The following is a 57,671-nucleotide window of genomic DNA, read 5'->3' on the forward strand; positions in this document are numbered from 1 at the left end:
CAGGCTGCGCGCGACATAGGAGGCCATGAGCCCGATGAAGGCCACGGGGCCGCAGGTTGCGACGACGGGCGCGGCGAAGGCCGCGGCGAGGATGATATATGCGGCGACGGAGGCGCGGGTCGGCACGCCGAGGGCCCGGGCCTCGGCATCGCCCAGCAGCAGCGGCGACATGCTCCGGCCGAGGCCGAGCGCCAGCGGCACCAAGAGGAGCCACCACAGCCCCAGCAGGCGCGCATCCGCCGCGTCGACCGCCGCGAGCGTCCCGCGCGACCATTGCATGAGCGCCGAGAAGTTCATGGCGCTTCCGGTCACGAGGATGATCTCGACGATGGAGCCGAGGAAGATGCTGGTCGCCAGGCCGACCAGGATGATCCCGCCGCCGGTCAGCATCCTGCGCCCGAGCCCGACGACCAGCAGCGCGGCGCCCAGCGAACCCGCCAGGGCGAGGGCGGCGAGGACCGGCGGGGCGATCACCGCGGAACCGGCCAGCGCGCCGCCCAGCAGGACTGCCACCGAGGCGCCGTCCGAGAGCCCGAGCAGGCCGGGATCGGCCAGGCCGTTGCGGGAGACGACCTGCAGCAGGTAGCCCGAGGCCGCCATCATAGACCCCGCCAGCACCGCCGCGACGATCCGCGGCATCCGGAAACCGGCGATCATCCGCGCGGGGTCCTCCATCGCCTCCCGCGGCAGGGTGACGGCCTGCCAGATATCCGCGGCCCGCGTTCCGGAATATCCCGCCGCCAGGGCCAGCCAGCAGCTTGCCAGGAGCGCCAGCAGGAGCAGCGGCGCGACGATCAGGAACCGCCGTCCGACCGGCAGCGAGAGGACCCGGCCGAGCCGGAGGACGGTCGTGCCCGGGGTCATCGCGCCACCCTCCGGGCCGTGGCGAGGACGAGGACCAGGAACGCGGCCCCGCCGGCCAGCCCCATGACGCTGCCCACGTTCAGCACTTTCGGCGCTGCCATGGTGCGCGCGGCCAGATCTGCCGCGGTCACCGCCAGCGCTCCGCCCCCCGCGCAGAAGAGGAGCGGCCCGCGGCCGAACTCGCCGGCGATCAGCCGGGTCGCATGGGGCAGGATCAGGCCGACGAAGCCGATCGGCCCGACCACCACGACGGCGCTGACCGAGAGGATCAGCGCCACCCCCAGCGCGCTCCCGGCGATCAGCCGGACATGGCCGCCCATCACGGCCGCCTGCTCGTCGCCGAGCGCCAGCAGGTCGATCGCCCGGCAGACCGCCAGGGCCGCCGCCATCGCCACCGCGCCGAGGGGCGCCATCAGCCGCAGCTCGCGGTAGTCGAAATTGCCGATATCGCCGATCAGCCAGCTGATGACGTTCTCGAACCGGTCGGGGTCGAAGGACAGGACCAGCGTCGTCGCCGAGGAGAAGAGCACCCCGACCATGGATCCCGCCAGCACCAGGTTCAGCCGCGGGTCGCCCTGGCCGCGCAGCAGCCCCGCGGTCGCGAAGGTCAGGGCCAGCGCCAGGAGCGCGCCGGCAAGCGCCGGCAGGAACAGCGCCCCGCCCGAGGCGCCGAGGAAGAAGACCGACAGCACCACGAAGGCGGTCGCGCCGGAATTGACGCCGAGCGTGGAGGGCGAGACCAGCCCGTTGCGGAAGACGCGCTGCATCAGCAGCCCCGACACCGCCAGCGCCCCGCCGCAATAGAGCGCCACGGCAAGGCGGGTCAGCCGCTGCTTGACGACGATGACATGGCTGAAATTGCCGCTGTCATAGGAGAAGAGCGCGGCGATCACCTCGCCCGGCGGCACCGGCATCGCGCCGGAGGCGAGATGCAGCACCGAGACCGCCAGCAGGGCGGCGATGAGCAGCGGACCGGCAATCGTCACGGCGCGGCCGCTCCGAGCGGGACGTGGAAGACGGCGCCATGGGCCCGCGCGGCGCGGGTGCGGACGCCGAAGACCGCGGCGATCATCTCCTCGGTCAGGACCTCCTCCGGCGTGCCGAGCCCGGCCAGCCGGCCGCGCGACAGCATCGCCACCCGGTCGGCATAGAGCGAGGCCTGGGTGAAGTCGTGCAGCACCGCGATCACGGTCCTGCCGGCCCGCGCCTGCCGCCGGGCGCAGTCGAGGATGCCGAACTGGTGCTTGAGGTCGAGATAGGTGGTCGGCTCGTCGAGCAGCAGCGTCTCGCTGCCCTGCGCCAGCACCATCGCCATCCGGCAGCGCTGAAGCTGGCCGCCGGAGAGGGCGCCGACCCGCTTCCCCAGGAGCTCCTCCACCTGCATGTCGCGCACCGCCCGGGCCACCGCCGCCTCGTCCTCGCGCGACCGGCGCGACAGCAGGGACTGGTGGGAATAGCGGCCCATGGCGATCATCTCGTGCACGCTCATGTTCGGCGGCGGCGATCCCGCCTGGGTCAGGACGGCGATGCGCCGCGCCAGCATCCGGCGCGACAGGGCCGAGACGTCCTCGCCCCCGGCCAGCACGCGGCCCGCCGAGGGACGGTTCAGCCCGGCGATGACCTTCAGCAGGGTGGATTTCCCGCAGCCGTTCGGACCGAGGACCGCAAGGAACTCCCCGCGCCGCGCCTCGAGCGAGAGGGCCTCGATGACCGGCGGCCCGCCATAGCCGAAGCTGACGCCATCGACGGTGATCCGTGGCTGTTCCACAGCGACATCCTCGCCCTGTGCCGGGCTGGTTGAGATGTCCTCCCCGGGGACGAGTCTTACGGTGCGAAGTACCCGATAACAATAGTAAGGTATACCATGTGCCGCAGAAACCGCCGCCGCGGGCGTCATCGCGGGCCGGAGCTCTCTCGAGACTGGCAAACCGGGGGGGGGCCGTCCCGCGCCAGGTGCCATTCCCGGCGCGGGACGGCATTCTCCACGCAAGAACAGCGCCTAGCAGTGTGCTCAAATAGTCTGTTCGGCCGTGGAGCGTGGAACGAAACTGAGAAAATGGCCCTGAGATCTGCCAAACCTGCGCGATTCAGGGAGTATTCTTGGCAGAATCCAGAAGAATTTCCTCCGCGACGCTCACCTATAATCCTTTTGCAGCACCCTGCTAGGCGCGGTCCGCGCCATGGATTTCCGCGGCCGGACAGGGCAGGGCGGAGAGGGTCGGCTTGTCCTGTGCCTCGCCACGCGCGGGCCTCTCCGGCAGGCCCGTCGGCGCATGGAACGCCCGATCGGGTTCGCCGCGCGAATGGCCGGAAAAGTCGCGGGACCGGCTCTCGAGGGCATCTGCGGGACGGGGCGGCGAGGTCCGCCAGCATTGCGCGACTGCGACTTCTTCCGGGGCTCCCCAGCGCCCCGGCACCCGTGGCAGGCCAGCCCCGAATGTCGCCGTCCGCGGGACAGAGGTCCCGGAGCCTCGGCCGCAGTCGTCCGCCTCCGCCCTCCGAAAGCCGCCCGGCGTCGCCCCTGCTTCGACGGCCTCTGCCGGGAGGCGGCTAGCGGCCGACGAAGCGGCCGGGGCTCTCTCCGGTGAGGCCGCGGAACATGGCGATGAAGGCCGAGGCGGTGGAATAGCCCAGATCCAGCGCGACCGCCTCGACGCTGGCCCCGGCCTGCAGCCGCGAGATCGCCGCGACGACCCGCAGGCGCTGGCGCCATTCCGTCAGCGACATGCCGAGATCGCGGCGGCAGCGGCGGATCAGGCTGCGCTCGCTCATGCCATGGGCGCGCGCCAGCTCGGCCAGCGGGCGCCCGTCCGAGGGATCGGCGCGCAGCACCGCCAGCAGCGCCCCGAGCTGCGGATCGGCCGAATCCGGCACGAAGCTGTCCGCCACCCGGCAGGCCGAGAGCTGGTCCGCCAGCACCCGGAGCAGCCGCCCCTGCGCCGCGCTGCCGTCCCAGGGCACGGCGCGCAGCTCCTCGAGGATCGCGCGCAGGAGCGGGGTGACCACCAGCGCGCAGAGCCGCCCGGGCATGGCGGCGCAGAGATCGCGGGCGACATAGACCGAACAATGCTCGGTCGCCTCGCGGTTGGAGCCGGTATGCGCCAGTCCCGGCGGGATCCAGATGCCCATATGCGGGGGTGCCAGCAGACGCGCGCCGGCCGCCGTCACCTCGGTTACCCCGGCATGGCAGTAGACGAACTCGCCCCAGTCATGCGCCGCCTCGGGATAGAGCCCGTTGGCCGGTACCGCCTCGACCCGGTGGAAGACCGGCCCCGGCAGCCGGTCGGTGAAGGGCGAGGCGCGCAGATGCGGCGCCGCAGGTTTCGGCATGGCTGGCCCGTCCTCGCTAGCGACTGGCAGTTCTGCGCTATATGCCGCAGATGCGACGGGATAGACAGCGCGGAGTTCTCCGTCCGTCAGGTGCGCCATGAAGAAACCCGTCGATGCCGCGGCCCTCTCCGCGATGCTGGTCCTCTGCCTCGTCTGGGGCATGCAGCAGGTCTCCATGAAGGCGGTGGCCGGGGCGATGGAGCCGGTGCTGCAGATCGGCCTGCGCTCGGCCGTGGCGGCGCTGCTGGTCTGGGGGTGGAGCCGCTGGCGGGGCCGGGACCGCTGGGTTCCGGGGGTGCTGGCCGGACCGGGGCTTGCGGCGGGCGGGCTCTTTGCGCTGGAATTCCTGCTCGTGGCCGCCGCGCTGGAGCGGACAAGCGCCGCGCATGTCTCGGTCTTCCTCTATACCGCGCCGGTCTTCGCGGCGATCGGGCTGCATCTGGCCCAGCCCGAGGAGCGGCTGCGGCCGGTGCAATGGACGGGGGTGGCCGTGGCTTTCGCCGGGGTGGCGGCGGTCTTCCTGCTGCCCGGAGAGGGCGGCGCTCCGGGGCTGACGGCGCAGATGCTGGCGGGCGACCTGCTGGCGCTCGGCGCGGGGCTGGCCTGGGGGATGACCACGGTGGTGATCCGCACGACGCGGCTGGCGGAGGCGCCGCCGGCGCAGACGCTCTCCTGCCAGCTCGGCATCGCCGGGGCAGCGGCGCTGGCCTTCGCCTGGGCGACCGGGCGGACCGGGGTGGCGCCGGGCGGGCTTCTCTGGGCGAGCCTCTCCTTCCAGACGCTGGTGGTCTGCGCGCTGAGCTTCCTCGCCTGGTTCCGCCTGCTGCAGATCTACCCCTCTTCGCGCCTCGGCATCCTCAGCCTGATGACGCCGCTCTTCGGCGTGGCGCTCGGCGCGCTGCTGCTGGGCGAGCCGCTTTCCCCGGGCTTTCTCGCGGGCGGCACGCTGGTGCTGGCGGGGATGGGCATCGTGCAGGGCCACGAGATGCTGCTGCAGAGGCGCCGCCGGGCAGAGGCCTGCCGCGCGGCGCAGGCCTGACCAGACGGGCCTGACCAGACGGGCCGGGCGGGGCGGGATCGTGCGCTTCCCGCGGCTCCGACGCCTAACCGGCGGCCCTTGGCGGCGCAGGTTCCGCAATGGCCAGACCGCCTGCACAGCTACGGTCGTCGCAACGTTCTGCCGCGTCATGGCTTGTCTGAGTGCCCGCACCGGCCCTGCGGGACCGCAGGGCCGGCGGCCATCAGCGTCCGGCGGCATGTCCGAGCGGGACGGCCCGGCCCGGTCCCGGTGCGCCGCAGGATGTTCCCGGTTGTCCGCCCGACCGCGAGGGCCTTGCTGCTCCGGCCGGCGGGGGGTCTGCGGCTTGCCGACAGCAGGCGGACGGGGGAGCGTTTGGCAGGCGCCGTGAGCTTCGCTGCCGCCGGGGACGGGCGGAAGCCTGCCGTCTGCCTGGCGCCCGCAGGCAAGCCACCGGGTGCCGGGACCTGCGGGAAGATCTGCCTCCGGGACCCATGCGCGGTACGGGCCAAGCTCCGCCATGGCCGCACCGATCCCGGCGCCGCCATGACGCGCGCACGGACTTGGATACCCGTGTGCGCCGGGGACGGCGCGGATGCCTGCCGCAGGGCGTCTGGGGGGCGCTCCGCCGCGCGGTGGCTCCGCGCCGGATGCCCCTGTCGCGATGTCCCTGTCCCGATGCGGCCGGACGGGCGCTCGGCCGGCTCCCGAGGCTGGCGGATCTCTGCGGCATTTGAGGTATTTCGATAGGCCATTAGCGGAACATTATCGGTGCGGAGCCTAGCGTGCGACGGACGTCAACTGCCGCAGGGGCCCCGCATGCCACCGAATTCCGAAGTCATTGCAATGGCGCGGCAGGTCTGTCCCGCCTGGGCCGCTGCCGGCGGCCGGGCCGCGCTTTCCGCACCCGGCGCCGGCTTCGCGGCGGCCGCGGCAGCGATCGCCGCGGGCAATCTCGTCCTGGGCTGGGGGCTTGGATGGACCGCCGCCATCCGGGTTTTCGAGGGCTTCCCGGCCATGGTGCCCGAGACGGCGGCCAGCCTGCTCTTCTCCGCGGCCGGGATCCTGCTTGCCGGGCAGCGGAAGACCGCGCCGCTCCTGATGGCCTGCATCTTCGCGATCCTCGTGATCGTCGCCAATGCCTTCGTCCGGCCGCTGATGGCCCGGGGGATGATCGCGGGCGACGCCATGTCGGTCGTCACCGCGCTGTCGCTGATCCTGATCGCCGCGGGGCTCGGCTGCCGCCTTGCCGCGGCCCGGCGGCGCGCGATGGCGACCCAGTGCTGCGCGACGGCCGGGTTCTGCCTGACGCTGGTCACGCTGACCGGCTACACCTTCGGGGCGGAGGCGCTGACCGGGGTGCCGGGCTTCACCGAAATCGCGCTGCACACCGCCGGCGCGCTCGCCCTGGTCTTCGCCGCGCTCCTGGCGCTCGACCGGGATGCGGGCTGGGTCGGCATCCTGACCGGACAGGGGAAGGGCAGCCAGGTGGTGCGCCGCATCTTCCCGCTGCTCCTGGTGCTGCAGTGGATCTCGGTTCTGGTCGCCTATCTGCTCGCCACCGGCGGCACGGTCACGGTCAATTTCGCCGTCGCCGCCTTCGCCTCGGCGATGGTCGTGACCATCGGCGCCGCCGGGCTGGTCCTGGCGCAGGTGGTCAACCGCTACGAGGAGCGCGCCCGCCGCTTCGAGGCCGAATTGCGGCGCAAGGTGCAGGCGGAGCACGAGCGCGAGCTGGCGCTCGGCAAGATCAAGGGGATGGAGGCGCTCGCCGCGCTGGTCGGCGGCGTCGCGCATGACTTCAACAACACGCTGGCCGTGATCCGCGGCAGCCTCGACCTGCTGGCGCTCGAAGAGGGCAGCGAGGCCGCGCGCGGCTATGTCGGCATGGCCCTGGCGGCGACCGAGCAGGGCGCCGGGCTGACCGGCCAGCTCCTGGCCTACGGGCGGCGATCCGTCCTGAACCCCAGGGCCTCGCAGCTGCGGCCGCTGGTCGAGGAGACGGTCGAGATGTTCGCGCGGGTGGCGCCTGCCGGGCTGGCGGTCGCCTCCCGTTCCGGCAAGTGCGACGCGGCGGTGGAGATCGACGGCGGCGCCTTCTGCCAGGCGCTCCTGAACCTGCTGGTGAATGCGCGCGACGCGACGGAGGGCAGCGGGCACGTCCTGCTGTGCTGCGCGCAGCGCCAGGTCGGTCCCGGCCTGGCCCGGCGCTTCAATGGCGGCGCGGGGATGGCGCCCGGGCGCTACCTTCTGGTGCGGGTCGCCGATGACGGCGCCGGGATGGATGCCGCGACGCTGGCGCGGGCGACCGAGCCGTTCTTCTCCACGAAGGAGCCGGGCAAGGGGACGGGGCTCGGGCTGGCCTCGGTCATCGGCTTCTGCAGCCAGTCGCGGGGCGGGCTCTGCATCACCTCGCGCCCCGGGCGCGGCACCGTGATGACCATGGCCTTTCCGGTGGCGGGCCGGTCCGCGGCCGCGCGGACCGTGCCCGGCGCGGAGGCGCGGGCAGCCACGGCGGAGGCGCTGCAGATCCTGCTGGTCGAGGACAATGCCGCGGTCGCCCGGCTGATGGCCGACGGGCTGTCCCGGGCGGGCCACCGGATCCGCAGGGTCGCCGATGCCGAAGCCGCGCTCGACGCGCTCGCGGAGGGCGACCTGCCGGACGTGCTGGTCACCGATGTCGGGCTGCCGGGTCCGCTGCAGGGCAGCGCGCTGGCCGCGCTGGTGGCGGAGCGCCATGCCTCGGTCGCGGTCGTCATCGCCTCGGGCATCCCGGATGACGCGGCGCGCAGCCTCGCCAGTTCCAGCGCGCCGGTCCTGCTGCAGAAGCCCGTCAGCCTCGACCGCCTCCATGCCGCCATCGCCGAGGCCCTGTCGCGCCGGGCGGCGCGGTCCGCTCTCCGGAGCCCGGCCCGGGGCGGGACGGCCCCCGCACCGCGCTAGCAGGGGTCCGCCGGCGGCCCGGCACTGTCCGGACCAACCGGGTGCTGCGGAGGTCGCGGGACTGCAGGGGCCGAGGACACGGGCGGGCGGCGTGTCGTGCCTGGCGGCCACATGGGGGCAAGAGGCGCGCAGCCAATGCCCGGGCGGCCCGGAGCACCGGAGCAATGCACATGACGTCCATGGCGATCCGGGAACAGCCGACGCCGGCGAAGCCGGTGCCGTACCGGTCCGGAGCTGTCCCGTGACCGGGTTGCCTGCGGGACCTGTGCCGGCAGCTGCCATATGGACGGGACCGGCGCCGCACTGCGCGAGGGGCGCCAGTCCCGGGAACTGCGACCGTCGCGCCCGGGGAACTCCCGGAGCCCCCTTGGGAAGAGGCTCTCCGTCCTGCGGCGTCGAAGACGCGGGCCCGGCAGGCGGGAGCGAAACATCCCTGGCGCCAGAGCAGGCGTCCGGAGTTTCCGGGCTGGCCGGGTCCCGTCCGCCAGACAGGCCGCGGGCAGCACGCGGGACGGTCTGCGAAGGATCGGGCCGGGCACGAGCATCCCCGCCTCAGCTCATATGCATGCCTCGACGTCCTGCGCGGCAGGCTGACCTGCGGAAGCTCGGTGACGGGCAGGACGGCCGGTTTGAGCGCTTTGGCCGCGCGGAACTCGCCGCGCATGACCGGACAGCTTGATGACGGCGCGTGCGCAAGGACAGGCATCAGCGCCGTGCCGGGACGGGCCATCTCCTCGAAGCTCGCTGCAATGTCGCGGGCGGTGGACAATCCCCGCGACGGCGGGCTGCAGACCATGGCCTGTGGCCAGTCAGGTGAACTGCGTGAACCGAGACGCTTGCCACGGATCGCCGGGCTCATCATTTCCTGCCGTGATACGCCGCCAGTCCCCGTTCCAGCGTCCTTCCTCACGCGCAATCCGGCCAGGGATCGCAGACGGGAGCAGAGGCAGTGGCCACGGGTGCCGGGGCTCTGCAGGCGGCTCTGCCGCCGACGGCAGCCATACGGGCTCCCGGAAAGATCGAGACAGGGTGCTGCAAAAGCCCGTGCGCCTTCAGAGACCGGGGCAGAAGTCGGAAAATCTGTCCCGGAGGCGGCTGGACTTGCCCTTCTCTGGGAACGGCTCTGGCGAGCAATGGAACATTGCCCTCCCTGGCGATGCCTCCGACCCTGTCCCGGCACCTTGCCAATATCCGGTCTTCTTGCGGCCTGCGCCGGAGACGCGCAGCAGCCGCATCCGCAAGCTGGGGGAGCTTGACTGAAGAGGCAGGGGAATACCGGCTATTGGCGGAGGACAGCCCTCGGCCAGTCTGGCCGCGAAGCGCATCTTGCGGTCCGGCCCCGGAGGCCCAGGAGGGGAGCGCGTGGCACCGGGCCGGGCGGCCCGCCTTCCGGCGGTGCCTTGATTTCCAGGGGGCCGGCTGTCCTGGCGGGCTGGGCAGGCGCCGCTAAGTGTCCGCGCGGACCGCGCGTGGCGGTCCGGACGACCGGTGCCCGCCGCGGCAGGCACCGGCCGCCGCGGGCTATTGCGCGGCCGGGTCCAGCGGCGGGGCAGCCTCGACGACGAGCGCGGCATCGGCGGCAAGCAGCAGCCGCTGCCCGACCAGCGCTTCGGCGGCCTCTGCGAGACGGGCCCGGTAGGCGCCGTCATCCGCGTAGCGGGCCGAGAGCGGCGCGCGGCTGTCCCGGGCGTCCTCCTGCACGGGAAACGGCACGAAGCTGCCCGTCAGGCTGCACAGGTCGCCTTCGGCGAAGCCCTCGCTGCGGAGGTTCCAGCCCATGTAGCTGCCGGTCGGCACGGCAACCCTCGGCAGCTTGACGCCCACCAGCGCGATGCCGTCGGAATCGAGCTCCGGCACCATCAGGTCATAGGCCGCGCCGGGCACCGGCGGGGTCGAGCCGTGATCCATGACGTTCAGCGGGTTCGGCTGCGGCGCCGGCCGGGTGCCGTCGATCTGCGGCATCTGCTGGCCGGCCGGCGAGACCAGCCCCGTGCCGCCGAGACCCGGGAAGACGCTGTCGGGCGGCGCGGTCCCCTCGGCCACCCAGTCCTCCAGCGCGACTTCCAGCGCGCGCAGGACCGGGGCCGCGCTGAGCGGGTTCTTCATGTAGTCGCAGGTCGCCACCTCGGCGGGGGACCCGCCCCAGCTGTTGAAATGCGGCGCGCCCGCCAGGTAGTAGAGCCGCACCGTGTCCGGCATGTCCAGCGGCGTCCCGTCCGGCGCGGTCGAGACCAGCGAGGAGCGGCCCTGCCAGAACTCGGTATCGGTGTCGGTATGCATCAGCTTCGGGCAGGTCTCCGTGGCCTGGCACTTGTCGAGGATGCTGCCGGTCCGGCCGGTCAGCGGATCGGTCGTTTCGGCATAGGTGAAGGGGAACTGGTCGCCCGGATAGTCGTGGTCCTCGTGCTGGCGCGAATAGCGCCCGGCCAGCGCGAAGGGATAGTTGGTGTAGGTCTTGCGCGACCCGGCGATATGCGCGATCGCGCCGTCGAAGACCCGCGCGCCGGTCCCGTCCGCGTTGAACCCCTGGTAGATCAGGTCGCGCATGAACCGTCCGGACTGCGAGATGCCGATGCCCAGCGTGTGCTCGACCGGCCCGAGCGGCGATGCCGCGTCATGGCCGCCGGAGCCGCGCAGGAAGGAGACGATATCGGCCGTCGCGACAAAGCCGAGCCCGGCCGGAACGGCGCCCGTTGCCGGATAGACGAAGTCGTAGATCGCGCCGCCGTCATAGCCCGCGGGGCGGCTGATCTCGATCGCCGTCCCGTCGACATAGCGGAAGCTCAGCCCCTCGGGCGTCTCCCTGGGCGCATCCGGCGTGGCGCGCACCGTCAGGACGGCCTTCGCGGGGTCCATGTCCGCGGGCGGATAGGTCAGCGTCATGGTGCCTGACGGCTCGGCATCGTCGAACACCGCCTGCTCGCGCGAGAGGCCGGTGACGCCCTCCGCCACGGGCAGGTCGAGATTGAGGAGCTCCTCGCCCAGATGCGTCTGCCAGCCGCTCCAGACCAGGACATGCCCGCGGTTCATCAGGAATCCGTCGCCCGGCTTGCCGATGTCGAACCCGGATCCGGCCGGGGACAGGTTCAGCCCCTGGAAGGACAGGTTCCGGCCGCGGTTCACCACTTCGTAGAAGAGCATGCCCGACCCGGTTCCGGTGGGCCGCAGGATCGCGACCTCGGACCGGAATTCGACCAGCCCGTCGTCATTCACCGGCACCTTGCCGATATCGGCGATCCCGGCGGCCCGGTCCGAGCCGGGGTCGATCGCGATGGTCGCTATGGCGTCGATCCGCTCGTAGCTGCCGGCCGTCCCGAAGACCTGGCCATCGAAGGCCGGTCCGGCGGCCAGGATCTCGAACTCCGTGACCTTCGCAGAGGCGAGGCCCGGCGCGAGCGCAAGCAGGGCGGTTCCCGCGAGCAGTGCAGGTCGTATCATGATGTCTCCTCCTTCGTGATGGCCGGCGGGCCTGAGCCCGGGCCAAGGACTGGCCGTGCCTTGACTTGGACACCGGGGATCTGGGGGCGCGCCTTGTCTCCTGCCGCTCCGGGATGGCGCGGTCCGTCCTCCGCGTCTTTCCCTGTCCTTGATCCGCGGATCTGCATCCGGCCGCCCTCACGCTAGCGTGACCATGTTTTCTGCGTCAACCTTTTTGTATACAGAAGACAGAAGATTGCATTTCCAGCGGCCGGCACCCTTGGTCAGGCGGCCGAGGCGCTCCGGGGCAGTCCAGGCGCCGGGTTGCGGCGGTCCCCCCGGCCGGTCACGCGCTTCCGAAGACGCTGCCCCCCGGAGATGACCGGATGTGCCAGGCGCCCGGCAAGACGGCTCCCCCTAGGGGCGGACGCCCGCCGGACCGGAGCCGCGGTCACGGTTTCGGCAGCACATGACGGGCCGGGAGGTGCCCGGACGGGCAGGGCTCCGGATGCGGGGACCGCCGCGGCCGGGCGAGGCGGGCGCCACCCGGCGACGGGTCCGGCGCCCGCCGCCGGATGCGGGACAGCCCATGACGCGCGTGCCGGGGGACCGTCCGCCTGCGGCGATGCCCGCGGCAGGCACGAAGGCCCTCCATCAGTGGCAGCGAGCCGGCGTCCGCGGGACAGGCCGGTGGCGGCAGCCCCGCCTGCGGCCGCTTTCGGCCCGAGCGCAACCGCCCCGCCAGCCCCTGCAGGCAGGGCCCGTCCGCGGCCCGAGCCTCCGTGCGGCGGCCGGTCCGCAGCTTATTTTCGGGAATCCATGATCGGACGTTGCGGCAGGGGGAGGCCGTGTCTACTAATTTACCACATTACACCGCCACACCCATGGTCCCGGCCCGGCTGCGCCCCGGTCCTTTCTGCCCGGCGGCCATGAAGGACAATTCCGTCAGGGGGGACGATGACTGCCATGGAACGGACGTCCGGAGCCCTGCGCGGTCTCCGGACATGGTCTCTCGCATTCGCGGCAGCCTGCGCTGCGGTGGCGCTGCTCGACCTGGCAGCCGGCTGGGGGTTGGGCGTCGATTTCTTCGTGCGGCTGCGGCCGGGCTATCCGGCGATGGTGCCCGGCACGGCGTTCTGCCTGCTCATGGGAAGTGCCGGAACCGCGGCCACGGCGCTCGGGCGGCCGGGCTGGCTGCGGACTGCCTGCGGGGCGGCGATCCCCGCCGTGGTGCTCGCGACCTATGTGGTGCCGGCCTTCGATCTCGGCCCGGACGCGATGTCGATCGGCACGGCGATCGCCTGCCTGTCGGTGGCGGCCTGCCTGCTCTCGGGGCTGCTGCCGCGCCGGGGCGACCGGGTGCTGCTCGCGGCCGGAACCTTCGGGCTGAGCATCGCCGCGATCCCGCTGCTGGGCTACGTCTTCAATGCCGAGGCGCTGTTCTCGAACCCGGTCTATACCGAGATGGCGCTGCATACGGCGGCCGGTTTCACGTTGCTCCTGCTGGCGCTGCTGCTCTTGGTGCCGGAGACCGGCTGGATGCGCGTCGCCACCGCGCCGGAGCGGGGCAGCCAGATGTTCCGCCGCCTGCTGCCCGTGGTGATCTTCGGCCCGGTCGTGCTCACCGCGCTGACCCTGGCGGCCTCGCGGCGGGATCTGCTGTCGCCCGATCTGCGGGCCGCGGTGCTGACCTATGCGATGATCGCGGTCACCGGCAGCGCGGCGATGTACTTCGCCCATCTGGCAAATCTTTCCGAGCGGCGGGCGGCGGAGGCCGAGCGCCAGCGGCTGGAGAGCGAGCGGACCCGGCAGGCGGTGGAGCTGGCGATGGAGCGCGGCCAGCGGGTGGAATCGCTGGGCCGCCTGGTCGGCGGGGTCGCGCATGACTTCAACAACACGCTGGCGGTCATCGTCGGCAATCTCGAGCTGCTGCAGAACGACCGGACCGCCGGCGCCCGCGACGGCTATGTCCGCGAGGCGCTCGGCGCCGCCGACCAGGCGGCGACGCTCACCGGGCAGCTCTTGTCCTATGGCCGCAAGTCGCGGCTCGAGCCGGCGCCGGCGCAGATCGACGGGCTCGTCCATGAGGCGCTTGAGATGTTCCGGCGGCTCTGTCCGGCCGGCATCTCGGTCACCGTCCGGCTGGCCGCGCCGCAGGCGGTGGCCGAGCTCGACGCCACCGGGTTCCGCCAGGCGCTGCTGAACCTGCTGATCAACGCCCGCGACGCCCAGCCCGAGGGCGGCCACATCGAGATCGCCACCTCGATCGAGCAGCGCGGACAGGACACGGTGGCGGGCTTCTCCTCGCCCGAGGCGCTCTGGCCGGGCCGGTTCGCGCTGGTGACGGTGACCGATGCCGGGCCGGGGATGGACCCGCGGGTGCTGGCCATGGCGACCGATCCGTTCTTCACCACCAAGCCGGTGGGCGAGGGCACCGGGCTGGGGCTGTCGGTGGCCTCGGGCTTCTGCCGGCAGTCCGGCGGCGGGCTGACGCTGGAGAATTCCGCGGGTGGCGGCCTGTCGGCGCGGATGGCGGTTCCGCTGGTCCGGGCGGCGGCGGAGGCCGGGCCTGCGGTTCCCGGCGCGGCGCGGGTCCTGCATGCGCCGGGGCGGCGGATCCTGATCGTGGAGGACGACCCGAAGGTGCGCCAGGTCATGGCGCGGCGGCTGGAGCTCGACGGGCATGCGGTGGAGACCTGCGCCACGGCGGCAGAGGCGCTGGCGCTTTTCGCCACGGGCTACCGGCCGGATCTGGCGATCACCGACCTGGCCATGCCGGGCGCGATGCAGGGGGGCGCGCTGTCGCGCTGGATCCGCACGGAGCATCCGGAGGTGCCGGTGGTGCTGATGTCGGGCTACGAGTCCCCGCGCGAGGCGAGCGACCGGCAGGGCAGCGGCGAGCGCTTCCTGCAGAAGCCGGTCAACTGGCAGGTGCTGCGCGAGGTCGTGGCCTCGATCCCGCCCCCCGACCGCGGTCCCAGCTGAGCCGGGCCGGGCGCGTTTCCGGGGAGGCCCTTGCCGTCGGCGACCGGCTTGCCCGGGACCCCGGCGCGGCTGCCTGCCCGTCCCGCGCAGTGCATCTCGGCAGCGGGCGCGAAGCGGCGCAGGGATGGAAGGCTCCGGCCGCTCCCGCTTCACCCTCGCGGGCAGGATCCCGGGGCGGGATGCGGCCTGCCACGATCAGGTGGTCCGGCTTCAATCTCGGTGCATGACGGGCTCTTGCGCTACGGTCCGGATGGCGGGCGGTGCTGAGCGGGAGGGCGGAGCCGGCCATTGCCTGACCTCCGGTGCCGGTGGCCGGCTGGGGCCCTGTCGTGCGGATGGATCAGGGGTTCGCGTCGTGAAGCCATGTAGTCGGCAGATGGCATGAGCAGGCCCCCGAAGGCGGTGTGCAAGACCGCAACGGGCCCTCGCATGATCAGGCGCCGCGGCAGCGAGGGGCTCTGCCGGTCTGGTTCGGTCCGCCGGAGCAGCGGGCCGCGGTGCTGCCCGCGTGGCATGGCCGCCAGCAAGACGCTGCAATCCGGCCCCGCCACACCCTCGAGGTCCTCCTTGGCCTGCCGTTCCGCCAGGGGGAGCCAGTGAGGCGTCATTGCTGCGCGCCCGCTGGCGAACGGGTTCATGGGGGTCTGGCTTTTCCGAAGCGTCGCGCCGCCAGAGTGGGCCGGGACCCTGTCGCCGGTGGCGCCGCGAAAGCCGGACGGACATCGGGCGTCGCCATCCCGGATCGCGGCACTGCGCATCGACAGCACCGGCATCAAGGGCGAAGGCGCGTAGCACAGTCGCCAGCATGCGGTCTCGAACTGCCGCGTTCGCGGATCCGCCCAGAGCGGTGGCGCGGCTTGCTCATTGTGCTGGTTCCGCCTCGGAATTGACGAGGCGCGAGGTGGATCAGGAAACCGTCCGGGGGACGCTTTCCCCGGCGGACATGGACATCCGCGCGGCCGAAGGCACCTAGGGCAATGCCGGTGACGCGCCGATGATGCCCGGGCTGCGCGCCAAGATCCCGGCGGACGAGGAGCGCGCGACCGTCAGTGCCGACAGTGCCCGTGACCGGCGTGCCCGCGACGCAGCCGCGGCTCCTCGGGCGAAAGGCACCCCGGATCTGTCGCTGGGCTTCCTCGCTTCCGGCCCGCCGGAACGCGAGGCCATCGAAGCCGGACACGGCCGGGGCGCGGGCGCGCAACGGCATCTCGCGGGCACCGTGGCGAAACCGGAGCGGCAGCCACCGCCGGAGCAGGGTCGAAACGAAGATGAACGGCATGAAGCCGCGCCCAGCGGCTGATGCCACGCGACGCCGACGGCCGGGTTGCCGAGCTCCGGATCCAGGTGGCGATCCTGCCCCGCTTCGCGGCCCTCGGCCTCCGGGGACAGGGGGCCGGCAGCCCTCGGCTGATTTGCGCAGCAGGGCGCAGAGACGGGCAAGCTTGGTCACATGCGGTGCTGTGCAGCACAGGCCGTCAGAGGCGCAATCCAGTCGAGAGCGCAGCGGCGCTCCGGCAGATGACGGGACGTTTTCACAGGGGCGGCCGATGGCCCAGGCGGCGCCTTCGATCGGGGTGGCGCAGTCGTGGTGCCATCCGTGGCGCGCGGTGTCGGTTGGCGGAAGGTCTTGCAGGCGACCGTCGATTTCGGCGCCGCTCCGCGGATCCCGATCTGCGGGCCGCGCATCCGGACCGGCGCCGGACGGGGCGGCTGCCCGGAGGGGCCGCCGCCCGGATTTTCAGGGTCAAGAGGCGCCATCCTGCAGTCGCCTCCCTCGGGACCCTAGACCGCGGCGGACCGGCCGGCCCGCCGCGGTCAGGGTGGCTAGGGAAGGGCGTAGGCAAGGATGTAGTCGCCGGGCTTGGTGCCGATGGACCCGTGCCCCCCGGCGACGATCACGACATACTGCTTGCCGCCAACCTCGTAGGTCATTGGCGTCGACTGGCCGCCCGCCGGCAGCCTCGCCTCCCAGAGCTGGGTGCCGTCGGTGAGGTTGTAGGCCCGCAGGTAGTCGTCGACAGACGCTGCCAGGAAGGCGACGCCGCCGCGCGTGATGATCGGTCCCCCGATGCCCGGCACGCCGAGGCGCACCTTCAGCGGCAGGGGCGTCATGTCGCGCACGGTTCCGTTCCTGTGCTTCCAGGCCACCTGCTCGGTCGTCAGGTCCGCGCCCGCCACAAAGCCCCAGGGCGGCGCGAGGCAGGGCACGCCGATCGGGCTCAGGAACGGTCCCATCACCACGCCGTAGGGGGCGCCGTCATTGCGGTTCAGCCCCTGCTCGCTCGCGGTGGTCGCGGCATCCTTGGGCGGGATCTCGGATGCGGGCACCAGGCGCGAGGTGAAGGGCAGGTAGGTCGGCATGCCGAACAGGACCTGGCGTTCGGGGTCGACGGCGACCGAGCCCCAGTTGAACACGCCGAAATTGCCCGGATAGACGATGGTCCCCTCGAGCGACGGCGGCGTGTACTGCCCCTCGTAATTCAGCTTGTGCAGCTGGATCCGGCACCACATCTGGTCGAACATGGTAACCCCCCACATGTCCCGTCCGGTCATCGGATCGGGGCGGAAGGTCAGCGCGGAGATCGGCTGCGTCGGCGCGGTGAAGTCCTCGGGAATGGCGCCTCCGGGCGCGGGCAGTTCCTCGCGCGGGGTCAGAGGCTCCCCGGTCCTGCGGTCCAGCACCCAGATATCGCCCTGTTTCGTCGGGCCGACGAGCGCGGGAACGGACTGCCCGTCCCGGGTCAGGTCGATCAGCACCGGCTGCGCGGGGACATCCATGTCCCACAGGTCGTGATGGACGGTCTGCCGCACCCACTGCTTTGCGCCGGTCGCGATGTCGAGCGCGACGATCGACGAGGAGTGCTCTTCCACCGCCGGGCTGCGGCCCATGCCGAGCTGGTCGGGAACCCGGTTGCCCATCGGGATGAAGACGAAGCCGAGCTCCTCGTCGACGGAGAAGACCGACCAGCTGTTCGGAGAATTGGTCGTGTAGGTCTCGCCCCCTGCGATGTCGATCGGCGCGGTGACGTCGGGATTGCCGCTGTCCCAGTTCCACAGCAGCTCGCCGGTATCGATGTCGAAGGCGCGGATGACGCCCGACTGCTCCTGCGTCGAGAAGTTGTCATTGACGGCGCCGCCGATGATCAGGCGGCCGTCGACCGCGACCGGCGGCGAGGTGGAGTAGTAGTAGCCTGCCGGGTTGTACTCCATCCCCTGCTCCAGATGCAGGGTGCCGTTATCCGCGAAGAAGCTGCAGACCTCTCCGGTATCGGCGTTCAGCGCGATCAGCCGCGCGTCGGCGGTCGGCAGGTAGACCCGGCGCGGGCATTCCTCGGCGGCGGCCGCGCGGAACGCGGCCTCGGGGTCCTGCGTGTCCGCGTCCTGCGCCTGCGGGGCCTCCCACCAGGTCACGCCGCGGCAGGTCTGGTGCTGGCGGTCGGGGTTGAGCCCGGAATTCGCGTCGAAGCGCCAGTTCTCCTCGCCGGTCGCGGCATCGAGCGAAATCGCGAGGTTGTGCGGCGTGCAGACATAGAGGCTGTCGCCGATCTTGACCGGCGTGACCTGGTAGGTCGTCTCGCCGACATCATCGGGGCCCTTCACGTCGCCGGTCTGGTAGGTCCAGGCGGTCTCCAGCCCGGTGACATTTTCCGGCGTGATCTGGTCGAGCGGCGACCAGCGCTGGCCGAAATGCGTCCGCCCGTACTGGTGCCATTCGCCGTCCCCGGCCTCGTTCCCGGTATTGGGCGGCACGTTCACGCGGTCCTGCGGAAGCTCGCCCCGGATGGCGCTCGGGTCCTGGAACATCGAGACCACGGCGACGAGGACGGACAGGGCGGCCGCGATCATCAGCGGCAGGCCCGAGGACATCCCGCGGCCCGCGCCGGCAAGCGGGGCCCGCACGGCGGGCAGGCACAGGACCAGCGCGACCAGCACGATGATCCCGCCGCGCGGCGCAAGCTGCCACCAGTCGAGGCCGACCTCCCAGACCGCCCAGCCGAGCGTGATCACGGTCAGCGCCGCATAGAGCGGCAGCGCGAGGGGATTGCGGCGGAACAGCAGCCATGCCGTGGCCAGCATGGCGAGGCCGGCAAACAGGTAGTAGAAGCTTCCTCCCAGCAGCGCGAGCTGCCCGCCGCCGACGGCAAGCACCGCGCCGAGCAGTGCCAGAATGAGCGACAGAATTCGATTCAGCATCAGATCTTCTCCAGACAAGTCGTTGGCGAAGCCATGTCTTGCGCAGGTCCGCATCGGCCTGCTGGCTGGCTCTGGCGGAGAGGGCGCGCGGAAGCGGCGATGTCCCTCGGACCAATTGTGCCTCGCGGGCGTTCAAAATTACAATGATTTTATTCACTATTTTTCTATCCCGCATAGAACATTCCGGATGAAACTTGCATGACACCCGGCCCGACGATGCGGATTGCGCCCATGATCCGCAGGCGTCGCGGCCCCGGGGGACCGGCGCGCGGATCCACTGCATGCCGCCGCCTCTCGCCGATGCGCCGGGCGGGCCGGGGCGTCCCGGGCGGCTAGCGGGCCGGGGCGGTCTTCTCCTGGGGCTCACGCATATCCGCGATCCCGGAACGGCAGGAACTCCACGAGGTCCGCGGGGCCCAGCCGGCGCGCAGCCGCCGGAATGAGCAGCAGGCCGTCCGACTCCGCCAGCGGCCGCACCCGTCCCGGAAAGGTCGCCCGGTCGGTGCTGACCAGCGCCCTGCCGCTCGGGGCGTATCCCACCAGGCGGGCGGGGCGCAGCTCCGCGGGACCGGGCTCGCGCAGGATTTCGCCCACTGGCGAGACCACCATCTTGTGCATCCGCGCCGTCCGGCCCTGCAGCCCCGCGACGATGGCCCGCCCGAACAGGTGCCATCCGGCAAAGGCCGCCAGCGGACTGCCCGGGAGGCCGAGCCAGATCGCGCCCTCGATCATGCCCAGCGAGACCGCTCCGCCCGGAGCCATCGCCACGCCGGCGAAGTGCAGCGTGCCGCCGAGTGCCTCCACGGCGGCGCGCAGCCCGGCGCCCGCGCCGACGGAGAGGCCGCCGGTCGTGACCAGAAGGTCGGCCTGCCCGGCAAGGCGCGCCAGCGCCGTGCGGATGCCGTGCGGGTCGCCTGCGGTCCGTTCGGCCGCCGCGAGCGCGGTGTCGGGGCGGTCCATCAGCGCCCGCAGCATCGGGCCGTTCACGTCTGTGACCCCGGCGGGACCGGGCGGATCGCCGGGATCGAGCAGCCCGTCTCCGGTCACGAGAAGCGCGGCGCGCACCTTGCGGCGCACGGTGACCAGATCCGCCCCGGCCGCCGCCGCAAGCGCCACGTCGCGCCGCCCGAGGCAGCGCCCGGCGCGCAGGACGGGATCCCCGGCGGCCAGGTCCTCCCCCGCCTGCCGGATGTTCTCCGACGGCATCGGGCAGCGCGAGAAATGCGCCAGCGCGTCCAGCCGCGTCACCTCCTCGCCTGCCAGGATCGCGGTCGCGCCTTGCGGCACCGGCGCGCCGGAGGCGATGCCGACGGCATATCCGGGGCGCAGCGGCGGCGGCACCGACCCGGCCGCGACCGATCCCGCCACTGGCAGGCGCCAGGGTCCCGGCCCGGCGAGGTCCCTGAGGCGCAGCGCATAGCCGTCCACGGCAGAACAGGGCAGAAGCGGGACATTCGCGCGCGAGAGAACCGGTGCCGCAAGGTGGCGGCCGACGGCGCTCCCGGCCGCGATCTCCTCGGTGTCCCCGAGCGCCGCGGCAAGGCTTGCACAGGCCGCGAGCGCCTCGTCGAGCGGCAGGGGCGCGTGCCGGGCGCCGTTCAGGGCGCCACCGCCGCGTTCCGGATAGAGGATATGAACGGCCATCGGACCTCCCCATGCCACGGGCCTGCATGCTGCATCCTGCACGTTGCAGCGGGTCCGGGCAATCTTGCATATGCCGCCGGGGGGCGCAGCTTGCCACGCCCGCCTTTCCCCGCGGCGCGCGCGACGGTTCCCCGGGTCCGGCCGACCCGTCCGCCGGTACGGGACGGCGACGCTCTGCGCTCCCGGTGCCAGCGGACCATCGCGATGTCCCGGATCTGTCCCCGAACACGCCTGCCTGATGCAGCGGCGCCCTGGAGGCGAGCAGGACCGTCGCGGTTCACGGGATCCGCGGCCGGTCCCTGCCGGTGAAACCGGCCGAAGGCGGTGCGGCGCCCGCCACGGGGCTGCGTGGTTCGCCGCGCCCGTCCTGTCCCCGCCAGACCCGGTGGAAATTCCGCCGATCCGCCGCAGCGGTGATCCGGGCCCCTCCCGCGGGGCAGGGCTTCCTCCGCGGCCGGTCCCGGGCCGGAGCATTCCGGCAGGGCGCCCCGTCCCGGCCTCCGCACGGCTTGCCGCGGCAGGGTATCCTGAACGTCGGCGGCCATGCGCGGGATCGGGCCCGCAGAGCTTCCATGACCCCCGGGGCGTTTCCCGGACGGGACCATGCGCTCCGGGCCTCCGTCATCGCGAAGGACACGCCGCCGGAACGGAGGGCGGGGCCGGATGTCCCGCCTGGCGGATCTGCCATCCCCGGAGGCCGGGCCCGCGTTGAAGGGGCGGCACTGGCGCGTCTTCCGCGCACCGGTCCCGGGCTAGCCCAGGCTCTGCCGGGCAAGGGCGCCGATGATGTCGCTGCGGGTGACGATGCCGGCGATCCGGCCGCGGTCCAGCACCGGCACCGCATCCACCGCGCCATCGGCCATCATCGGCAGCAGGGCCGCGACCGGTGTCGATGCGACCGCGCGCGGGCCGGCCACGCTCATCACGTCCGCCGCGCGGAGCGGCTGGCCCCGGCCGGTCAGCCGGCGCATCCCGGCGGCGAAGTCGCGGCCCAGGCGGAACGCGTCCTCGCTCGCGCGCTCGATCAGGTGGTACTGGAAGATCACCCCGAAATAGCGCCCCCCTTCGCCGGTCACCGGCAGCGAGGCGAAGCGGTGGCGGCGGAAGAGCGCCGCAACCTCGGCCAGGGGCGTCTCCGCCGCGACGGTGACGAGGTCGCGGGACATGATGTCGGCCGCGGTTGCCGCCCCCTGGCGATGCGCGGCCGCCTGCAGCTCTGCCGCGCCGATCAGCCGTGCCAGATCCGCGGTGCCGAGATTGAACGACTGCCGGTAGCGGTCGAGGATCCCGGCCAGCTCCGCTTCGGACAGGCCGGGCCGGGGGTCTCTGGCGGAGCCCGCGTCCGGCGGCCGGGGCGGGGCATCGAACTGCCGGAACGGATAGTGCCGTCCGGTCGCCCGGGCGTAGAGAACGGCGATGCAGACCAGCAGGACCGTGCCGAGGGTGACGGGTGCGAGGACGAAGCGGAAGCCGAGATCGGCGATGGCGTCGGGGCTCATCGCGGCGGTCATGGCGACGGCGCCTGCGGGCGGATGGACGGCGCGGCAGAGCATCATCGCGGCAATGGCGAGACCGACCGCAAGGGCGATCCGCAGGACGGGATCGTCGACGGCCAGGCAGACCGCGACACCGGCCGTGGCGGCGACGGCATTGCCGACGATGGCGGACCATGGCTGCGCCAGCGGGCTGTTCGGCACGGCGAAAAGCAGGACCGAGGTCGCGCCGAAAGGCGCGATCAGATACAGCCCCAGGCGGCTGTCCACAGCGGGGCCGAGCACGAAGAGCCCGGCGATCCCCAGCCCGGCCAGGGCTCCGGCGCCGGCGCGCAGCGCCTCGGCCGGAGAACTGCGGGTGACGGCCGGGCCGAGGGATCTGAGGAAGGGAGGCATGGCGGGACCCCTGTTTGCACAGCGCCCAAAGTTTCACCACATGGCGCCGGGGACAACCCCGATCCGCAGCCCGTTCAGGCCGCCGGAAGCACGCGCCGCCGCCCCGCCGCCATCCGGGGCCCGCATCCCGGGCGCCGCCGCCATCCGCGGGACCAGCTCTGCGCAGCCCGGGCGGAGCTTCCGTCCCGTCTCTTCCGCAGGCTGCCCGCAGGCAGGGGGGCACAGGGCATCGCGTTCCGCCCGATCGCGCCTGTCCCGGCCGATGCCGAGCGCCCGTTCCTGACCGCGCGGGTCCGGGCCGTCGTCCGTCATCTCCGATATCGCGGCAAATGCCCGGGCGGTGCGCGGACCGCAGAACGCCTCCGCGTCTGCGGCCGTGCCGGCCGGCCCCTTTCGCAGGCTGCCAGCCACGACGTGCCGGGTCCCGGAGCGCCGCACCCCCGCATGCGGCTGCCTGGGGTATCCGGCGAGACGCGACCCGCCGTCCCAGTGGGGCGGTACGGTTCCGCGCAGCTCGCCGAGGAGCATCGGATCGCAGCCGTGACGCCCCGCCTCGGCATAGTCGGCCAGCCATGACCTTGCCACCGGATCCCGGACTGGACGTTGCCGGTCTCTCGGGACCAAGGGATCGCATATGAGCCAGTTGCCCCGCCGCCACTTCGCCACCGGTTCCGGGAGCAGGCCGCCGCCCGGCTTACCGAGCCGGGTGCCGCGCGAGCCAGCGTCGCCCGGGAGCTTGGCGTAGCGCCGTCGCAGCTGAGTGGCTGGCAGATGGAGCGTGCTGCCGAAGGCTCTGCCGGGAGCGATCCATCGCCAGCAGGCCGCGGAATCGGCGCCTGTGGGCCGCGGTGGAGCTGATGCGCTGCGCATCGGCTTTCCTCGCGCAATAAGCGACGAAAGGTTGAACGCGAAGCCGGAATTCGCCGCCGCCGCGCCGTCACGCACACTATCCGCCTCATCTGCCGGTTGCTTGCGGCCAGCCCTGGCAGGCTGCTTAAAATGGAATCCATGGCCTCGTCGTGGAGGAATTCGTTCCTGATCCGGTCAGATGATTTCTTCAGGGATGGGCAAGTCCAGCCGTTTTCGGGACGATTGCTCCCGTCTTGCCCCAGCTCCTCGGCCAAACGGACTTTTTCAGCATCCTGCGAGCTGGGTCCATTCGTGGCACACCGGACGGCCATCGACAGCCTCCTGCCCGGGATGCCTGCGGCCCGCGAGAGCCGCCACCGGCGCTGCGGGGCGCCACGCAGCCACGCCGAGCTTCGCGATCAGGGCATCCGGGGTGCAGAGCGGACGGTGGCCAAGCTGGGAAAGGGGCCGATATCCGCCCGCCACAGCGCGGGCGGCGCGTCCCGCGGACAACCGATTGCCGGCACAGTCCGGGAAAGGGGCGGGCAGGGAGGCGGGCGAATGGCGGGGTCCGGCCCGCAGACGAAAGCGATGGCAGCGGATGGCCGGTCTCTTCCGGCGGCCTGGCCCTCGCGCTTCGGCCCGGCCGTCCAAAAGGCATTCCAGGCCGGGGGCGATTGCGACGCGCGGCGCCTGGCCATTTCCGGCCGTCTGTCGCGGCCGTGTCCTTCGGCTGCAAGGCCCACGCCGCGGCCTCGCCGGGGCGATCGGTGCAGCGCGGCCGATGACGCGGAGCGGAGCCGGGACGGGCCCTGGCCGTACCAGCGCGAACAGGCGCGGGAGAACGCGGTCTGGTCGGAATAGCCCAGCTCCTCGGCGATTTCGGCGAGGCTGTGCGCGCTGCGGGTCAGCAGCGACAGGCCGTGGGAGCGGCGGCATTCCTCCAGGAGCCCGTGGAAGGAGCTGCCCTCGAGCGCCAGCTTGCGGCGCAGGCTGCGCTCGGAAAAGCCGAGCTCGGCGGCAATCGAGGCCTGGCCGAGCGCGCCGCGTCCCATCTGGCGGAACAGGCATTCCCGCACCAGGTCTCCGACCGGCTGGCCCTTGCGATGCGCCAGGAGCTGGCCCCTGAGCGCGCGGCAGCGCTCGGGATAGGCCGCGCCGGAGGCTGCTGCAGGGGAGGCCACCGGCGTCGCCGAGAGAAAGCGCGCCGGAAAGGCGAGGAAGTTTTCCTTCTGGTCGAAGAGCGGCATGTTCGACAGATGCCCGGCCGCGGCCGTGGCGGCGCGGTCGGCCGCGCCCTCGAACCCGGCCCGGCGGAGCGCGCCGCGCGGCATGCCGTAGCGCTGGCAGATGGCCTGGAACAGCGACAGCGTCAGCTCGGCATCGGCCCGCCGCGGCCAGATGTCCGGATCGAGGATGCGGTAGCCCAGATAGGCCTCGTCCTCGTCCGCCCGCAGCGTCACCGCGGTATCGCTCTGGAGCAGCGGGAATCCCTGTTCGAGCTGGCGGAGCGCCTGGCCCAGCGTCGGCGCGCGGCAGCTCCATCCGGCCGGTCAGCCGGGGGCGGCGCTGTGCCTGTGCTGCATGCCGCAACTTTGCGGTCCCCGCGCGGCGGTGGCGGATCGCGGCCCCGGCTGTGGGGAGCAGCCCGCATCCCCCAGGCCCGCTCCTGCCCGGCAGTCCCGGCGGGCGGGCGGACACTGCCGGCGCCCCGGGAGGGCCGGGAACCTGTCAGGGTCACCCGGGCCATTGGAACTGCGTCCCCCCGCGAAGCCGCCCTGGCCGGGGCAGGCGCCCGCTCCGGAGGACGCGTCCGGAGCGGGTATGTCCCCCGGCTAGAACCGGTAGGACAGGGTCAGGGAACCGGCATGGGTGACCGTTTCGGAGCCGAAGGAGCCGCCGTATTCCGCACGCAGATCCATCCGCCCGCTGTCGAAGAGCTGCACCCCCGCCCGCAGGCGGAACGCCGCGTCGTCCAGCGGCAGCTCCGCGTCGATGCCGCTGCCGCCCGGCGCGCCCTGCAGATGCGCCTCGCCGCTCCAGTCGTCGTTGCTGCGCAGCGCGACGCCGCCCGAGACATAGCTGCGCAGGATCATCCCCTGGCGGAGCTCGCTGCGCGCGCCGATCTCCACGGCCGGGGTCAGGATCGCCGTCTTGTAGGTGCTCTTGTCATAGTCCAGCCCGAGCGCGCCCAGCCCGTCCTCGCTGAAGGAGCCGGTCTCGGCCCGCAGCCCGTCGAGGGTCAGCGACGGCCGCAGGTAGCCCGCCTCGCTGCCGACCGTGTAGGCGGCGCGCAGGCGCATCCCCCAGGAGCTGCTGTCGGCCGTGCCCTCGCCGGTGCCGCCAAAGCTGCCCAGGGCGGCGCGGCGGCTGAGGTCGTCCTCGGCGCGGCTGCCGAAGACCGCCCCGGCAAAGAGCCAGGGGCCGGTCTGGTACTTCAGCGTCAGCGCGGCCGAGACCGCATGGCCCTCGGCGCTGACCCCGTCCGAGCCGTCCATCGAGGTGTCGCGGTAGCCGATCACCCCGCCCAGGAACAGGTCCGGCGAGATTTCGGTCTGGCCGCCGAGCTGCAGGCCGTGGTCGTCGAAATCGGCGCTGCCGGCATCGGCGGCCGCGTCCCTGTCGGTGCGCGACGCGGTGAAGCGGCCATAGACGCAGGAGCCTTCTGCCAGGAAGCTGCCGGTCTCGAAGACCGGGCAGCTCATGGCCGCGTCGGCGATATCCGTCGCCTCTGCCGCGCGCTGCGACAGGAGCGTCATCGCCGAGCGCGGGCCGAGCTCGGACATCGCGGTGCCGAAGGCGGCGGCATCGGCCGCCGCGGTCTGGTCGAGCTCGGCGAAGAAGGCGGAATAGCCGGTATCGCCCTGGTCGAACAGGGTCTCCAGCTCGCGCGCCGCCGCGGCGCTGCTGCCGGAGAGGCCGAATTCCGCGCGGTCGAAATCGCGCCCGGCGACGGAGAGCATCTGCACCCCGTCCTGCGGTTCGAGCGAGAAGTCGAAGAGCGCGGTGCCGCCTGCCTGAAGCGTGCCGGTGGTGCTGCCCTCCACCGAGAGGACCGGCACCGCCATCTGCGGGATGATCCCGGCAAGCCGCGGCACGACCGTTCCGTCGAGCGTGGCGTCGCCGGTGATCGCGAAGCTTCCGGCCTGGCCGGCGGCGAAATCGACCACCGGGGCGAGGATGCCGCTGCCGGTCTGGACCAGATGGCCGTCGATCACCGTCGGGCTGCCCGGCAGCGCCACCAGCGTGCCGGCATTGGTCAGCGTGCCCGCCGCTGCCGCCGGAGCGACGGCCGCAGCGGAGGTGGCCGGGTTGCCCGTGATCGTTCCGCCGCCGAGCGAGGCGCTGCCGGCGATGGAGCCCTGGTTGGTCACGTTCAGGACGCCGCCGCCGGTCTGACGGATCGCCTGTCCCGACAGCGCGGTGACAGAGGAGCCCGCATTGACGGTCAGGACGTTGGTCGAGCTGCCGTCGAGCACCAGGATGCCGACCCCGTCCTCGCCTGCGCCGCCGGTGACGGAGGCCGGGTCATCGGCGCTGCCGACCGTGACCAGGACGTTGCCCGTGCCGGTCGGGCCCGCGCTCTGCGCGACGATGCCCGCCGACGAGGTGCCGGTCGCGGCGATGTCGCCGGTGGTGGTGACGGTGACGATGCCGCCGGAGCCGGTCTCGCCGCCGGCTGTGCCGGTCGTGCCGAGAAAGAGCGAGCCGTTGCGATAGGCCGCGATGCCGCCGCCGCCGCCGACCGACTGGGCCAGGATCCCGAAGGCGCCGTCGCCCGCGACCGAGATGTCGGCCGCCGTGGTCACCGTGACGGCCTTGCCCATGCCCTCGCCGCCGCCGCTGCTGTAGCCGTACTGGTCGAGGATGTCCGAGACCTTGTCGGCCTTGGCGAAATAGGTGGTGACGATCCCGCCGCCGCCGCCCACCGACTGCGCGACGATGCCGTGCCCGGCCTTGCCCGTGGTGGCGATGGTGCTGCCCTCGGGCAGCGCGACGTCGACCGTGCCGCCGTCGCCGCCGCCCGAGCCGCCGAGATGCAGCGCGGTCAGGATATGCCCGTTCGAGGCCGAGAGCAGGCCGCCGCCGCCGCCGATCGACTGCGCCAGCAGGCCGAAGGAGCCGGTCCCGGTGGTATAGAGCGCCAGCGGCGTGTCCGCGGTCAGCCCGGTCGTGTCGATCGCGCCGCCATTGCCGGACGAGAGGCTCTGGTTGCCCATCTGGACCCTGGCGCTCGGATTGATGTCGTTGTCCTCGTTCTCCACGTCGACCGAGCCGCCGCGGGCCATGAGCCCGCCGCCGCCGCCCACCGACTGGAGCGCGACGGCATGGGCCTGGCCGCCCTGGGTCAGCACGGTCTGCGTCCCCGACAGCGTGTCGGCAGAGGACAGGGACACGCTTCCGCCGTTCCCGGCGCTGCCATTCGCGCTGACAGAGGTCAGGTTGGCGCCGAGGACCAGGCTGGGCGGAGCGTAGTCGTTGTCGGGATCCTGCTCGTCGGCGGTCTCGCCGCCGGGCAGCACGGAGTTGTCGCCGCCCGTGCCGCCGCCGCCGCCGATCGACTGGGCGAGGATGCCTATGGCGCCGAAGCCGCCCGCCTCGCCCTCCTGTCCGGTGACGATGGTCCCGCTGCCCAGGCCGATCTCGACCGTGCCGCCATTGGAGCCTGCGCCGCCCGCGCCGGTGAAGCCCAGCGTGAAGTCCGCCTTGACCGTCCAGCTCTTGAAGAACGAGCGCAGCGTGTTGGGATCGGCCTCGGCCACGGCGGTCCCGCCGGTGCCGCCGCCGCCGCCGATCGACTGGGCCTTCAGCCCGTAGGCCAGGTCGCCCTGGGTGACGATGGTGCCCTGCTGGGTGACATCGACCGTTCCGCCGGTGCCGCCCGAGCCGCCGGTGCCGCCGACCATCAGCGTCGCGCCGATCTGCAGGTTGCCGCCCTTGGTGGCCGTCGAGCCGCCATCGGTCTCGGCCAGGACCAGCGCGCTGGACGACCCGGCCACGGTCTGGTCGTAGATCTCGTTGAAGATGTCGAGGAAGTCCTCGGCCTCCTCGTCGGAGGGGGCATCGGACGCGCCCGCCGCGCCGCCAATGCCGCCGCCGCCGCCGATCGACTGGGCGAGGATGCCGGTCGATCCGGCCCCCGCGGTGACGATGGTGCCGGCGTGATCGACCGTCACCGTGCCCGCATTGCCGCCGGTCCCGCCGATGGCGCCGACCTTCAGGCTGAGATCGCTCTTGATCGAATTGTCGATCGAACGGTCCTCGGTGACCGGCGTGTTGATCTTCTTGTCGAGCCCGCCGATCAGCGTCACGCCGCTGCCCGAGGCGATGCCGCCGCCGCCGCCGATCGACTGGACGACGAGGCCGCGGGAATTGGCCCCTGCCGTCTCGATCAGCCCGTTGGCCTGGGTCGTGGCGCGTGCCGCCTGGCCGGTGCCGCCAGTGCCGCCCTGGCTGCCCAGCGTCATCTGCATCTGGGTCTTGGCGCCGCTGAAATAGGTGCTCGAGGAGGTCGAGCCGACCCCGGCATTGCCGCCGCCGCCGCCGATCGACTGCACGACGACCGCATTGGCCAGGTTGCCCAGGGTGGAGATCCGGCTGGTTGCGGTGTCCGCGTCGCCCAGCGAGAAGGCGGCGCTGCCGCCCGCGCCGCCGCCGCAGGTCTCGTCGCCGCTGGCACTGCTGCAATTGCCGCCGACCGCGAGCGAGAAGTTCATGTTGTTGGGCGCGGGCGTGCCGGGAATGCGCTTGGCGCCGAAGCCGACCGAGGCATAGGCCGCGGAGGAATCGCCGCCATTGCCGCCGCCGCCGCCGATCGACTGGATCAGGACCGCCTGGCTGCCGGCGCCCTCGGTCTCGACCGAGCTGCCGCCCTTGACCGTGGCGCTGGCGCTGTCGCTGGAGTCATCCGAGGCGAGCGCGGCGCCGCCATTGCCGCCCGAGCCGCCGATCGCGGCATCGATGGTGAAGGTCGGCGTGCTCTGCGCCCCGGCTTCCGAGCCGAAGGGGATGGACGCGGCCAGGGCGAAGGCCGAGGCGCCGCCGCCCGAGCCGCCGCCGCCGCCGATCGACTGCACCAGCAGGCCGTGGCTGTCGATGTCCTCGGCGCTGCTGCCGGTCGTGGCCACGCGGCTGCCGCCGTCGAGGGTCACTTCGGCCGTGTGGCCCGCGCCGCCATTGCCGCCCGAGCCGCCGATGGCCGCCGCCTCGGAGAAGGCCACGCCGCCGGAGGTCGCGATCGCCGCGCCGCCGACCCCGCCGCCGCCGCCGACCGACTGGACGACCACGCCGTTCGCGCCCCCGCCCGAGGTCGTCACGCCGATCGCGGTCAGCATCGCCGTGGCGCGTCCGCCCGCGCCGCCGTCGCCGCCATCGCCGCCGATGGCCAGCGCTTCGCCGACCCCGCCATCCTGGGAATTGCCGCCCGCACCGCCGCCGCCGCCGACCGATTGCAGCACCAGCCCGTGCGCCAGCTTCCCGGAGGTCTGCACCTTGGCACCGGCGTCATAGCTGCCGTTCAGTTCGGCGGTCACGTGGCCGCCGCCGCCGCCGGCCCCGCCATCGCCGCCGTCGGAGGCGAAGACGCCGCTGCCGGTGCCGCCGATCCCGCCGCCGCCGCCGACCGACTGGGCGACGATTGCGAAGGAGGACTCGCCCTCGGTGACGATGCTGCCGAAGTTGTAGACGTCGACCCGGCCCGCATCGGTGGCCGGCACGCCGTCGCCGCCGCTGGAGCCGAAGAGCGCATAGTCGCCGCGCCCGCCGGCCCCGCCGCCGCCTGCGATGGACTGCGCCAGGATGCCCTGGGAATTCTCGCCGGTGGTGGTGATCCGCCCGGCGGCATTCTGGGTGACGTTGATCGCCCCGACGCCGCCGCCCTTGGCGCCGGTGCCGCCCTCGGAGGTGATCAGCCCCGAGGCGTCGGCGCCGTTGCCGCCCAATCCGCCGATGCCCTGGGCCAGGACGCCGCGGGATTCCAGCCCCGAGGTCGTCACCTCGCCAGTGGTGTAGACCGTGATCGTGCCGCTTGCGCCGCCTTCCCCGCCCGCCCCGGCATGCGCCTCGCCGAGGCCGCCGCTGGCGAAGCTCGAGTCGCCGCCGGTCCCGCCGATGCTCTGCGCCAGGATGCCGTCGGCGCTGGCGCCCACGGTCGCGATCCGGGTGCCGGTGCGCGTGTCGATCGAGATGTTGCCGCCCGTGCCGCCCTTGCCGCCATCCGGCGTCTCGGCATCCGAGATGTCGGTCTGCTCGCCGCCACCGCCGCCGCCTTGGCCGCCGGTCGTTCTGGCGACGATCCCGTGCGACTCTTCCCCCTGGGTGCCGACATCCAGCCCCGCCAGCAGGGTGAAGCTGACCGAGCCGCCATTGCCGCCGGCCCCGGCCGCGCCGGGATGCCCTGAGGAGAGGTCGTCGACATCGCCGCCATCGCCGCCGGTGCCGCCGGTGGAGACCAGCGACATCCCGACCGAGCTGTCGCCCTGGGTGGTGACCGACAGCGCGCCCGAATTCTGCAGGTTCAGGTTCCCGCCGGTGCCGCCGGTGCCGCCGGCGCCGGCATCGGGGCTGATGCTGAAGGCGCCGCCGTCATAGGCGCCGTTCCCGCCGGTTCCCGCCTGGGACGTCACGGAGATGCCCGGCGCGCTGCCGCCGGTGGTGGAGACCGTGCTGCCCGGGCCGCCGTCGCCCTGGGTGAATCTCAGGGCGACCTTGCCCATCGAGCCGCCGCTGCCGCCGGCGACCCTGCTTTCGCCCTCCTTGCCGTTGCCGCCCGCGCCGCCCTTCTGGCGGACCAGGATCCCGGCCGTGGCTTCGGCATCGGCCGCAATCGTGCTGTCCTCGATCCCGAGATTGACGTCCTGCGCGCCGCTGCCATTGCCGCTGGGATAATCCTCCTGGCCGTCGCCGCCGGGCTCTTCGCGCTGGTTCAGCACCAGCGCGCCGCCGCCGCCGGAATGGCTTGCCCCCGCGGCCGCCGTGACGCTCACATTGGCCCGGGTCAGCGTGATGTCCTGCGCCCCGGCCTGGCTTGCATTGCCGTTGGCGTTTTGCTCGCTCGGGGTGATGCCATGCAGGGCACGGCTTTCGACATAGACGCCGAACAGACCGGCATCGACCTGGGACGCCCCGACGGACAGCGTGACATCGGTATCGCTCAGCTCCGCCGTCACCCCCTCCATTTGAACTTCGCCGTAGCGGTCCTGGTGGTTGTAGAGCCCCAGCGCGCTGAACCCGAAATCGTCGGTGACCGTCAACGCCAGCCCGTCCCCCGCCGAGAGCGCGGCGCTGGAGGTCGAAAGCGTCAGGCTGCGCGCGTTCCAGCCCTCGACATTCTGGTAGAGCGCGCTCCAGATCCCCATCGACGCCGAGGACGTGACGGAGCGGCTGAACGTCTTGTTTGCATCGGTATAGTCGGCAGGCGCCTGGTAGACATCTGCGGCTGCGGTGCCGGCGAGAGTGGACAGGACGGCGAGAGGCGCAATCAGCGGGAATTGAGACATGAAGAGTGTAAGTCTTTCAGACTGAATGGAATATGGAAATTCAAGGCAAGGTTGGATGATTTGTAAAATAGTTAATTTAATATTAATCTATAAAGCAACAACTTCCTGCTGCGTCACTTTCTGCCCCGGCGGCAGGAATGCCGTCCCGCGCGCCACGGCGCCGGGGCAGGGATGGGCGGCGCTGCCCGGGCCGGCCATGCCTGCCGCTCCGGAGCGAGGCCTCATGGACATTCCGCGGCCGGCAGAGCCCGCGCCCCGGGTTGCGGGCAGGCCGGCAGTGCGGGCCCGTCCCGGACCTTTGGCCGCCCATGGCGATCAAGGCAAGAAGGCTGCGCGAGGCTGCGCTGCCCGGAAGACAGCCGTGCCGCTGCCTGCCGGAGGGGCCTCGTCCCGTCGTTCGCCGGATCGGCAGAGAACGGCGGGCTGCGCCGGTGCGGGCGGCCGGACCCGGGCTCCGGCGGCACGAGCGAGCTCGCCCCGGGACGGCAATGGCCATGCAGCCATGGCGGTGCTCCTGTCGCGGCGGGACGAATTGTCGGCGCAGCTCGCAGCTCGCCTTGCCGCTGGACGTGTGGAAAACCGCGATGGTCCTGGCGTCGGGCGGCCTGACCGGCCCCCGCTTGCGGCCGCATCCCGGGTCGAGCCTCCGCGAAGGCCGGATGCGGTGGAGGCAGCCTTCAGGGCAGCTCCGCGGCACGGGGCCGGGCGGTCTCGTGCGGCCGGTGTCTTCGGGCGCGGCCCCGACCCCGCGATGGCACCGGCCACCCGGACGGGATGGTCCTTGCCGATGCAGTCGCCGGGCATGTCCGGATCGAGCCGCCTGCTGCCGCTCCGCAGTCCGGCAGGGGGCCAATAGTGGATTCGTGTCCGTCGTCACGGAGGAACGGGGTCCGGGTTTGGCCGGGACTGCCCCCGGATTTGAGCAGGTCCCGCCGCCTTCAGGACCATTTCCCCGGGCTTTCGGACAGCTCCTTGGCCGAGCACATCTTGCAGCATCCGGCCAGGCGAAACATGTCTGGCGCGGCCTTCCCCGCATTGCCGGAAGCATCGCGGCGTCACGGCCATCTCCGGCGGTTCCGGAGGGCCCGGCGCTCTGGAGGGCAGCTGCCGCCATGCAGCCTCTTGGCGCCGCGGGCGCGGGACAGCGATGACCGGCCGCGGTTTCCGCCTCGCGGCACGGCGACCATTCTCCGGGGGGCCGGGCTCCGCCCGCTCCGGCAGGATGCCCATGCCGTCCCGGCAGGGCCGCAGCGCCCGGGAACTCTCCGGCATCCGCGGCCCGGGCGCCCGTGCCGGAGGCCGGCGCGGGTCCGGCTAGCGCATGAGGTCGGTGACGATGCCGATGGCCTCCAGCACGACCGCCGTGTCGCGGGCCACCCTGTAGACCTCGCCGTCATAGCGGGCATAGCCCTCTCCCGGTGCCAGCGGCGGAAGGCGCCACTTGCCGTAATCGGTGATCCAGACCAGGCCCCCGGGAAGGACCTCGCCGCGGCGGTAGATCTTCTTGAGCTGGCCCGGCGGCAGCCCCGCGGGCTTCTTGGCCAGTCCCGGCGGCGTCCCCGCGGACGCGCCCGGCGGCAGGGTCTGCACCTTGTCCGGCTTCTTGCTGTCCGCCGCCGCCGGCAGGGCCAGCGACAGCGCCAGGAAAAGCATCGCGGCATGATCGGTCTTCATGGTCGTCCTCCTCAGAGTCTCCGGCCTCCGCCGCAAGCGGTCCGGGACACCCGCAGGGTGCCCCTGCGCGCGGCGGTGCCTCAGCCCGGCATGTACCAGATCGGCGAGGTATAGGCGCGCTCCTGCTGCTCCGGCGGCACGTAATCCGGCAGCGGCACGCCGAAGAAGGCCGCGTCATGGGTTGTCCAGCGCGGCGTCGGGATCTCCAGCACCCGGACGTAGTAGAAGGCGCGCTGCGCCGGATCGAAGGCCGGATCCTCCCAGAACGCCTGAAGGAAGGGCGCGCCGATGCTGTTGGAATAGGTCGCGGCGGCGATGTCGACCGTGCTGCCGACGCCGCCCGCGCAGGCGCCGCCCTCGATCGCGCGGGCATCCGAACAGGCGATGTCATGGATGCTTTCATGCAGGGCGCCGGTGGCGTCCAGCCAGCCCTTGACCACCTGCACCCGGTCGAGATTGGCGCCGTCCGGATCGCGCAGCACCTTGACCAGCAGCTGCGGCGGACCGGCTTCGGACCCGCCATGGAGGTCGCCGCCCATCGGCACGCCGGCGGCATAGCCATGGGCCGCGAAATCCGAGCGGTCGAGATCCGCCGGTTCGAACTCCGTCCCGGCAAAGACCCGGATGCGGATGCGCGGACCGGTCGTGGCATAGACCTCCTTGCGCTTCAGCGCGTCCCAGATCGCCGCCCGGCTGTTCTCCCGCGCCCAGACGGCGGTCATGCCGGAGGCGAGCCCCATGCCGTGCACCTGGTCGTCAGAGGGGTCGTCCGGCGTCATCCGGCCGGTGATCGCCTCCTCGAAGCGCACCGGATCGGCGGTCGGCTCCACCATCGGCGCCTTGCCGAAGAAATTCGACTCCTCCGCGGTCGAGAGCCCGGTATGGGAGTCGGTCGAGCCGATCATGCCGAACTTGAACGGGTTCGCCCCCAGTGCCGCCTCGTAGGCCAGCCCGCGCTTCAGCGCCTCGCGGGCATATTCGCGCGGCAGCATCTCCGGCGCCTTCGGCTCCAGCCCGAAGCTGCCCCGGTCCCAGGTGCCGTAATCGGCGAAGGGATCCTCCGGCGACAGGGAGGGATGCGCCTCGCCGTCGCCCTTGATCTGGGTGACCTCGTAGACCGGTTCCCAGCGCATCCGCCGCTCGGCGTAATCCGCGTCGATCGGCGCCCGCCCGGTCAGGGTCACGTCGTCGAACATCAGCCCGTTCGAGAGGTTGCCGTTATGCGGGATCGCCAGCAGCCGCCCGCCGGTCGCCTCCTCGTAGCCCTCCATCCAGGCCCAGAGATCCTCCGGATCCTCGCTGTCATAGGCGGAGAAGGGAACGACGCGGTCCGCCTCGGCCTTGCCGTCCCGGAAGATGACATTGCGGTGCAGGTTGTTTCCCGAGGGTCCGGACGTCCATTCATAGCCGATCAGCGCGGTGAAGCTGCCCGGCGCATTGTGGCGCTCGGCCGCATCGGTCATCCGCTGCCACATCGTGGTGGCCAGGGGGGTGTCCTTCAGCGGATCGCCCGCCCTGTCCTCGCTGACGAAGGCCGCGGCCCAGTAGAGATAGGCCTCGGCCATCGCCTTGCCGTCGCGCGGCGCGAAGACCCGGCTCAGCCCCTCGGCCCAGGCATTGCCCTGCAGCAGCGTGCCGGCCTCGTCGAGCGCGATGTAGAGCCCGAGATTCTCCGCATGATCGGCCACCACCAGGAAATCCAGCGGCCGCGCCAGCCGGGCCGGGATGCCGTTCGAGGAGAGCACCGTCTCGCCCTTGGCGAAGCGGTAGGCGTCGTCGGGCGTGGTGGTGGCGCCCACCAGCCCGGCATCCGCGGAATAGGCGGTGTGCAGATGGGTGTCGCCGAACAGCACCTGGTCGGGATAGTCCCGCTGCAGGTAGGGCGAGTACTGCACGTCCGGTTCCGGCGCCATCCCCACCAGCTCCTGGGCGGCCGCGGGCGGTCCCGCCAGCAATGCCGAGGCCGCGCAGGCCCCGGCCGCGAATGTCCTGAAGGTCGTCATGGTTCCCCCCTCCGCAGGCGCCGCGGTTCTAGAACTTGAAGGTCAGGCCGAGGATCGGCCCGGACTGGGTGACGTCGTAGACCGTGCCGCCTTCCTCGTAGTCGATGTAGAGATGGCGCCAGCCGGCCGAGAGCGCGGCCAGCTCGCTGAAGGCCCAGTTCACCCCGGCGGTCACCGTCCATTCCAGATCGGCCCCCGCGCCGAAGCCGCCGATATCGGCGGAGCCGAAGGCCGTCCATTTCCCCCCCAGCGCATAGCGCCCGGCGATCCCGATGATCAGGTCGGTCCAGTCGTCATCGGTGTCCTTGCGGTAGGTGGCTGCCGCAGTTCGGACCTTGTAGTCGTTCTCGAGGCTCCAGTAGCGGAAGCCGCCATAGACATCGAGATTGTAGCCCGGCGCCGCGGCGACCGTCCGGCCGGCCGCCAGGGCCAGGTTGGCGGTGCGGCTCTCGATCTCGACGCTCTGCACGGTCGGGCCGTTGACGGTCTCCTTCGAGGTCGTCTTCACGGCCGAGCTGTCGAGATAGAAGACCCAGGGCCCGTTGCGCGCGCTGGCGAAGAGGAACAGGCCGTAATCCAGATCCTCCCAGATGTCGCCGAAGGACAGGTCCACGGGCTGGGCCGGAAAGCCCGGTATGGTTCCGAGATCGCCGTCGATCCCGGACATCCAGACATAGGGCGTGACGGTGAATTCCCAGTCTCCGGCCGCGGGCATGGCGCCCGGCAGCTGGACGAGCAGTGCCGCGCAGGCGGAGCACAGGCCTTTCCCGAGGGCAGTCATGTTGCGTCTCCTCTTTTTTTGCGGAGGGGATCGCCGGAGGACCTGCCTGTTCCGCCGCGTTCGGGGGCGGGGAACGGGACCTGCGCCGGATCCGCTCCGGGGAAGCGCCGCCGACCGATGCGGCCGCCCGGCCCCGGCCCGAAGGCCGCGGCCCGGCCGGAGGTCGGGCCCGGCGCTGCCACGATGCTGTACGGAAAACGGGAACCGAGATCACAAGGCTACATTGGTGCAAACGTATATTGAGATATGAATATCATGTCATTGACGTGGATCATGGAACTCCGGGGCCGTGGCCCGCGCCGTCCGGGTCACGGCCCCGGAGAGGTCTCCATCTCCGCGATCAGGTCGGAAAGGCTGTCCTGGCGCAGCTGGATCAGGCCGCGGGACGAATTGTCGAAATCGGCGATCAGGACGATCAGCCCCGCCAGCACCGCTGCGAAGACGCTCATCCGGCCGGGCCGGAGCGACCCGGCCGCCGCCTCGTTCTGCGAGGCGAGGCCGATGCCCAGGGCGGCCAGCAAGACCGTGAAGGCCAGCGCGACGGGCGACATGCGGTCGAAGCCCGCGGCCATCCGCAGGGCATGGGCGTCGATGACGTCGTTCATGGCCTGCACCACCAGCATCTGCACATGTCCCGGAACCTCGCCGGACACCGCCTGCAGCGTGGCGGGCCAGAGCCTGGCCTGTTCGGCCAGCGAGGCCGCGATTTCCTCCAGGGCGAGGTCCATGTCGTTGCGCGCCGCGTCCGACATCACCCGGGTCCGGGCATAGGCCAGCAGCCGGTCCTTCAGGTCGCTGCGGCCGGGCTCGGGCAGGAGGTCGGCCCGCAGGAACGCGGTGCCGATGACGTTGGCCTCGTGGACCAGCGCCGCCTTCCGCGCGTCGATCCGGGTCAGGCAGAAGGAATAGGTGAAGGCCAGCACGAGGCCCAGCAGCGCGAGCAGCGCCCCGACCTCCAGATCGCCCTTGGCGGGCCTGGCGCCGGCCGCTTGCCGCCCGGCGCGGCGCGCGACACGCCGTCCGTTCCAGGCGCCGAGCGCCATGGCGGCCAGCAGGATGGACAGGATGGACAGGGCGAAGACCCAGAGCGGGAGCCCGTAAATCCAGAAGATCATGGCCTTGGCCCTCCGGCACGGGGGGCGCGACAGGCGGCTCTGGCGCTCCCCGGTTGCGATGTGGCGCATCGCCGACCCGCGATGCAGGGAAGTCCGGTCTTCCGTCCGCGGCCGGTGCTCTGCGCGGCCCGTCCGGCTGTCCCGTCCGGCTGCGGCCCCCGGCGCGGCATGGTCCCGCGCGCCGCCGGTCCGCCTGGCATGAATGGCGCCATCTTTCGGTACCGCCCGCCTTGATCGCGGTCAACTCAGGGTTGCGTTTCCGGAAGCGGGATGGCGGTCATGCCTCGCAGCCCGGCCGCACCGCCCGCCGATTGCCGGGAACCGGGGGCGCTCCGGGATGGATCGCGGAGGGCGAAGACGATGCTCGACCGGATCCCGCCCGTCTGGCTGGCCGCAATCGCGGGCAGCTCCGCCGCTCCCGGCGCGGACTGCCTTGCCCGCCATGCTCTCGCGGACCGGGCTGGAAGAGCTCGGCCGCGGGTCCTGCCCGCCGGTCGCGATGGTCGCCGGGACCCCAAGACGGCCCCCGGTGCCGCCACCCCGGTCCCTGCCGGTGGCTGGACCCAGGGCAGGGGGGCCGCGGCGCAGGCGGACAACGCCGTCAGGAAGATCGCCCGTCCCGTCAATGGCACGCGCCATGTCCGAGCGATGGCCTGCGTGACCGACGCGCCCATGGCGCGGAAGGTCCCGGCCTCCGACGGCCCCCAACTCCCGCTCGTGACCTCCGGCCGCGACCATGGCGCGACCGGTCAGCTCTCGACCCGGCAGGACGATTTCGCCACGCGCGGAAACGCGGCTGTCCCGGCGCGCAGGCCGGGGGCGCGGGCCTGCGCCGTTCCCCGCGCGCTCCCTCATGCCGTGGCTCCCGGGCAGATTGCGCGAAGGGCCGAGCATCCGGCATGGGCGGCGGTCATTCAGCTTTGCGTGGCGCGTCGGTTCGCGGGCTCCTGGTCCAGGGCGGAAGCTCGGGCCCGCGCGAGACCATGATACCCGGCAGCCGCGCCGGAACACCGGCGAACAAGGCTCGCGGATCGATCCGGATGAGCACAGCTCGACGGTCGCAGCCGATGGGGCCGCGAGGCCCGCGCCTGCAGCGACGCCCGCGGGGCAGAGGCGCGCGCGCCGGCGCGCCGCAATTCCAGGCCAGGGAAACCGGACACCGCCGGCGGGCCCGGAGCGACCTCCTGCGGATTTGCACGCAACTCGGCCGGGCGCTCTGGCGGAACAGCGCCGGAGGCCGCCGCCGCGGCGGGGGTCCGCATGTGAGCCGGAGCGGGAGAAGTTCCGGGGGCCTTTTCCCCGGCGACGGAATGACCAGCGAGACGTTGCCCGGCCGACAGCCGGAGTCGCGACGGGGCGCGGAACGCCAAGTCGGCGAGGTCCGGATCGGCGTGCGGTCCCGGTCCCGGCATCGCTCGGAGCCGCGCGCGCAGGCGACCTGCGGTCGCCAGGTGATTTGCGCAACGGCACTTTTTCGCACAGCGCCAGGCTTGTGCACGGCCGTTCCGGATGCTGTCATGCGCCTGCATCCCGACCGGAGAGAGTCCCCCATGCAGCTGACCCGAGCGATCCTTCTGTCCGTCCTGCTGCCATGGGCCGCGACGGCACAGGCCCGGGAGCTGTCGCCCGCCGGTCTCGATGCGGTCCGCGAGATCGCGCGCGGCCAGTTCGACGCCCGGGCGCTCAATTCCATGGTCTACGAGCTCCGCATCGACGGCGTGCCGGTGATGACCGAGGCCATGGGCGAAGCGATGGCCGGCGTGCCCGCAACGGTCGACGGCCATTTCCGCAACGGGGCCGTGGCCCTGGCCTATGTCGCGGCGCTGGCCCTGCGCCTTGCCGAAGAGGGGCAGATCGATCTCGACGCCCCGATCGCCCGCTGGCTGCCGGAGCTGCCCGGCGCGGATCAGGCGACGATCCGGATGCTGGCCAACATGACCGCGGGCTACCCGGACCATGTCGCCAATGAAGAGCGCTTCCTGAAGCCGAGTGCCGACGACCCCTTTGCCGCCTGGAGCCCGCGGGAGCTGATCGCGATCAGCCTGTCCGCGCCGCGGCTGTTTGCGCCGGGCACGAACTGGGACTACTCCCATAGCGGCTACGTCATCCTGGGCCAGGTGCTCGAGGCCGCCACGGGCCGCTCCATGCACGACCTGATGCAGGCCTATGTCCTCGATCCGCTCGGGCTGGCCGGGACCTACGGGTTCGACACCGCCGAAATCCCCGCCCCGGTGATCCAGGCCTTCACCGCCGAGCGCGGCGTCTGGGAGGATGCCACCTACTGGAACCCGTCCTGGACCCTGCCGGCCGGGGCCATCCAGGTGACCACGATCTCCGACATGGCGGGCAGCTTCGACAGGATCGTGGGCGTCGACGGCTTCCTCTCTTCCGCCTCGCGGGCGCAGATGATCGACCCGCTGCTGATCGGCTTCGGATCGCCGCTGCCCGGCTGCCCGAACTGCCATGCCCTGACCGAGGCGTTCAATTACGGTCTCGGGGCGATACTGCAGGGGGACTGGGTGTTCCAGACGCCCTCCTTCTCCGGCTACGCCTCTGCCGTCGCCACGCTGCCCGGGGAGCGCGCCGGGAATGGCCGCGTCACCATCGCCGTGGCGGTGACCTACACCCGCGCCTCCTTCGAGGACTGGTCCGGCGCGCTGCCCAATGCCGCGGATCATGCGCTGCGCCTGATCGCCAGGGCGGTGGTGCCCGAGAACCCTCCGCCGATGCGCTAGGGCAGGGCGCGCTTCGACAGGCCCCGACCGTTGACCCGGCCCCGGCGGCATCGCGGCAATCCGGCCCGGCAGGCACGCATGCCGGAGCTTGCCGCGCTCGGGCGCGATCCGCCGACCTTCGACGGCAGGCAGGCGAAGGATAGTTCCGGGATGCGGGCGCCAAGCGCCTGAGCCGGGGGATCAATCGCCGCGAAGGCCGTGGACAGGGGCGCGGCGGTCCTGCGCAGGCGGTTCGGGAGGGCGTCGCCAGGCTGCCGCCGCCATCGAGCGGGGCCTGCCTGCGGGCGGCGTTCCCGCGAATGGCCGGAGCGTCCGCATCCCCGGCTTCCGCTTGCCGGAACATGCGGCCGGGCGCGCCGGGCGGCGGCTCCGGGGAGCGTGGCCTCCGCCGGGAAGCGGTCCCTGCGCCATCGGCGGCGTCGCGGCGGGTCAGTCCCGGCATGCCCGCAGGATGACGTCCCTCAGCCAGCGGTGCATGGCCGAGCTGTTGGTCCGCTGCGTCCAGACCAGAGACAGGCTGAACGCGCCGCGGAACGGGCACTGCCCGATCACCAGCCCGTCCGATATCCGGTCCGCCAGCCGGCGCGGGATGGTGGCCACGAGGTTCGAGCCGGCCAGAAGTTCCGAGAGGGCGGCAGGGCTCGGCACGGTCAGGGTGGGGGCCAGCACGTGCCCGGCCGCCTCGAGTTCCTGGAGATAGGCGGATTTCCAGGTGCCGCCGTAGTCGATCAGAAGATGCTTCAGCGACAGGTATTCCTCGATGCCCAGATTCCTGCCCGCCGCCGGATGGCCGGGATCCGTCAGGCAGATGTATTCCTCGGAAAACAGCCTGCGGGCGTGGAACCCGGATTCGCGGCGCTCGAACGGTCCGAGCAGCACGTCGGCCTCGCGCTCCAGCAGCCGGACATGCCCGTCGCCGAGCGCGCTGGTGACCCGCAGCGACATGTTCGGCGCCTCGGCCCGCAGCGCCGCGACCACGCGCGGGATCAGCAGGATGCGTTCGTAGTAGTTGCAGGCGATGGTCACGGTCCGGGTCGACTGCCCGGGGACGAAGGTCTCGGGCTGGGCCAAGCCGTCGATGATGTCGAGCATTTCGGCCGCGCGCAGGAGCAGCTGCTCGCAGCGCAGCGTCGCCACCTGCCGTCCGCCCTCGGGCACGAAGAGCGGATCATGGAAGCACGCGCGCAGCTTGCCGATCGTGTAGCTGACCGCCGACTGGTTGACGTCGAGATGTTCCGCCGCCCGCGTGAAGGAGCCGAGCCGGTGCACGACCCGCAACGTATTCAGCGCCGCGAAATCAATCGACGCGGGATCCCATTTCCCCTCTGCCATCGTGACCCCATCAAATTCATTGATGCAATATAATAAATCCATCGCATTGATTGGCAATAGCCGGTCCGGTAGCACCACTGCAGGGAGAATTAGGGAGGAAATACATGGCACTCGCGCCACGGGACGAGACCATTACGCTTGCCCAGCTGACAGCCGATCCGTATCCGATCTACCGCAGGTTGCGGTCCGAAAGCCCGGTGCTGCGGGTCGCGGCGGTGGGCCGGACGCTGCTGACCAAGGCGTCGCTGACCAAGGCGGTCAAGGACGATCCGGAGCTTTTCAGCAGCAACGACCCCGCCACGCCGATGCGGCCCGCCTTCCGCGCCCATACGCTGATGCGCAAGGACGGGGCGGAGCACATGGCGGAGCGCACCGCCATCGCGCCGGCGCTGACGCCCAAGCGCATCCAGGCCGACTGGGGCCCGCTCTACGAAAAGCTGGCGGAGGAGTACATCTCGCGGCTGCCGAGGGGCGGGACGGTCGATCTGTTCAAGGCGCTCTGCGGCCCGCTGGCGGCGCGGATCCTCGCCCATATCCTCGGCATCCCCGAGGCCACCGACGACGAGATGCAGCGCTGGTCGCAGGCGCTGATCGACGGCGCCGGGAATTTCGGCTGGGCGCCGGAGCCCTTCGCGGCCTCGGACCGGGCCAATGACGAGATGGACGCCCTGCTGGAGCGGCTGCGGCCGCTGCGGATCGCAGAGCCGGACGGATCGGCCTATTCGGTGATGCTGACGGCAGAGAACCCCGTGCCGCCGAGCCAGATCGCCGCGACTATCAAGATCGCCATCGGCGGCGGCATCAACGAGCCCCGCGACGCGCTGGCCACGGCGCTGTTCGGCCTTCTGGACAATCCCGGCCAGCTCGCCGAGGTGAAGGCGCAGGATGCCTGGGGCAAGGCCTTCGAGGAGGCGATCCGCTGGGTCGCGCCGATCCAGGTCAGCTCGCGGCTGGTGACCCGGGACACCGAGCTGGGCGGCTGCGAAATCCCCGCGGGCGACACGGTGATGACCGTCCAGGCCTCGGCCTGCCGCGACGAGGAGCTCTACGAGAACGGCGAGGAGTTCTTCGTCTTCCGCAAGAAGAACCCGCACCAGGCCTTCGGCAACGGGCCGCATCACTGCGCCGGCGCCCATGTGGCGCGGCGGACCGTGGGCAAAATCATCCTGCCGATGCTCTTCGACCGGTTCCCGGACATGCGGCTGGCGACGCGCGAGGACGTCCAATGGCGGGGCTTCGGCTTCCGCGGCCCGGTCAACCTGCCGGTCGCGCTGAACTGAGCGGCCCGCGGGGGCGCATCCAAGCACAAGGAGGAGGAGAACGATGGTGAAGGTGACCTATGTCGCCCATGACGGCGCGCGCGTGACGGTCGAGGCCGAGCCCGGCGAGAGCGTGATGCAGGCGGCCCTGTCCAACGACGTGGAGGGGATCATCGGCGAATGCGGCGGCGCGATGATGTGCGCCACCTGCCACTGCTATGTCGACGAGGCCTGGGAGGTCGGCGCAGGCGCCCGGGCAGAGGGCGAGGAGGACATGCTGGAAGGCGCGGCATCCGAAGTGACCGGCCGGTCGCGGCTGTCCTGCCAGATCAAGCTGGCGCCGGAGCTCGACGGGCTGGTGGTGCATCTTCCCGAGGAACAGCTGTGACCGCGGACCGCGTCGTCATCGCCGGGGCCGGGCAGGGCGGCCTGCAGGCCGCGATCAGCCTGCGGCAGGCCGGGTTCGGCGGCGCCATCACCCTGGTCGGCGCGGAGCCGGGGCTGCCCTATCAGCGGCCGCCCCTGTCCAAGGCCTACCTCCCCGCCGGCAAGGCGGAGGCGCTGGTCCTGCGGCCCGCGAGCTTCTTCGCGTCGAAGGACATCGCCTACCTGCCCGGGACCGTGGTGGAGGAGATCGACCGCAATGCCGGCGAGCTCCGCCTTGCGGGCCCCGATGCGCCGAAGCGGCTGGGCTACGGCCATCTGATCCTGGCCACCGGCACGCGGAACCTGCGGCCGCCGGTCGATGGGCTGGAGCATGCCTGCGGGCTGCGCACCCTCGCGGATGCGGACCGCCTGCGCGCCCGGCTGGCCACGCCGCAGCGGATCGCCGTGATCGGCGGCGGCTTCATCGGGCTGGAATTCGCCGCGGTAGCGCGGAAGCTCGGCCATGCGGTCGAGGTGATCGAGGCGGCGCCGCGGCTGATGGCGCGCGCGGTGTCGGCGCTGACCGCCGAGCGCTTCGCGCGCTGGCACCGGGCCGCCGGAACCGGGCTGCATCTGGGGACCGCAGCGGCCTCTGTCGATGCCGGCGGCGTCAGCCTGGCGGACGGGCGGCGCATCGATGCGGGGTTCGTCCTGCTCGCGGCGGGCGTGCGTCCGAATGCCGAGCTGGCCGGGGCCGCCGGGCTCGAGACCGGCAACGGCATCCGGGTCGACGCGCAGCTTCTGACCTCGGACCCGCAGATCTCGGCCCTCGGCGACTGCGCGTGCTTCCCGGATCCGCGCAGCGGCCGGATGGTGCGGCTGGAAAGCGTCCAGGCCGCGACCGACCATGCCCGGCTTATCGCGCTCCGGCTGGCGAAAGGCGCCGCGGAGCCCTATGCGGCGCTGCCCTGGTTCTGGTCGGACCAGGGGGATCTGAAACTGCAGATCGCAGGGCTCGCCGGACCGGAGGCCAGGGAGGAAGCCGTCGCCGACGGCGTGGTGGCCCGGTTCGACGCGCAGGGCCTGGCGGCGGTGGAAACCGTCGGCCGCCCGGCCATCCACATGAAGGCGCGCAAGCTGCTCGCGGCGGAGGCGCCCGCGACGCTCGACGTGCTCAGGGACGTTGCCGCCGCCTGAGCGGACCAAGCGGCCGGCCCCGGAGAACAGGCCGGGCGGCCGGTTTCACAGACGACCAAGGGAGGAAACCATGAACATCACGACCATCGCCCATGCGGCGGGCCTTTCCGCGATCCTCGCCGGCACGGCCGGCGCCGAAGAGCTGAAATACGCCAACTGGGCCCCGCCCATGCACACCATCACGGCCGCCCAGATCGAGCCCCTGGCCCGGGCGCTCGACGAGGGCACCGGCGGCGCGGTGACGCTGCGCGGCTTCCATGGCGGCGAGCTGGGCGCCGGGCCTGCGGACCAGTTCGTGCGCGTGGTGCAGGGCACGGCCGACATGGGCTGGGGGCTGCACGGCTATACCTCGTCGCAGTTTCCCAAGAGCCTCGTGCTGGAACTGCCGGGCGCGCTGCCGCTCGACCAGCCGGGCTACGAGGCCCTGTGGCGCGCCTTCGACGGCGAGCTGAAGCAGGAATACCCGATGACCGAGGTGATCGCGCTCTGGGGGTCGGAGCCGAACATCCTGATGATGCGCGACAAGACTGTCCGCGCGCCCGCGGATCTCGAGGGGCTGAAGATCCGCGTGGCCGGCGCGATCTCGGCCGCGGCGATGGAGGCGCTCGGCGCGACGCCGGTGCAGATCCCGATGACCCAGGTCTATAACGGCCTTCAGACCGGGCTGATCGACGGGCTGGTCAGCGGCGCCTCGGTGCTGTCCGACTTCAAGCTGGACGAGGTCGTGGGCACGGTCACGACGGGGCCGAATTTCGGCCGGCTGACCTTCTACACGGTGATGAACGCGAAGGCCTATGACAAGCTGCCCGGCGAGGCCCGGGCGGCGCTCGACGCGATCAAGGGCGCGCCGATCTCGGAGATGACCGAAACCGCCTGGGTCGCCACGGCGCAGAAGGCGCTGGAGGCGGCCCGGGCCTCGGACGACACCGAGGTGATCGACCTCGCGGGTGCCGGGGCCAGGGCCTTCGACGACGCGTTGGCGCAGGTGACGGATGCCTATGTGGCGCGGGAGAATGCCGGGGCGGCGCTGGCCGCGATGCGGGGCGAATGATGGCCGCCCTGCTGCGCTCCGTGACGGACAGGCTCATCGGCCTGTCCGCCATCCTCGGCACGCTCGCGCTCCTGTGGGTCGTGGCGGTGATCGTGGCCGACGTGGCCGGCCGCAATTTCGGGCATCCGGTCTACGGGTCCCAGGACCTGATCACCACCTCGATGGTGATCATCGTCTTCGGCGGCATGGCGCTCTGCGACCGCGAGGACGGCCATATCGTCGTCGACATCTTCGAGAAGGCCTTCTCTGCCGGGCTGAACCGCAGGATCGACATATTCTCGGGCCTGCTCGGCGCGGCGATCTTCGCGCTGATCGCGGTCACCGTGGCCCAGAGCGCGGGGCTGAGCCGGATGCTGAACCTTTCGACCAACCTGCTGCGCCTGCCCACGGCCTGGTTCCAGTACGCGCTCAGCGGCCTCTCGGCCATTGGCGCGCTGGCAATGCTGGTGCGCGCGCTGGCGCTCTTCGGTAGCCGCGGCTTCGAGCACCATCCGGAAAGGGACGTGCTATGAGCCCGGTTCTCGTCGGCAGCGCCGGGCTCGGGCTGCTCCTGATCCTGGTGCTGGCGCGGATCCCGGTGGCCTTCGCCATGTTCGCGGTGGGGTTCTGCGGTATCTGGATCCTCAACGGCCTGCAGGCGGCCACCGGCCTGCTGGCCTCCGAGACCTATGCGCTGGCCTCGAATTCCGAGCTGATCGTGGTGCCGCTGTTCATCCTGATGGGGAACGTCGCCAGCGTCACCGGCATGAGCCGCCGCCTCTACGACGCGGCCTATGCCACCATCGGGCAGGTCCGCGGCGGGCTCGCCTCGGCCACGGTGATCGGCTGCGGCGGCTTCGCCGCGCTCTCGGGCTCCTCGGTGGCCTCGGCGCTGACCATGGGGCGCACCGCGCTCGCCGAGATGGACCGCTTCGGCTACTGCCCGCGGCTGTCGACCGGGGTGGTGGCCGCGGGCGGCACGCTCGGCATCCTGATCCCGCCCTCCACCGGCTTCGTGATCTACGCGATCCTCACCGAGCAGAGCATCGGCCGGCTGTTCATGGCGGGCATCCTGCCGGGGCTGCTGCTGCTGTCGGCGTTCCTGCTGACGGTGACGCTGCTCTGCACGATCTGGCCCGGGAAGGGACCGCGCGGACCGGCGACAAGCCTTGCCGGGATGCGCCGGGCCTTCGCCGGCGCGGTGCCGATCCTCGGCGTGGTGGTGGTGACCATCGGCGGCATCTATTCGGGGGTCTTCTCGCCCACCGAGGCGGCCGGGGTCGGCGCGGCGCTGGTCATCGTCATCGGCGCGGTCGGCGGCACGCTGACGCTGCGCAGCTTCTGGGAGGCGGCCCGCAGCAGCATCGTCACCACCGCCTCGGTGATGCTGATCCTGATCGCGGCACATCTGGTCAACCCGTTCGTGGCGCTCAGCCACCTGCCGGCCGAGGTTAGCCGCCTCTTGGTCACGCTCGACCTCGGGACCTATGGCACCCTGACCCTGATCCTGGCGATCTACCTGGTGCTCGGCTGCTTCCTCGAGGGGCTGGCGATGCTGGTCCTGACCTTGCCGATCTTCCTGCCGGTGATCCTGTCGCTGGGCATCGATCCGATCTGGTTCGGCGTTCTGGTGGTGCTAACGCTGGAGATGGGCCTGATCTCGCCGCCGGTGGGCATCAACGTCTTCATCGTGAAATCGGTGGCTCGGGATGTCGAGCTGCTCGACATCTTCCGGGGGGTGCTGCCGTTCTGGATCGCCATGCTCGGGACGCTGGTGCTGCTGGTCCTGGTCCCGCAGCTGTCGCTGTGGCTGCCGGGAATGATGTAGCCGTCCGCCACCAGGGAGAGCCCGGCGCCGTCCGGAGAGATGCAGCCCCCGGAGGCCGGATCCGCCCGGCCTCCGGGGCCATTGCGCACCGGTGCCGCGCCCGCTCCGGAGCAGAGAATGCATGGTTGCGCTGCCCTCTGCGGACCAGAACTATTCCGAAGGAGGGCGTCCGGGCCAGGGACGGGACCGGCTGGAAGAGGCCGGAGGTGCCCCAAGCGAACTCCTGGCCAATGACGGCTGCATGCGGCCGGGCGCCGGTCGCGGGATGGCGGAGGATCGCCGGAGGGTCCCGCCTCCGGACCGGTGGCGCAGGGCCCTGGTCGCGGCCCGGGCCTCCGGGACGGGAGACCCTGCTCGCGCCCTGGCAGGCCGGCAGGTCTTCCCTTCGCTCTGCGGAGCGCGCCTGTCCGGGGCTCCGCGCGGCTTGGGGCGCAGCAAAAAGAGGCGCGAACATTTCCGGAAAAATGCAACCGAAGGTTGACATGGCGCATTGCGGGACTCGCCACGTGGCCCTTCCATTGCCGCAGAACAAACGGAGGCCAACCTTCCGCGATGCGCCAAACCTGCATCCCGGAAGCTCCGGCAAGGGGAGGACGTCGGAAATGTCGAAGATAGCCAGGAGCCGTGCCGCGTTCATCGCGCTGGCAGGCGCGCTGCCAGCCGTGCTGGGAACCGGAAGCCCGGGCGCGGCGCAGGACAATGTCGGGATCGCCGGGGCGGCGACCCGCGAGAATGTTGCCGTCGCCGCCGCGCCGCGGCCCTATTCGCCCTATGCCGACCGGAATTTCCCCACGCGCCCGTTCTTCGGCGACACGCATCTGCACACGGCCTATTCGATGGATGCCGGGGCGTTCGGCGCGCGCCTGACGCCCCGCGATGCCTACCGGTTCGCCTCCGGGGAGCAGGTCACCTCGAATACCGGGCAGCCGGTGCGCCTGTCGCGTCCGCTCGATTTCCTGGTCGTGGCCGACCATTCCGACAACATGGGGTTCTTCCCGGACCTCTTTGCCGGCAAGTCCAGCGTCCTGGCCGATCCGACGGGGCGGAAATGGTACGACATGATCAAGTCCGGCAAGGGCAATGACGCCGCGATGGAGATCATCGTTGCCTTCTCGCACAATGCCTTCCCGGAGGATCTGATGTACCTGCCGGGCAGCCAGGGCTACAAGAATGCCTGGCAGGAGACGATCGACGCGGCCGAGGCGTTCAACGATCCGGGCACCTTCACGGCCTTCATCGGCTATGAATGGACCTCGAATACCGGCGGCAACAACCTGCACCGCAATGTCATCTTCCGCGACGGCGGCGACAGGGCCGGGCTGGTCCAGCCCTTCACGGTCTATCCGCCCTTCGGCAGCGACAATCCCGAGAAGCTCTGGGACTGGATGGCAGATTACGAGGAGAAGACCAGCGGCAGCGTGCTTGCCATTCCGCATAACGGCAATCTGAGCAACGGCATCATGTTCCCGGTCGAGCAGGCCTTCGGCAAGGCGCTCGATGCCGATTACGTCCGGACGCGGGCGAAATGGGAGCCGCTCTACGAGGTGACCCAGACCAAGGGCACGGGCGAGGCGCATCCGTTCCTGTCTCCGAATGACGAATTCGCGGATTTCGAGCTGTGGGACAAGGGCAACCTCGATGGCAGCGTCGCCAAGGCCGACGACATGCTGCAATACGAGTACGCCCGGCAGGCGCTGAAGAACGGGCTGCTGCTGGAGGACAGGCTGGGCACCAACCCCTACAAGTTCGGCATGATCGGCAGCTCGGACGCCCATACCGGGCTGGCGGCCATGGCCGAGGACAACTTCTTCGGCAAGACCGTGCCGCAGGAACCGGGGCCGGACCGGATCAGGGCCGTCTTCGTCGACAACAAGGCGACCGGCGTCCAGATTTTCGACTGGGAGGTCGGCGCCTCGGGCTATGCCGCGGTCTGGGCCGAGGAGAACACCCGGGCCTCGATCTGGGACGCGATGCAGCGGCGCGAGACCTACGGGACGACCGGACCGCGCATGATCGTGCGCTTCTTCGGCGGATGGGAGTTCGCCGCGGCGGATGCGCAGGACCGGACCCCGGCGACGATCGGCTATGCCAAGGGCGTGCCGATGGGGGGCGACCTTGCGGCGATGCCCGAGGGCGCGTCCGCGCCGAGCTTCCTGGTGGCCGCGCTGCGCGACCCGGTCGGCGGGAATCTCGACCGGATCCAGATCGTGAAGGGCTGGATGGACGGCAGCGGCGCGCTGCAGGAGCAGGTCTACGACGTCGTCTGGTCCGGCGACCGCGCGCCGGACCCGGAAACGGGACGGCTCCCGCCGGTGGGCGATACCGTGGATGCGGCGACGGCGACCTACGGCAACTCGATCGGCGCGCCCGAGCTGGCGGCGGTCTGGACCGATCCGGAGTTCGATCCGGCGCAGGCGGCCTTCTACTATGCCCGTGTGCTCGAGATCCCGACGCCGCGCTGGACCGCCTATGACGCGGCGCGCTTCGGCACCGACCCTCTGGAGGGCACCCGGATGACCATCGTCGAGCGCGCCTATACCGCGCCGATCTGGTATTCCCCGCAGGGCTAGGCCGCGGTCGGCCGATTGCGCCTTGCGTGACGGGTCCGGGGGCCGCCGGCATGGATGCGGGCGCCGGGTCCGCCCCGGGGCGCCGGGGGCGGCAGGATGCTGAAAAAGTCCGTTTGGCCGAGGCGCTCGGGGGCAAGACTGGAACAATCGTCCTGAAAGCGGCTGGACTTGGCTATCCCTGAAGAAATCACCTGACCGGATCCGGAACGAATTCCTCCACGGCGAGGCCCTGGACTCCTTTTTCAGCAGCCTGCTAGAGCCCGAGCCCGGCGGACTCGGCGTTGCGGATGAAGTCCATGCCCTGCTCGATGTCGCTGCGCAGCGCGGCGGCGAAGCCGTCGCAGTCGCGGCGGGTCAGCGCATCGGTCGCCTGCTTGTGGAAGTCGGCGGCCATCTCCTGCGCGCGGTACTGTCCGGCGATGTAGCGCATGGACGGGCCCGACTGCAGCCAGAGGATCTCGATCAGCCGGAACAGGACCGGCGCGTCGGCCTTGCGGTAGATATGGAAGTGGAAGTCGAAGTTCGCGACCATGTAGGCGTCGATATCGCCTGCCTCGATCGCGCGGTTGACCGCCATGTCATGCCCGATCAGCGTGTCGAGGTCGTTCTGCGACAGCGCCGGAAAGGCGCGGCCGGCCGTCTCGGGTTCCAGCTGCATGCGGGCGAACAGGATGTCGCGATGGTTGGCGAGGCTCAGCCGGGGCACCTCGATCGTCCGGCTGTCGGCGAAGCAGAGCGCGCCCTCGGCGACGAGCCGCCGGACCGCATCGCGCACCGGAATCACGCTGACGCCTTCCTCCTGGGCCAGCGCCCGGATCGAGACGCGGTCCCCGGGCAGGAAGCGTCCCTCCCAGATTCGCCGCCTCAGTTTCGCATGCAGCACATCTGCTGACGTATTGGGGCGAAATTCGCTCATATTTTCATCAATCTTCGCTGCTTTCGGTAGGTCATGTTATATGACCAGTTTCACTGATATAACACAAGGCCCATGTTTTATAACACATGACCGTGCCACTGGATTTGACCGCATGACCGCCTTCGACCCGATCGAGACTCTTCCGGCCCGCCCGCCCTTCCTTCTGGCGGCGCATTGCGACCTGAACGGCGTGCTGCGCGGCAAGCGGCTGCCAGCGGCGCAGGCGCGAAAGCTCGTCGACAAGGGCATGCGGATGCCGATGTCCTCGATCGGCGTCGACATCTGGGGAACGGACGTCGCGGGCAGCCCGCTCTTCGAGGCGGGGGATCTCGACGGGGTGGTGGAACCGACCGGGCGCGGGCCGTTGCCGATCGACTGGACGGGCAGCGGCGGCGCCTTCCTGCCGATGTGGATGCGCCGCGAGAGCGGGGCGCCCTTCTTCGGCGATCCGCGGCGGGTGCTGGCCGGGATCCTGGCGCGCTTCGCAGCGGCCGGGCTAACGCCGGTCGTGGCGCTCGAGCTGGAATTCCACCTGGTCCGCCCCGGCACGGAGGGCGCGCCGCAGCCGGTCGGCGCGCTGCCCGCGGCCCATCCCGGGGCAGGGGACACGATCTACAGCCTCGACGAGCTGGGCCAGGCCGCGCCCTTCCTCGATGCCGTCTACGAAAGCGCGGAGGCCTGCGGGATCGCGCTGGAGGCGGTGACCTCGGAAAGCGGTCCCGGCCAGTTCGAGTTCAACCTCGTCCATTCCGCCGACGCGCTGCGGCAGGGCGATGACGCGGTGTATCTCAAGCAGATCATCCGCAATGCCGCGCGCGCCCATGGCATGGCGGCGACCTTCATGGCCAAGCCCTACATGGCCCATGCCGGGAACGGGATGCACATGCATTTCAGCCTGCTGGACGGGGCGGGCCGCAATGTCTTCGACGATGGCGGGCCGGAGGGCACGCCGGTGATGCGCCATGCGGTGGCGGGGCTGCTCGAGGCGCTGCGCGACACGGCGCTGGTCTTCGCGCCGCACCGCAATTCGGCAAAGCGGCTGCGGCCCGGCACGCTCGCGCCGGTCAGCGCCTCCTGGGGCTACGAGAACCGCACGGCGGCGATCCGCATTCCCGGCGGCGATCCGGCCGCGCGGCGGATCGAGCACCGGCTGGCCGGGGCGGATGCCAATCCCTACCTGGTGATCGCCGCCGTGCTGGCGGCCGCGCTGCGGGGCATCGGGGCCGGGCAGGAACCGGCGCCGCGCGAGGACAACAATGTCGGCGACGCCGGGCAGGCGGCGATCCCGCCCGACTGGCGGCAGATGATCGACGCCTTCGCGGCGAGCCCGCTCTGCGCCGCGCTCTTCCCGGCCGAGTTCATTGCGATGTTCACCGCCTGCAAGCGGCAGGAGCTGGCGGTGTTCGAGGCCGAGATCTCCGCGCTCGAATACCATAGCTACCTGCGGACGGTGTGACCGGACCATGACGCTTGCCCATGCCTCTTCCTACTACGCGGCGACGGCCCGCCGCTATGATCCGTTCCCGGCGCTCGAAGGCGCCGCCGAGGCCGATGTCGCGGTGGTCGGCGCCGGCTTCACCGGCATCAATGCCGCCATCGAGCTGGCCGGGCGGGGGCTGCGCGTCGTGCTTCTGGAGGCCAACAGCATCGGCTGGGGCGCTACCGGGCGCAATGGCGGGCAGATCACCGGATCGCTGTCGGGCGACGCGGCCATGGCGCGCGAATTCCGCCGCTCGCTCGGCGCGGGGGCGGCGGACTACATCTGGGAGCTGCGCTGGCGCGGCCACCGGATCATCCGCGAGCGCGTCGCGCGCTTCGGCATCGACTGCGACCTCAAGCACGGCCATCTGCAGGCGGCGATGACGCCGAAGCACGAGGCGGCGCTGAGGGCGCTCGCGCGCACCGCCGAGGCGCAGGGCATGGGGGACGAGGTCCGCTATGCCGAGGGCGAGGAGCTGCGCAGCCTGATCGAGGTGCCGCTCTATACCGGCGGCGTGCTGAACATGCGCAACATGCATGTCCACTCGCTGAACCTCGCCATCGGCGAGGCGCAGGCGGCGGCCTCTCTGGGTGTGCGGATCTTCGAGCGGACCCGCGTGACCGGCATCCGCCATGGCCGCCGCCCGGTGCTGGAGACCGAAGCGGGGCGCGTCACCTGCGATACCGTCCTGCTGGCCGGGAACGCCTATCACCGGCTGGCCCAGGGGCGGATGCGCGGCGCGCTCTTCCCGGCGGCGCTCGGCATCGTCGCGACCGAGCCTTTGCCCGAGGAGGTCGCGCGCAGGATCAACCCGCGGGACATCGCGGTCTATGACGACCGCTTCGTGCTCGACTACCACCGGCTGACCGCCGACCGGCGGCTGATCTTCGGCGGCGGCACCAACTATTCGGGCCGCGCCACCCGCGACATCGCCGCCGAGCTGCGCCCCGCGCTCGAGCGCACCTATCCGCGGCTCAGGGGCGTCGGCATCGCGTTCCAGTGGTCGGGGCAGGACGGGATCATCCCCAACCGCATCCCGCATCTGGGGCGCATCCGGCCGAATGTCTTCTTCGCCGAGGGCTATTCCGGCCACGGCATCGCGACCAGCCATATCGTCGCCGGCATCATGGCCGAGGCGATCACCGGCACGATGGGCGAATTCGACGTGTTCGATGCGGTGCGGCGGCTGCGGCTGCCGGCCGGCCAATGGGCGGCCCACCAGGCCCTGGCCCTTGGCATGTGGTACTACACGCTCCGCGAAAGGCTGGCCTGAGCGGGACGAGACGACCTGGAAGAGTGACGGAGCCCCCTCAAGAGGGGCCGTTGAACAGCGAGGACAACCATGACCGACCAGAAACGCCCCGGTGCCGTTCCGGCACGCCCGCGCGCCATCAGCCGCCGCGGCCTCCTGCAATCCGCCGCCGCCTTCGGCCTCGCCTCGGGCGCGGGCGGGCTCCTGCTGCCCCGCGGGGCGCGCGCCCAGGAGGTGCCGCAATCGGGCGGCACGCTGCGCGCGGGCATCCTCGGCGCCAGCTCGAACACAAACGATCCGGCGCTGCGCCAGGACGAGTTCGGCGTGATGGCCGCCTACACGACCTTCAACCACCTGGTCGAGATCACCGCGGACAAGACGCTTGCCCCCGAGCTGGCGGAAAGCTGGGAGGCCGCGCCGGGCGCGAAGGAATGGGTGTTCAACATCCGCAAGGGCGTGGAATTCCATGATGGCCGCTCGCTCAGCGCCGACGACGTGATCTACTCGATCAACCGCCACCGCGGCGCGGCCTCGCAATCCGGCGCCAAGGCGCTGATGGCGCCGATCGAGGAGGTCGAGAAGCTCGACAGCCACCAGATTCGCATCCGCCTGGCCTCGGGCAATGCCGACCTGCCCTGGAACTTCTCGGGCGACCACCTGGCCATCGTGCCCGACGGCTTCGACGACTGGATGAAGCCGGTCGGCACCGGCGGCTACATCCAGACCTCGTTCGAGCCGGGCGTCCGCGCCACCTGGGAGCGCAACCCGAACTACTGGAAGGAGGGCCGCGCCCATGTCGGCGAGGTCGAGTTCCTGGTGCTGAACGACCCGCAGGCGCGCATTGCGGCGCTTCAATCGGGCCAGATCGACGCGCTCGGCCTCGTCGATCCGGTCGCGGTCGAGATGCTGAAGAAGAGCGGCGCCGCGCAGGTCGTCAACAGCGCCGGCGGCCAGTTCTGGAGCTATGCCGCCAACTGCAAGCTCGCGCCCTTCGACAACGTCAATGTCCGCCGCGCGCTGAAGCACGGCATCGACCGGCAGAAGATCCTCGACATCGTGCTGCGCGGCAACGGCCGGATCGGCAACGACCAGCCGGTGGCGGCGACCGATCCGCTCTACAACTCCGAGCTGGGCCAGACCCCCTATGATCCGGAAAAGGCGCGCTACTACCTGAAGGAGGCCGGGCTCGACGGGCTGTCGCTGCAGCTCGACACCTCGGATGCGACCTATGCCGGCTCGGCCAATGTCGGCCAGCTCTACCGCCAGGCGGCCGGGGAGGCGGGCATCGGCATCGAGGTGATGCGCCAGCCCGCCGATGGCTACTGGGACCAGATCTGGCTGAACCCGTCGCGGCAGATGACCTCGGGCGTCTGGATGGGCCGGCCGACCGTGGACATGCTGATGTCGACGATCTTCGCCGGCGACGCGCCCTGGAACGAGGCCTTCTGGTCGGATCCCGCTTTCGACCGCATCCTCGTCGAGGCGCGCGCCGAGCTCGACCCGGCGAAGCGCAGGGACATGTACTGGGAGCTGCAGTCGATCATCCATGCCGATGCCGGCCATGTGATCCCGGTCTTCGCGGATTTCATCGACGCCTACAGCCCGCGGGTGCGCGGCCTGGAGCCGACGCCGTCCTGGTACCTGATGGGCGCGCGCTTCACCGAGCGCGTCTGGCTCGCCGCCTGATGGGCAGGCTGATCCTGCGGCGCGGCGGGACGGGGGGTCTCCTCGTCCTCGCCTCCACGCTGCTGCTGTTCCTCGCAGGCGAGATGATGCCGGGCGACTTCGCCTCGAAGCTGCTCGGCGCCTCGGCCACGCCCGAGACCGTCGAGGCGCTGCGGCTGTCGCGCGGGCTCGATGCCTCGCCGGTGGCGCGCTATCTCGGCTGGCTCGGCGGGCTGCTGCACGGCGATCTGGGCCTGTCGCTGACCAATGGCCGCGAGATCGGCGCGCTGATCGCCTCGCGCCTCGGCAACACGCTCCTGCTGGCCGGGCTCGCGGCGGCGGTCGCGGTGCCGCTGGCGCTGGCGCTCGGCACGCTGGCGGCGATCTTCCGCGACAGCTGGATCGACCGCGCGGTGCTGGTGCTGACCATGGTCACGGTCGCGACGCCGGAATTCTTCTTCGCCTATGTCGCCATCGCGGTGCTGGCGGTAGAGCTGAACTGGCTGCCCTCGATCTCCATTCCGCGACCGGGCATGAGCGTTTGGGAGGTGCTGCAGGTGCTGGTCCTGCCGGTGCTGACCCTCGTCGTCACCTCGACGGCGCATGTCGCGCGGATGACCCGCGCCTCGATCGTCGCGGCGATGGACCAGGACTATGTCGGCACCGCCATGCTGAAGGGCCTGCCGCCGGGCCGGATCGTGCTGCGCCACATCCTGCCCAATGTCGCGGCGCCGGTCTCGGCCGTGGTGGTGATGACGTTGGCCGACATCGTCGTCGGGCTGATCATCGTCGAGACGATCTTCGCCTATCCCGGCATGGGCCAGCTGATGGTCGATTCCGTCGCCAAGCGCGACATCACCGTGGTGCAGGCCTGCGGGCTGATCTTCGCCGCCACCTACATCTTCCTCAACATGGCCGCGGACATGCTGGCAATCGCCTTCAATCCCCGGCTCCGGACTGCCAGATGAGCCTGCACGACCTCGCCGCGCCGCCCCTCGGCGCCCCCGGCCTCGCCCGCCTGCCGGTGCTGGCCGCGGCCGCTTTCTGCCTCGCCTGCCTTGCCGCCGCCGTCGCCGCGCCGCTGCTTGCGCCCCATGACCCGGCCGATCTGGTGGCGCTGCCCTGGCAGCCGCCGGGCGACGGCTTCCTCCTCGGCACCGACCAGCTCGGCCGCGACATGCTTTCGCGGATCATCTGGGGGGCGCGCGTCTCCATCGGCCTCTCGGCGGCGATCACCGCGCTGGCCTTTGCCGTCGGCGTGCCCGCGGGCATGGCGGCCGCCGTGCTGGGCGGCTGGGCCGACCAGGCGATGAGCCGGGCCGTCGACCTCTTCATGGCGCTGCCGCCGCTGATCCTGGCGCTGCTGGCGCTTTCGGTCACTGGCACCTCTCTGGTCACGCTGACGCTGGTCGCGGCCTTCCTCGCCGCGCTCCGGGTGTTCCGGCTGTCGCGCGCGCTGGGGCTCGACCTCGCGACCCGGGATTTCGTCGACATCGCGCGGCTGCGCGGCGAGGGCACGCTCCGGATCGCCGCCTGCGAGATCCTGCCCAATGCGGCGGGGCCGCTGATCGCCGAGGCGGGCCTGCGCTTCGTCTTCGCCTTCCTCTTCGTCGCCTCGCTCAGCTTCCTCGGGCTCGGGGTGCAGCCGCCGATGGCCGACTGGGGCGGCATGGTGCGCGAGAATGCCGGCGCGCTGAACTATGGCGGCATCGCGCCCCTGGTGCCCGCCGCGGCGATCGCGCTGCTGGCGATTTCGGTGAACCTGCTCGGCGACCGGGCTGCAGGCGGGAGGACGAGCCGATGAAGCCGGAGCCCGCGATGCAGGTGCCACTCCTCGATATCGACCGGCTGGCGATCGAGGCGCCGGGCAGGGACGGGGCGCCGCTGCGGCTGATCGACGGCGTGTCGCTGCAGCTGGCGCCGGGCCGGGTGCTGGGGCTGATCGGCGAATCCGGCGCCGGGAAATCCACCCTCGGACTGGCCGCGCTCGGCGTGCTGCGCGGCGGCCAGCGCGTGGCCTCGGGCGAGGTCCGGCTGGCCGGGCAGGCGCTGGGACGGCTCGATCCGCGCGCCATGCGGCGGCTGCGCGGCCGGGAGGTCGCCTATGTCGCGCAATCGGCGGCGGCGGCCTTCAACCCGGCGCAGCGGCTGATCGACCAGGTGACCGAGACCGCGCTGGCCTGCGGCATGTCCCGCGCCGATGCGCGCGCCCGCGCCACCGGCCTCTTCGCCCGGCTCGGCCTGCCCGATCCGGAGCGTTTCGGCCAGCGCTTCCCGCACCAGGCCTCGGGCGGGCAGCTGCAGCGGGCGATGACCGCGATGGCAATGTGCGCCGGGCCCCGGCTGATCGTCTTCGACGAGCCGACCACCGCGCTCGACGTCACCACCCAGATCGAGGTCCTCGTCGCGGTGCGCAGCGCGATCCGCGAAGAGGGCATGGCCGCGCTCTACATCTCGCACGACCTGGCGCTGGTGGCGCAGATGGCCGACGAGATCATGGTGCTGCGCCATGGCCGCATGGTCGAGCACGGCCCCGTGCGGCAGGTGATCGACGCGCCGAAAAGCCCCTATACGCAGGCGCTGATCGGCGCGCGCGGGCTGGTCCGGACGCCGCGCCCCGCCGCCCCGCCGATCCTGCAGATCCGCGGGCTCGACGCTGCCTATGGCGAGATGAAGGTGATCGGCGGCCTGACGCTCTGCGTGCCCGAAGGCGGCACGCTGGCGGTGATCGGCGAGAGCGGCTCGGGCAAGTCGACGCTCGGCCGGGCGATCTGCGGGCTCCTGCCCTGGAGCGCGGGCGAGATCCGCTTCGCCGGACGGCCGCTCTCTGCGGGGCT

35 protein-coding genes (2 of these 35 running past the window's edge) are annotated in these 57,671 nt (G+C 71.6%); 19 read left to right on the forward strand and 16 right to left on the reverse strand.

Going from position 1 to position 57,671, the window contains the following annotated elements:
* From FGX59_RS06355 to FGX59_RS06370, 4 genes are all read right to left on the reverse strand, one after another.
* Positions 1-864: the 5' portion of an iron ABC transporter permease gene (locus tag FGX59_RS06355; RefSeq protein WP_138465683.1), read on the reverse strand. The gene continues 186 nt to the left of window position 1, outside the view; only the first 864 of its 1,050 coding nucleotides appear in the window; its start codon is at positions 862-864; the stop codon falls past the left edge of the window.
* A complete protein-coding gene (locus tag FGX59_RS06360; protein ID WP_138465684.1) occupies positions 861-1,850 on the reverse strand; it encodes an iron ABC transporter permease in 990 nt (329 codons plus the stop codon). The genes FGX59_RS06355 and FGX59_RS06360 overlap by 4 nt, the downstream gene beginning before the upstream one ends.
* The gene (locus tag FGX59_RS06365) at positions 1,847-2,632 is read right to left on the reverse strand and encodes an ABC transporter ATP-binding protein (protein ID WP_171060534.1); all 786 of its coding nucleotides are present in this window, start codon (positions 2,630-2,632) and stop codon (positions 1,847-1,849) included. Before FGX59_RS06365 ends, FGX59_RS06360 begins: the two co-directional genes overlap by 4 nt.
* A gap of 782 nt (positions 2,633-3,414) precedes the next feature.
* Positions 3,415-4,194, reverse strand: coding sequence for a helix-turn-helix domain-containing protein (locus FGX59_RS06370; protein ID WP_138465686.1), 780 nt, complete (start codon positions 4,192-4,194; stop codon positions 3,415-3,417).
* A gap of 97 nt (positions 4,195-4,291) precedes the next feature.
* Here FGX59_RS06370 and FGX59_RS06375 point away from each other — a divergent pair, with 97 nt between their 5' ends.
* Both FGX59_RS06375 and FGX59_RS06380 read left to right on the forward strand, forming a co-directional pair.
* Positions 4,292-5,233: a DMT family transporter gene (locus FGX59_RS06375; protein WP_138465687.1), complete on the forward strand. Its 942-nt coding sequence runs from the start codon at positions 4,292-4,294 to the stop codon at positions 5,231-5,233.
* Between the two features lie 798 nt (positions 5,234-6,031).
* Positions 6,032-8,155 (forward strand): response regulator, encoded by a 2,124-nt coding sequence (locus tag FGX59_RS06380; RefSeq protein ID WP_138465688.1) that lies wholly within the window; start codon positions 6,032-6,034, stop codon positions 8,153-8,155.
* A 1,521-nt stretch (positions 8,156-9,676) separates the two neighbouring features.
* On the opposite strand, the gene FGX59_RS06385 is transcribed toward FGX59_RS06380, so the two are convergent.
* Positions 9,677-11,593, reverse strand: coding sequence for an alpha/beta hydrolase domain-containing protein (locus FGX59_RS06385; RefSeq protein ID WP_138465689.1), 1,917 nt, complete (start codon positions 11,591-11,593; stop codon positions 9,677-9,679).
* 1,017 nt (positions 11,594-12,610) lie between these two features.
* On the opposite strand from FGX59_RS06385, the gene FGX59_RS06390 reads away from it, so the two are divergent.
* Both FGX59_RS06390 and FGX59_RS06395 read left to right on the forward strand, forming a co-directional pair.
* Entirely contained in the window at positions 12,611-14,557 is a 1,947-nt protein-coding gene (locus FGX59_RS06390; protein ID WP_171060535.1) for a response regulator, read from the forward strand.
* A 994-nt stretch (positions 14,558-15,551) separates the two neighbouring features.
* Positions 15,552-15,857 (forward strand): hypothetical protein, encoded by a 306-nt coding sequence (locus FGX59_RS06395; protein ID WP_138465691.1) that lies wholly within the window; start codon positions 15,552-15,554, stop codon positions 15,855-15,857.
* A gap of 524 nt (positions 15,858-16,381) precedes the next feature.
* Here the strand turns inward: FGX59_RS06395 and FGX59_RS06400 are convergent.
* The 3 genes from FGX59_RS06400 to FGX59_RS06410 form a co-directional block, all read right to left on the reverse strand.
* Positions 16,382-18,751 carry a glucose/quinate/shikimate family membrane-bound PQQ-dependent dehydrogenase gene (locus tag FGX59_RS06400; protein WP_138465692.1) on the reverse strand — a complete coding sequence of 790 codons (2,370 nt, stop codon included), beginning with the start codon at positions 18,749-18,751 and terminating at the stop codon, positions 16,382-16,384.
* A 363-nt stretch (positions 18,752-19,114) separates the two neighbouring features.
* The gene (locus FGX59_RS06405) at positions 19,115-20,395 is read right to left on the reverse strand and encodes a molybdopterin molybdotransferase MoeA (protein ID WP_171060536.1); all 1,281 of its coding nucleotides are present in this window, start codon (positions 20,393-20,395) and stop codon (positions 19,115-19,117) included.
* A 752-nt stretch (positions 20,396-21,147) separates the two neighbouring features.
* Entirely contained in the window at positions 21,148-22,284 is a 1,137-nt protein-coding gene (locus tag FGX59_RS06410; RefSeq protein ID WP_138465694.1) for an HPP family protein, read from the reverse strand.
* A 603-nt stretch (positions 22,285-22,887) separates the two neighbouring features.
* On the opposite strand from FGX59_RS06410, the gene FGX59_RS39595 reads away from it, so the two are divergent.
* Positions 22,888-23,142, forward strand: a complete 255-nt coding sequence (locus tag FGX59_RS39595; RefSeq protein ID WP_171060537.1) for a transposase — start codon at positions 22,888-22,890, stop codon at positions 23,140-23,142.
* Between the two features lie 410 nt (positions 23,143-23,552).
* Here the strand turns inward: FGX59_RS39595 and FGX59_RS06420 are convergent, their stop codons facing one another.
* The 6 genes from FGX59_RS06420 to FGX59_RS06445 form a co-directional block, all read right to left on the reverse strand.
* Positions 23,553-24,656, reverse strand: a complete 1,104-nt coding sequence (locus FGX59_RS06420) for an AraC family transcriptional regulator (protein WP_255471546.1) — start codon at positions 24,654-24,656, stop codon at positions 23,553-23,555.
* Positions 24,657-24,968: 312 nt separating this feature from the next.
* The gene (locus FGX59_RS06425) at positions 24,969-31,631 is read right to left on the reverse strand and encodes an autotransporter outer membrane beta-barrel domain-containing protein (RefSeq protein ID WP_138465696.1); all 6,663 of its coding nucleotides are present in this window, start codon (positions 31,629-31,631) and stop codon (positions 24,969-24,971) included.
* A 1,314-nt stretch (positions 31,632-32,945) separates the two neighbouring features.
* Positions 32,946-33,305 (reverse strand): RcnB family protein, encoded by a 360-nt coding sequence (locus FGX59_RS06430; RefSeq protein WP_138465697.1) that lies wholly within the window; start codon positions 33,303-33,305, stop codon positions 32,946-32,948.
* Positions 33,306-33,385: 80 nt separating this feature from the next.
* Positions 33,386-35,308: a DUF3604 domain-containing protein gene (locus tag FGX59_RS06435; protein ID WP_138465698.1), complete on the reverse strand. Its 1,923-nt coding sequence runs from the start codon at positions 35,306-35,308 to the stop codon at positions 33,386-33,388.
* A gap of 28 nt (positions 35,309-35,336) precedes the next feature.
* Positions 35,337-36,089, reverse strand: coding sequence for a hypothetical protein (locus FGX59_RS06440; protein WP_138465699.1), 753 nt, complete (start codon positions 36,087-36,089; stop codon positions 35,337-35,339).
* Positions 36,090-36,397: 308 nt separating this feature from the next.
* A complete protein-coding gene (locus FGX59_RS06445) occupies positions 36,398-37,204 on the reverse strand; it encodes a hypothetical protein (RefSeq protein WP_138465700.1) in 807 nt (268 codons plus the stop codon).
* A gap of 1,550 nt (positions 37,205-38,754) precedes the next feature.
* Between FGX59_RS06445 and FGX59_RS37500 the strand changes: the two genes are divergently transcribed.
* Positions 38,755-39,939, forward strand: a complete 1,185-nt coding sequence (locus tag FGX59_RS37500) for a serine hydrolase (RefSeq protein ID WP_171060538.1) — start codon at positions 38,755-38,757, stop codon at positions 39,937-39,939.
* 429 nt (positions 39,940-40,368) lie between these two features.
* On the opposite strand, the gene FGX59_RS06455 is transcribed toward FGX59_RS37500, so the two are convergent.
* Positions 40,369-41,271 carry a LysR family transcriptional regulator gene (locus FGX59_RS06455; protein ID WP_138465702.1) on the reverse strand — a complete coding sequence of 301 codons (903 nt, stop codon included), beginning with the start codon at positions 41,269-41,271 and terminating at the stop codon, positions 40,369-40,371.
* A gap of 104 nt (positions 41,272-41,375) precedes the next feature.
* On the opposite strand from FGX59_RS06455, the gene FGX59_RS06460 reads away from it, so the two are divergent.
* From FGX59_RS06460 to FGX59_RS06490, 7 genes are all read left to right on the forward strand, one after another.
* A complete protein-coding gene (locus FGX59_RS06460; protein ID WP_138465703.1) occupies positions 41,376-42,551 on the forward strand; it encodes a cytochrome P450 in 1,176 nt (391 codons plus the stop codon).
* Between the two features lie 43 nt (positions 42,552-42,594).
* Positions 42,595-42,918, forward strand: a complete 324-nt coding sequence (locus tag FGX59_RS06465) for a 2Fe-2S iron-sulfur cluster-binding protein (protein ID WP_138465704.1) — start codon at positions 42,595-42,597, stop codon at positions 42,916-42,918.
* Positions 42,915-44,093, forward strand: coding sequence for an NAD(P)/FAD-dependent oxidoreductase (locus FGX59_RS06470; RefSeq protein WP_138465705.1), 1,179 nt, complete (start codon positions 42,915-42,917; stop codon positions 44,091-44,093). The genes FGX59_RS06465 and FGX59_RS06470 overlap by 4 nt, the downstream gene beginning before the upstream one ends.
* Before the next feature lie 70 nt (positions 44,094-44,163).
* Positions 44,164-45,144 (forward strand): TRAP transporter substrate-binding protein, encoded by a 981-nt coding sequence (locus FGX59_RS06475; protein WP_138465706.1) that lies wholly within the window; start codon positions 44,164-44,166, stop codon positions 45,142-45,144.
* Complete coding sequence (locus FGX59_RS06480) at positions 45,144-45,656, forward strand: TRAP transporter small permease (RefSeq protein ID WP_138465751.1); 513 nt, start codon at positions 45,144-45,146, stop codon at positions 45,654-45,656. Before FGX59_RS06475 ends, FGX59_RS06480 begins: the two co-directional genes overlap by 1 nt.
* Positions 45,653-46,951 (forward strand): TRAP transporter large permease, encoded by a 1,299-nt coding sequence (locus FGX59_RS06485; RefSeq protein WP_138465707.1) that lies wholly within the window; start codon positions 45,653-45,655, stop codon positions 46,949-46,951. The genes FGX59_RS06480 and FGX59_RS06485 overlap by 4 nt, the downstream gene beginning before the upstream one ends.
* A 602-nt stretch (positions 46,952-47,553) precedes the next feature.
* Positions 47,554-49,521 (forward strand): DUF3604 domain-containing protein, encoded by a 1,968-nt coding sequence (locus tag FGX59_RS06490; RefSeq protein ID WP_138465708.1) that lies wholly within the window; start codon positions 47,554-47,556, stop codon positions 49,519-49,521.
* A 253-nt stretch (positions 49,522-49,774) separates the two neighbouring features.
* Here the strand turns inward: FGX59_RS06490 and FGX59_RS06495 are convergent, their stop codons facing one another.
* On the reverse strand, positions 49,775-50,437 hold the full coding sequence (locus FGX59_RS06495) for a GntR family transcriptional regulator (protein ID WP_138465709.1): 663 nt from the start codon (positions 50,435-50,437) through the stop codon (positions 49,775-49,777).
* A 112-nt stretch (positions 50,438-50,549) separates the two neighbouring features.
* Here FGX59_RS06495 and FGX59_RS06500 point away from each other — a divergent pair, with 112 nt between their 5' ends.
* The 6 genes from FGX59_RS06500 to FGX59_RS06525 form a co-directional block, all read left to right on the forward strand.
* Entirely contained in the window at positions 50,550-51,893 is a 1,344-nt protein-coding gene (locus FGX59_RS06500) for a glutamine synthetase family protein (protein WP_138465710.1), read from the forward strand.
* A gap of 7 nt (positions 51,894-51,900) precedes the next feature.
* Positions 51,901-53,190, forward strand: coding sequence for an FAD-binding oxidoreductase (locus FGX59_RS06505; RefSeq protein ID WP_138465711.1), 1,290 nt, complete (start codon positions 51,901-51,903; stop codon positions 53,188-53,190).
* Positions 53,191-53,259: 69 nt separating this feature from the next.
* Complete coding sequence (locus tag FGX59_RS06510; RefSeq protein WP_138465712.1) at positions 53,260-54,855, forward strand: ABC transporter substrate-binding protein; 1,596 nt, start codon at positions 53,260-53,262, stop codon at positions 54,853-54,855.
* Positions 54,855-55,802: an ABC transporter permease gene (locus FGX59_RS06515; protein WP_138465713.1), complete on the forward strand. Its 948-nt coding sequence runs from the start codon at positions 54,855-54,857 to the stop codon at positions 55,800-55,802. Before FGX59_RS06510 ends, FGX59_RS06515 begins: the two co-directional genes overlap by 1 nt.
* Complete coding sequence (locus tag FGX59_RS06520) at positions 55,799-56,638, forward strand: ABC transporter permease (RefSeq protein WP_138465714.1); 840 nt, start codon at positions 55,799-55,801, stop codon at positions 56,636-56,638. The genes FGX59_RS06515 and FGX59_RS06520 overlap by 4 nt, the downstream gene beginning before the upstream one ends.
* Before the next feature lie 14 nt (positions 56,639-56,652).
* Positions 56,653-57,671 carry the 5' portion of an ABC transporter ATP-binding protein gene (locus tag FGX59_RS06525; protein WP_206078295.1) on the forward strand. The gene runs 610 nt beyond the window's last position, so the window shows 1,019 of its 1,629 coding nt (coding positions 1-1,019); the start codon lies at positions 56,653-56,655; the stop codon falls past the right edge of the window.

It is taken from the genome of Poseidonocella sp. HB161398, assembly GCF_005870025.1.
In the GTDB taxonomy this organism is placed as follows: Bacteria; Pseudomonadota; Alphaproteobacteria; order Rhodobacterales; family Rhodobacteraceae; genus Mangrovicoccus.

What these genes read in the sequence shown, in the direction of transcription:
- FGX59_RS06370 (WP_138465686.1), bottom strand. Translation starts at nt 4,194, where the DNA reads ATGCCGAAACCTGCGGCGCCGCATCTGCGCGCCTCGCCCTTCACCGAC.
- FGX59_RS06435 (WP_138465698.1), bottom strand. Translation starts at nt 35,308, where the DNA reads ATGACGACCTTCAGGACATTCGCGGCCGGGGCCTGCGCGGCCTCGGCA.
- FGX59_RS06430 (WP_138465697.1), bottom strand. Translation starts at nt 33,305, where the DNA reads ATGAAGACCGATCATGCCGCGATGCTTTTCCTGGCGCTGTCGCTGGCC.
- FGX59_RS06440 (WP_138465699.1), bottom strand. Translation starts at nt 36,089, where the DNA reads ATGACTGCCCTCGGGAAAGGCCTGTGCTCCGCCTGCGCGGCACTGCTC.
- FGX59_RS06395 (WP_138465691.1), top strand. Translation starts at nt 15,552, where the DNA reads ATGATGCCCGGGCTGCGCGCCAAGATCCCGGCGGACGAGGAGCGCGCG.
- FGX59_RS06490 (WP_138465708.1), top strand. Translation starts at nt 47,554, where the DNA reads ATGTCGAAGATAGCCAGGAGCCGTGCCGCGTTCATCGCGCTGGCAGGC.
- FGX59_RS06405 (WP_171060536.1), bottom strand. Translation starts at nt 20,395, where the DNA reads ATGGCCGTTCATATCCTCTATCCGGAACGCGGCGGTGGCGCCCTGAAC.
- FGX59_RS06425 (WP_138465696.1), bottom strand. Translation starts at nt 31,631, where the DNA reads ATGTCTCAATTCCCGCTGATTGCGCCTCTCGCCGTCCTGTCCACTCTC.
- FGX59_RS06515 (WP_138465713.1), top strand. Translation starts at nt 54,855, where the DNA reads ATGGGCAGGCTGATCCTGCGGCGCGGCGGGACGGGGGGTCTCCTCGTC.
- FGX59_RS06480 (WP_138465751.1), top strand. Translation starts at nt 45,144, where the DNA reads ATGGCCGCCCTGCTGCGCTCCGTGACGGACAGGCTCATCGGCCTGTCC.
- FGX59_RS06460 (WP_138465703.1), top strand. Translation starts at nt 41,376, where the DNA reads ATGGCACTCGCGCCACGGGACGAGACCATTACGCTTGCCCAGCTGACA.
- FGX59_RS06455 (WP_138465702.1), bottom strand. Translation starts at nt 41,271, where the DNA reads ATGGCAGAGGGGAAATGGGATCCCGCGTCGATTGATTTCGCGGCGCTG.
- FGX59_RS06510 (WP_138465712.1), top strand. Translation starts at nt 53,260, where the DNA reads ATGACCGACCAGAAACGCCCCGGTGCCGTTCCGGCACGCCCGCGCGCC.
- FGX59_RS06385 (WP_138465689.1), bottom strand. Translation starts at nt 11,593, where the DNA reads ATGATACGACCTGCACTGCTCGCGGGAACCGCCCTGCTTGCGCTCGCG.
- FGX59_RS06380 (WP_138465688.1), top strand. Translation starts at nt 6,032, where the DNA reads ATGCCACCGAATTCCGAAGTCATTGCAATGGCGCGGCAGGTCTGTCCC.
- FGX59_RS06475 (WP_138465706.1), top strand. Translation starts at nt 44,164, where the DNA reads ATGAACATCACGACCATCGCCCATGCGGCGGGCCTTTCCGCGATCCTC.
- FGX59_RS06400 (WP_138465692.1), bottom strand. Translation starts at nt 18,751, where the DNA reads ATGCTGAATCGAATTCTGTCGCTCATTCTGGCACTGCTCGGCGCGGTG.
- FGX59_RS06410 (WP_138465694.1), bottom strand. Translation starts at nt 22,284, where the DNA reads ATGCCTCCCTTCCTCAGATCCCTCGGCCCGGCCGTCACCCGCAGTTCT.
- FGX59_RS06485 (WP_138465707.1), top strand. Translation starts at nt 45,653, where the DNA reads ATGAGCCCGGTTCTCGTCGGCAGCGCCGGGCTCGGGCTGCTCCTGATC.
- FGX59_RS06520 (WP_138465714.1), top strand. Translation starts at nt 55,799, where the DNA reads ATGAGCCTGCACGACCTCGCCGCGCCGCCCCTCGGCGCCCCCGGCCTC.
- FGX59_RS06465 (WP_138465704.1), top strand. Translation starts at nt 42,595, where the DNA reads ATGGTGAAGGTGACCTATGTCGCCCATGACGGCGCGCGCGTGACGGTC.
- FGX59_RS06445 (WP_138465700.1), bottom strand. Translation starts at nt 37,204, where the DNA reads ATGATCTTCTGGATTTACGGGCTCCCGCTCTGGGTCTTCGCCCTGTCC.
- FGX59_RS06375 (WP_138465687.1), top strand. Translation starts at nt 4,292, where the DNA reads ATGAAGAAACCCGTCGATGCCGCGGCCCTCTCCGCGATGCTGGTCCTC.
- FGX59_RS37500 (WP_171060538.1), top strand. Translation starts at nt 38,755, where the DNA reads ATGCAGCTGACCCGAGCGATCCTTCTGTCCGTCCTGCTGCCATGGGCC.
- FGX59_RS06505 (WP_138465711.1), top strand. Translation starts at nt 51,901, where the DNA reads ATGACGCTTGCCCATGCCTCTTCCTACTACGCGGCGACGGCCCGCCGC.
- FGX59_RS06500 (WP_138465710.1), top strand. Translation starts at nt 50,550, where the DNA reads ATGACCGCCTTCGACCCGATCGAGACTCTTCCGGCCCGCCCGCCCTTC.
- FGX59_RS06495 (WP_138465709.1), bottom strand. Translation starts at nt 50,437, where the DNA reads ATGAGCGAATTTCGCCCCAATACGTCAGCAGATGTGCTGCATGCGAAA.